Raw genomic sequence first — 57,671 nt, 5'->3', positions numbered from 1 at the left:
CCGCTCTTCCCCTGTGTTACTAATGTTTTATATACCAATTGAGGGTCTTTCCCTATTTTTTGAGCAACCGATATGCCGTCAATTCTTCCATCCTGACTGTCGTAGGTAAAGACATTGTAAGGAATCATTTTTTTATCAAGAACACGCATCGCGTTGGTTTTTTCTGTCGCCATTTTTCTTCCCTCCAGTTCGTTTCAACAGTAAATGCTGGATAATCAACACACATGATACTACAATAAATATCCCAATTTCCACTTTGCAACATGAAACATTAAATCATTCCGATTCAACGTTCATCACATTCTCCCGCGATGGTTAGCTGCCCGGCAATTTCAACTTTTTTACAATCCACTCTATAGAAGTAACAATTGGCCAAAAAAATATAACAAACCCAGTTTATCACTGGGTTTGTTATATATACTTTCCTGATTTATTATTTCGTTAATGCAGCTTCTTTTTGTGCCTCATCTTTTTTTGGCATCTCGCGAACTCCAAATGCAACACGTTTAATGTTGAACAAATGAGTTACTGTAACGTTGTCAGATGTAACGTTGTTGCCGATTGCACCGCATCCAAGTGTCAAGGATGGCATTAAATTCACTGTAGCACCAATTCCACCAAATGTTGTACCAGAATTTACAATAATACGAGATGCTGGTTTATCGATTGTGTACGCTTCGATCACTTTTTCGTCTTCAGCGTGAATTCCAACTGTGTGACCGAGTCCGCCCACTTCAAGCAGTTTTAGTGCAAGCTCGCTTGCTTCTTCCATACCTTTTACAGTATAGAATGCTAGAATTGGAGACAACTTTTCGATTGAGAATGGATATTCTTTACCCACTCCTGTTTCTTCCGCTACAAGCACTTTCACGTCAGCAGGAACTTCAATACCAGCCATTTCCGCAATTACTTGAGGCGTTTTTCCAACGATCTTCGCATTTAACGAACCGTTTACCATGATGATAGAAGCTACTTTTTGTTTTTCCTCTTCATTCAAGAAGTAAGCGCCTTGTTGTTTTAATTCAGCAACAACTTTTTCTTTAATAGATTCATCAACTAAAAGAGCTTGTTCAGAAGCACAAATTGTTCCATTGTCAAAAGTTTTACTTTGGATGATTAGTTCAACAGCTTTTGCGATATTTGCACTTTCATGGATATAGACTGGTACGTTACCAGGTCCTACGCCATATGCAGGCTTTCCAGAGCTGTAAGCTGCTTTCACCAAGCCAGGACCGCCAGTTGCTAAAATGACATCGGTTAATTTATGCTTCATTAACTCGTTTGTTGCAGCCATTGTTGGTTGTGTGATGCAAGAAATCAAGCCTTTTGGAGCTCCAGCGCGCTCTGCCGCTTCTTGCATGATTCTTGCAGCCTCTACTGTACATTTTGCAGCTGCTGGGTGTGGGCTGAAAATAATAGCATTTCCTGCTTTAACTGCGATCAATGATTTAAAAATAACTGTTGAAGTTGGGTTTGTGGATGGGACGATTCCTGCAACGATTCCTACAGGTTGAGCAACTTCCCATACGCGATTTTCTTCATCTCGACGAATAACCCCGACAGTTTTCACATCTTTGATAGAGTTGTAAACGTCATTCGCCGCGAAAAGGTTTTTCGTCGTTTTATCTGCAACATTACCAAAACCAGTTTCTTCTACTGCCATAGCCGCTAAGCGTGCCGCTTCTTCTCTTGCCGCATTTGCCATGCTTTCAACAATTTTATCAATCTCTTCTTGTGTCATTTTTGCAAGAATTTTTTGCGCTGCTTGAGCTTCTTCAAGGTAATTTCTTACTTCTTGGATGGATTGCAAATCAATATCACGTAACACTTTTAATCCCTCTCCTTTAATGATTTTTATTTTTTATAATTTCCTATAACCGGTAGAATAATTTTGTCATGTCAATATTGCTCGTGTGAGCAGCAACGTTATCTTTTGCTTCCGCCATCACCTCCTCTAAGTGGCAATCACTTGGCGTTCAATAGCACCCGCCTTTCATGGCAAGAATGAGGCAATATCGACCACACAAAACTGGCAACGGTTACATAAAGCGGTTACATAAAAGCCCAATATTCGACAGACAGGTTATTACGCTGCTTAGAGTATAGTTGATATTCTACGTCGCTTTTGTCCTGTACAATCTCAATTTCTTCTTTCTTCATAATCGAACTATCATCTCTTTTGAGACATACAACTCCTGTCCTGAATGTTTTCCATCATCCCCGTGGCATTTTTGAGTTGCTATAAAACTTTAAGAGGATTCATTTCTCTCAAACCAAGACTAGTAGACTAACAAGTAGAACCCGCGATTCCGATCTCAAGGTGGATTAGAACGGAATCGAGCGAGTTCTTAATATTTCATTTTCCTGAATTACTCCTCAGTTAATGCTGGAAAGTGTGGAACAACTTCTTCTCCTAATTCTTCAATCACTTCTTCAACAGGACGATGGCCATATTTTAAGTTGATAATCACGTGATTGACACCAATATTTTTAAGACTTTCCAGAAACTCAATGAGTATATTGCGTCCGACTCGGAACCCTAAATGAATAGGGATTGGCGGATGATTTGGGTCCTCCGTCAAATCTACATATAAAGATTGAGTGAACGGTTTAAACTGATCGGTATGAGAGCGCCAATTTTTAATCAATTCCGCTTGGAATCTCAAGTTACGCGGATAATACATCCAACCATCACCGTTTTCAGCAATCCATTCCACGGACTGAGAGCTGTGGCCAGTTACCAGCACCGGAATGTCCGACAAGCGAGGTTTCGGCAAAAGGTCCCCGTTCGACATATGGACTCGCGGCGATTCGATCACCGGGAAGCTCTCCTTCCACGCTTTTTTCATTACGAATACAGCTTCTTGAAACAAAGCGCTGCGCTGTTCAGGCTCGACTGAGAAAGCTGGAAATTCGATAGGGCGATCCCCAGTCGCCACCCCTAGAATCAAACGTTCGCCAGATAGTTTGTCAACCGAAGCGGCTGCTTTGGCAACATGCAAAGGGTGGCGCAAGGTGAGAATAATACTTGCGGTTCCCAAAGCAATCTTTTCGGTATGGGCGGCTAGATATCCTAAATAAACCCAAGGATCATAAATTTGACCTACATCTCCAAAATAAGGGTCATGTAATGGAACATCTCTAACAAACAATGCAGCAAAATTGAGCTCTTCTGCTCTTTTTGCCAGTTTCATTTGTTTTTCAATGTCCATCTTTGGAATGCTGCCCTCGTATGATTCAATTGGAAAGAACAACCCGAGAGTGAGATGGTTTTCTTTAAACATGCGTGAATATCCTTTGTGCTTTTCAAAACGATTCATCATCGTTCCTCCACATTTACATTTCTTTCTGCCAATCCCGTGCTTTCGATGTCTTAATACTACCCCTAGTATTTCAAAGACAAAAAACAGTTCGACAGTCAGATAATGCGCAAATCTATATTTACCAAACCGATTTATTCCGTCTATTTTTATCTGTTTTTATAAATATAAATATTTAGAATTATCGATATAAATCATAAAAATAAAAGAGATTTAGAAACAATTCTATATTTATAGATATCTAGAACTATTAATATAATAATATAAAAATAAAGAGGATTCAAGCCCAAAATAATAATTGATGCTCACAGTCTAAACGTGAGCGAAGAATTGGGGCTATAAATCCCTAGATAACAATTCGATTATTTTTTTGATGTTCTCCTCATCTCTTTTATAATAAGTCCATTGCCCAACTCGTTTTGCTTTTATCAATCCGGCGTTTTGCAACATGGACAGGTAAAGGGACACTGTAGATTGTGACAATCCAACTTTTTTATGGATGTCGCTTACGCAAACTCCATCTTCGTGTATATCCCCATGCTGCGGTTTTGGAAAGTGAATTTCAGGATTTTTTAACCACTGTACGATTTGCAGCCTTGTTTCATTGGACAAGGCTTTAAACACTTCTAGAAGTTCCATTGCTACCTCCAAGTTTGTCAAATTATTATTATAATATTTTATTATATCACAACTGCATTTGAGCACTTGAGTAAATGAAGTAAATAAAAGTGACATGAACCGGCTTCTAGAATAAAGATATACAAGCAAACGATCCAAATAAGAAGGTTAATGTCTCTTGCATGGATAGATTAGCACATCCAAAAGAAATCTACAATCCCCTATCGGTTAACTCGGATGTTGAAAGCGCATTAAAGATAAACCCCTCCAAAAAAATCGTTGATATTATCATTTTTCTATGCGATATAAAAAAACTCCTTTTTTACCCTTAATTTTTTTTGTAAGTGTTAATGTTATTTTTTGAAATCCTCCATTATTATCGATCTTCTGGGGTATTACAACATTATGCAGGTTAACGGTAAAAATTCATATAAAATCATCAGAATAATTTTGAATTTAAAAATTGGTGAGAATATACAACAAACCCAGCTTGCCGCTGGGTTTGTTGTACGCTATTACTTCCTTGCTTTCTCAGGATAATATTGGTTTACAAACTTTTCTAAAGTGCTTTAAGTTAGTGCGGGATTTTTCTCTTTCAACTGTTTGTTTGACGCCTGCATCTCACGAATTCCATTTTTGAATGATTTTTTGTGCTGATTTAGCTTCTTCAAGGTAATTTCTTACTTCTTGAATAGATTGCAAATCAATATCACGTTTGATTACCATCTTTCTGTCTGATATTGGTTTGATCCTACATATGCCTTCTATAACTGAATGATTTTGGATACAGGCTCTAATGATTAAGAATTGATTTTTTTAGTCGTTGGAAATAATGACTTTTAATGCTTTTTCTTTTGCTGCGTTGCCAAATACCTCATAAGCTTTCATAATGTCAGAAAAAGCAAAGCGATGTGTAATTAATTGTTCCGGTTTTAATTTTTTCGACTGCACCGTTTTTAATAACATCGGGGTAGAAGTCGTATTGACAAGACCGGTTGTCAACGTAATGTTCCGTATCCACAATTTCTCAATATGAAACTCCACGCTTTTTCCATGAACACCTATATTGGCTATATAGCCGCCTGGTTTTACAATTTCTTGGCAAATATCAAATGTTACTGGAATTCCGACGGCTTCCATCGCGACGTCTACACCTTTTCCGCCGGTTAATTCCATAATTTTTTCCACTGCCTTACCATCAGCGCTATTAACCACTTGAGTTGCACCAAATTTTTTCGCAACTTCTAAACGGTTATCGTCTAAATCAACCATAATGATCTCTGCAGGTGAATAAAACTGAGCCGTTAATAGCGCTGCCATACCTACGGGACCAGCTCCGATAATGGCAACGGTTTGTCCAGGCTGAACCTTGCCGTTTAACACCCCAATTTCAAACCCTGTCGGAAGAATGTCACTAAGCATGACGAGTGCCTCTTCATCCACGCCTTCCGGAATCGGATAAAGACTGTTGTCTGCGTGTGGAATTCTTACATACTCTGCTTGGGTTCCATCAATTAAGTGTCCTAAGATCCAGCCGCCATCTTCGCAATGAGCATATAATCCTTTTTTGCAATTTTCGCATTTTCCACACGAGGTAATACAAGAAATCAGCACTCTATCGCCTTTTTTGAAATTTTTTACTGCTGAACCAACTTCTTCAATAATCCCTACGCCTTCATGCCCTAAAATTCGACCTTCTTCTACCGTAGGAACATCCCCTGAAAGAATATGCAAGTCTGTTCCACAAATCGTTGTTTTTGTGATCTTAACAATTGCATCGGTTTCCTTTTCAATTTTCGGTTTTGGCTTTTCCATTACTTCTTTTTTTCCTGGTCCCAGATAGGTAAGGGCTTTCATTTTTGGTACCTCCCTGAATAGTTTCACTTTTTCCAATTTTTATTTTATAGAAAAATAAGTTGATATTTCAATGAACCATCAATAAAATATTGTGTCGAAATTTTGTCAATATTGTATCAAGATTTTGCCGGAGATTTTTTCTGTCCAGGCTTTCCTTCTTTTTATATCTCCTCTCCAGGCGAACGGAAACAAGCTTTCTTCCATAAACATTACTCATGCATAGGCAAGGGAATCCTTGCCTATTCACACTGGGTCATTATCTACGTTGCTGTAAGATTCAATCGCTTGATCAAGCGCCCGATACGCTTCGGCAAAAGCGTTCGTTGCCGACTCATCGCCCGCATTGACAAGCTGTGCTTGCGCGTTTTTCGCGTGGGTGATAGCGCGAATGACATCTTCCATCATTTGTTGTTTGTCGCCTGCCGTCGCCTTTAACTGCTCGAGTTCGCGGAGACATTGTTCCAAATCGTAAGCGCCCGGATTGTCAAACGATTGTTCCAGCTTTTCTTTGACACGCTGCAATACTTCTTTCATTAACGCCCACACCCTCCTTGATATTTTCACCAGCTAGTGTGGGCGATTTAAAGCAAACTATACATGGAAATGAAATGATTGAAATAAAATGCGGTTCATATTTATACTTGAAATTATAAAATATCAACCCAAATTTTTACGGCTGTCGCTAAAATTAAAAACGCTAAAATAACTTGCAATATTTTTGTATTCATTTTTTGGCCCATTTTTGCTCCTAAAGGAGAGGCGATTAAGCTGGCAATAACCATGATGATAGAAGGAAGCAGTTCCACTTGCCCCGTTGTGATTTTTCCAAACGTCGAACCAATGGAGGAAATAAACGTAATCGCCAGCGAAGAGGCAATCGTCATTCGTGTTGGGATTTTTAACACAACAAGCATAGTAGGCACCAGCAAAAACGCTCCCGCTGCGCCAACGATTCCTGAACCAATCCCAATGACAAGCGCTAATGCAGCGGCAAGCCATTTGTTAAAGGTCACTTGATCGCTTGGAATATCGTCAATGCCTTTTTTCGGAACAAACATCATGACAGCAGCCAACGCGGCAAGAATGCCGTACACGACATTAATTGTTCCTTCACTCATCACTTTTGAACCGAATCCGCCAAGGAAACTGCCGATCAAAATGCTAATCCCCATATAAAGAATTAATGTTTTATTTAAATAACCGCTTTTTCGATACGCCCAAACGCCGCCAATCGTCGCAAAAAACACTTGAACCGCGCTAATTCCCGACACTTCATGGGCGCTGAACGAAGCAAGACCAAATAACGGCGGAAGATAAAGCAGCATCGGGTATTTAATAATGGACCCTCCAATACCAACCATGCCAGAAATAAATGAACCGATAAAGCCAATGAGAAAAATCACGATGATGAAATTCAATGTCAATTCCATCAATACATTACCCCTTTTGACTTTTCGAAAACTAGGGGGTACTTTATACGTACCCCCGAATGATTATTTTCTTTTAACCCAAAATTTCCATACACCATTTTCTTCTTTATAATCGACTAGCTCATGACCGCTTACGTTTATCCAAGCGGTTAGATCATTTTTTGCTCCTTGATCCATTGTTTCGATTTCAAGTATTTGACCGGGTGGCAATTCATCGATAGCCTTTTTTGCCTTCACAACGATCATGGCACAAGATAATCCTTTTGTATCGACGACCTTATTCCCATTCATTTTTTCAACTCCCTTCAAATTAACGGGTATGATGCATCGCGCAACGGTTTGGACCGATTTCGAGTTCTTGCTGCTGTTCCATGTCGACCGCTTTCAGCCCGCGGTTAATCGCTACGATGTCTTCAAAGTTTGGCGGTGTCTCTGTGTTTGCGTTTTGCACGACAATATCGATAAATTCTTGTTTTTTCTTATCCTGCATCATGTCGTTGCGGGCACGAATGTTGCCTAATGTATCGCCGATATATCCCGCTTTGCTCATTTCTTCATCCAAATTAGCGTAATGGGCAGGCAGAACGATTACATCATCCGCAATCGCGGCTACTTTTTCGTATACCGTGTCGTATAAATCCGCGGCCCATTCCGCCGCTTTTCCGCCTAAATCCGGGCGTCCGAGTCCGCCGACAAAAATCGTATCTCCAGAGAAAAGCAATTGATTATTCACGAAGAAGGAAACACTTCCCGGCGTATGCCCTGGCGTTTTCACCGCTAATACTTCTAATTGCACTTGTTCAAAATCAATGCGGTCATGTTTTTCCAGCGGTTCGAAATCAAACACCGCTCCTTCGCTTTTCATCAAGTAATATGTCGCTCCTGTACGTTCTGCTAACGCTTTTCCGCCGGAAATATGATCTGCATGTAAATGGGAATCGACGATATGCGTAATCGCTACCCCTTCTTCTTGTGCGACTTGTTCATATACATCAATAAACCGCGATGGGTCAACGACAAGCGCTTCGTTTCCAGAAATCACCATATAAGAGAGACATCCTTTTCCGACACGAATGAATTGATATACTTTCATCTTGTCATCTTCATATACTTTTGCTTTATGAAGATGTTCGCTCCACGCTTTCATGCCGCCAACGAGCGTGTAAATGTTGTCAAATCCGGCTTCTACTAATTGTTCTGCCACAAATGCCGCTGAACCGCCTTTGGCACAAACGACGACAACATCTTTGTCTTTTGGAAGGCGGCCGATAACCGAATCTACACCATCAATCAACTCAAAGTATGGAACATTAATATATTCAAAGTTCTCCCCTTCAATTTTCCAATCATGAAAATCGCTTTCGTTACGTACGTCAAAAATAACGAGATGTTCTTTATTTAATACTTTTTCTGTTAATGTTTGCACCGTCATTTCTTTTACCGTCATTTTTATACCCCCTATAGTATATTTTCGTTTTTTAAAAAACCGCTCAATCAGGATTGAGCTGTATCGAGCGGTCCTTCCCATTTTGACATGCCTGGGACGACATTCCATACATTAGTAAATCCTTTTTCTGTTAATTTTTGTGCCGCTAAATCGCTGCGCGTTCCAGTACGGCAAACAACATAAATCGTTTTATTCTTCGGCAACTCATGGATGCGGTCTTCTAATTCTCCAAGCGGAATCGAAATAGCGCCTGGTATATGTCCAAACGCATACTCCGCCGGCTCGCGGACATCTATAATGACCACAGAATCATCATTTATTTTTTCCGCCAGCTGTTCATTGGAAATTACATGAGAATATGTTGCTTCGCCTTTTGTCTCATGGTCACTTGCTTTACGAATATAATGTTTTAACACGTTTCCTTCTTCAATCGTTCCTAAGTATTGATGGCCGGTACTTTCCGCCCATGCTTTGATATCGGCTTTCGAACCTTTATCGGTTGCCTGTACTTCAAGCACTTGTCCCGGTTGCAAGTCATTGATCGCTTTTTTTGTTTTTACAATTGGCATTGGACAAGATAATCCCTTTGCATCGACTGTCATATCTACACGAATCATGCTGCATTCCTCCTTTTGCCGTTTTATTTATTCAACAGGTCCTTCCCATTCCAACATGCCGCCAGTCATATTGATCACATGATATCCATGACTTTCCAGCAGTTGAGCTGCGCGCCCGCTTCTTCCACCCGAACGGCAAACAAGGATATATTCCTTATTTTTATCTAGCTCATTCATGCGAAATTCGAGCAATCCTAACGGAATATTAATCGCACCAGGAATTTTCCCAGCCGCTACTTCATCCACTTCACGAACATCGATAATGTTCAGTTGTTTTCCTTCTTGAAGAAGTTTTTCAACTTCTTTTGCCGTTAATTGTTTCATCAACGATCCCCTCCTTTTTTTATGACCAAGCGTTCATTCCGCCTTTTACGTTTGTTACGTATTGGAATCCAAGTTTCTTCAATAGTCTGCTGGCTTTTGTACTTCGCATTCCGCTTTGGCAAATCACAATCACTTCTTTTTCCTTGGATAATTCGTTGGCACGTTTTGGCAGTTCATGAAGGGGAATATTTTTAAATCCGCGAATATGATTCGCGCGGAACTCCGCGGGAGTACGTACATCCACATACTGCACATCTTTTTTTCCTAATTCTTTCTTTAGCTCTGCTGTTGTAATCATCCGTACTCCACGCGGTGGAATGACGCGGATTGCAATAAACCAAACAAACAATAGGAATAAAACGATATTCATTACTGTTTGTGTCATTCGTAATCACCTTTAAATGAATAAGTTTATGTTCCCTTCTGACGCATCCGCCAAATACGTTGCCACTCCAGCAAACTCAATGCCATCGATCAATTCTTCTGGTTTCAACCCTAATAAATCAACAGTCATTTGACACGCGACTAACTTAACCCCCTGTTCTTTTGCCATTTCGATTAATTGTGGCAGCGGCATCGCGTTATGCTTTTTTATAACGTGTTTGATTAATTTTGGTCCGATGCCGCCAAAGTTCATGCGGGAAAGCCCCATGCGATCCGCTCCGCGCGGCATCATTTTGGCAAACATTTTTTCCAAAAACCCTTTTTTCACCGGAATATGCGCATCTTTTCGCAATGCGTTCAATCCCCAAAACGTATGGAAAATCGTGACGTCATGGTCATAAGCGGCGGCACCATTCGCGATGATGTACGCCGCCATCGCTTTATCGTAGTCGCCGCTAAATAAAATAATCGTTGTTTTTTTCTTTTGTTGCGACATTAAGTTCCTCCTTTCGTATACATATACTCATATACGTATATAAAATGCTAAAAAATTACCCTTTTTGAATCCAAAACGTCAATACGCCATTTTCCTCTTTCATATCAATAACCGTATGGCCGCTTGCTTTTGCCCATGCCGGCAAGTCGTTTTTTGATCCTTTATCCGTTGTTTGCACTTCGAGCACTTGCCCTGATGTTAATTCATCCATCGCTTTTTTCGCTCTTACAACCGGCATTGGACAAGCTAATCCTTTCGCATCTAATACTTTATTTACATTCATGATGGATAACCTCCTTATTATTTTACCATTACCCCTATAGGTATATTAATATGTGTAAAAGAGTGTGTCAACCCTTTTTTCAAGAGTTGACTTATCTGCTTTTTACTAATAGCTCTACCGCTTCTTTGACTAAATGTTCCGTTTTTTCTCCTTTTTCCATGCTTTCGCGCAGACAATTTTCTAAATTGGTACTTACAATAACCGCAATGGCGCGATCAATCGCATTGCGTGCCGCCGATAATTGCGCGACAACGCTTTTGCAGTCTTTTCCTTGTTCCATCATGCTAAGAACGCCTTTCACTTGTCCCTCAATCCGTCTTAAGCGGTTTTTGATTTCTTTATTGTATTCCATTTTTCATTTCCCCTTTCTCGACAAGGACAATGGATGATTGAATAGCTTTGTACGTCAAAACCGCGGCGTCGTAAAAAACGTACGCCTAAATTTTTTTCGATTTCATCGTTTGCAATAATATGAAGCGATTTACTGGGAATATTAGAAAAATGCCGTTTTAAATAAGCATACGGAATATGAAGAGAATTAGCAATAGGCGGTTCTGTTGTTTCGTTATAATCACGAATATCTAACACAACCATATCCTTGATTCGTTTATCGGCTATATCTATGCATGGAACACCGCTTACCGGATAATAACGGCGATACAATGCTATGAATAATAAACTGAAAATAATCAGGCTGATGATATACAATATAGCGATCACCTCGCTCCATCATTGTTGTCTGTGTTTATTATATACCCTTATAGGTATATTGGCAACTGTTTTATTTTAACAATATGTGGATAAATGATGTATCGTTCATCATCCCAACATGTATTGGGATAACCACTGTTGACTCAATACGTTAGCAATATACCGTATACGGTTGGATGAAATGATACAAATTCCACATTCTGGTGTTTTGTTTTCATATATTCTAGCAATTGCTGAGAAGGAATTCTCTCATGAAGCGGCGGCCCCATTTCGCTTTCTACCGCTTCCCATTCAATGATCAGAAATTTTCCGTTTGGTTTCATCACCCGTTGTATCTCAGCAAGCACTGCGTCATGATCATCTACTTCATGAAACACGAACGACATGAGCCCCTTATCCGCCAATCGTGAAGGCAAAGACGTATTCGATACATCCTCAAGTATATATTCAATATTGTCCACTTGTTCTTTTTCTGCGTGTGTCTTTAAAAATTCCAACATTTCTTGTTGTACATCGACAGCATATACTTTTTCTTTCGTCATTTTCGCCATTGGCACGGTAAAATACCCATTGCCAGCTCCCAAATCAACGATGACATCTTGCGTTCCGATTTGCAATATCTCTATTGCCCGTTCTGGAGCAATGATTTCTTTTCGCTTCGGATCTAATAATTTTTCCGCCTTTTCTGGATGAAAACGATGCCCTGCCATCATAAACATAAATCCTCCTGTATTCTTTCTTCAATGGCTATTATAATCAAAAAGCTTCGGAATCCATAATCCGAAGCTTTTTCTTGCTGATGCATTTTTAGCAAACTGCACAACGGTTTGGATCGATTTCCATTCCCCGTTGTTGTTCTTTATCTGCTTGAAATTTTCCCATATCCGTTTGACATACTTCCAATCGTATATGTTTCTTTCCTTCCATTTTTCAATCATCGAATGTCTCTTTGTTGCGCACATCAAGAACGAACCATTTCTTACCGTTAATCATTGTTGGAACAAGTTCTTTTCCAGCAATGACATCCCATATCTTGCTAACGTTGCAGCAATTGCATGATGGCGTCCGGATCAAATCCGATTACCCATTGACCATCGATTTCGATTTGCGGAACTCCGATTTGCCCTGTTGTTTCAACAAGTTTCCGAGCCGCGACAGGATCCCGTTGCACGTTGACTTCTTCAAACGGAACGCCTTGTTCACGTAAAAAGTTTTTTACCATTACACAATACGGACATGTCGTTGTCGTATATACCGTAACTCGTTTCATTTTCGTCCCTCCACTAGAACGTCAACGTAATGTCGGCGTCTTTTGCAAAGTTTAGAAATGTTGCAGCGCCAGCGACTTCAATTCCATCGACAAATTGATCTTTGTCAAGGCCCATGACATCCATCGTCATTTGGCACGCAACTAGTTTCACACCTAATTCTTGCACCATTTTTACAAGCTCTTCGATCGATGGAACATTTGCTTTTTGAAATCCTTCTTGGAAATGCTCTTTTCCTTCTGGAAGCGGTAAGTTTTTATGTGCTTCTTTATGAATGAGATTCAACCCTTCAAACGTGAAAAAAATGCCTACTTCCGCCTCAGATGCTGCTGCCGCTGTGGCAATATTAAATACTTTGTATGCGTCAAATAAACTACCGTTAGCTGCGATAATCGCTACTTTCATCACAAATTCCTCCTTTTTTCTCGATCATAGTTTTTACGAAATAAAATATTTTTATTTATTTACATATACATGTATGGGTATTTAATCTAGTTCTTATAGTAATCGATTTTTCCATCAATGTCAACGAACAAATATAAAAAATGTCGAGCAGGAAGTCCTACTCGACTTGTTCGTCCTTCAATCCTGCCCAAAACGCAGCAACTACAGACAATTCCACAACAAGAATTGGCGCATACATAATAAGAAATGTTTGCATGTTATGCTCTCCCTATAATTGTCCTTTTACATATTTTTTGTTGAATAAAAACAATCGCATTAACAAATACAGCGATGGAATTAATAACAAGAACCCGGCAATTACTTCATGCATAGAAACAAATAACGTTCAAACACATAAAAATGAGCTGCCTCCATGAGCAGCTCCTTTTCATTATATATATTTTCGATGCACTGTTTTTCCATCATACGTAAATAATACAGGCTTCTCTTCAACGACCGTTTCCATATGAACAGCGCGGCCCCATAACTGATAAATGTACGGAAGAACTTTTTCTAAATATTTAATATCTAATTCAATTCCTTCATACCAATGTTTTAAATATAATTCACCATTGCGCATGTAATCGCCATCATTTACTGTAATGTATGGAAATCCGCCATTGACACGCATACTGACGAGTTGATCGCGAATGTGCTCCCAATTTTTATCAACAACTTTATACTCTTTCCCTTGTTTTTGAAATAAATACATATCCTCGCGCATCACTAACTCTTTCGTTAAATAATTTCGTAAAAACGAAATATCGGATTCGAGTTCACGTACTTCAAAAATTTTTTGGCGTCCCGATCCTGGCTTCACCCCAAGTTTTTTCATTTCCTCCGTTGGGTTGTTCCAACGTTCTTCAATATCTTCAAAAATTTTCAACCCCAAATAATATGGATTAATCCCTGTGCGAGATGGCTGCACGACATTGGCGTTTAATTTCGCAAATTCAATCGCCTCTTCGCTCGTTAAATCCATTTCCCGTAAAATCCGTTGATGCCAATACGTCGCCCAGCCTTCGTTTCGCAAAGGTGCTATTTTCATAAAGAATTTTTATTAAATTCATCTTTTTAGCTAAAGCCAAACAAACGTCTCTTATTATATAGTAAAGGCATATTGATATCTAGGGGTTTCCCGTTCATTAAAATGATATAAATGAACATATGGAAACATCGTCTCATTGATACAGCGACCTAGTTCGACTGCAAGTCCTGCTGGACCAGCATAAAACAAATGAATTTCATTAAAATCATGTTCTTGACGAAGCCTTAATATCTCATTTTGAAATGTTTCCTTGATTTTCTTCACATCATGATGAAACAACACAGCATCAATTTTAGGTTCAGGAATATAGATATTAAGATGCTTATACGGTTTATTTTCTAAAGCTGTCACTACATCGGACGGGCGAATTTTGCTGGTAATTTCTATTGTAACCACCAAAATATCCGACTCGTTTGGTGAAAACGAAACCTCTAACTCCAATTCTTTGACTTCTTGATCTCTAGGGGCATTTCTTACCCACACCTGTTTACTTCGGTCATATTGATAAATCTCGACAGGAACTGTATCAGAAATTAGTTTTCCGAAGTGAACCAGCAATGGAATTGGTGATAATGGAAATACAGTAATCGTTGCCCCGTCATATTTTTGTTTTACTTTCATAACCTCAGTATAAAATTCCTCGTTCCTCTTTTTTGCCTCTTGCCAACCTTCTTTTGAAAAATCATTAAATTCTTCCTGAAGACTTACAGCATCCATTAATAAACAATTTATCTGATCCGCAATCGAAATGTGATCAATAGGTCCACCCTTCCTTTTGTGAATGACTACAATAGAATTTCCATACAACTCCAGACGCTTTTGAACGAACTGCTCATGTTCTTTTTTAATTCGAAAAAGTTCATGGGGCGGATACTGCTCTGGATTCTGATCAATGATTTTATGGTGTGTTTCACATAACAATATTAAATTTTCTGGAGTATCTAACCGATCTTCTGTTAATCCGTACTCTTCCATATGTTCACGACGTGGACCCCTTTTTCCCTTCGCGATAATATGTGCCCGTTCACCAATGTTGATTTTTTTTCCGACATCGTCAAGAATTAACTTTCGTTTACAAATGGCACACATTCCCCCTGAGTTAACCCATAAATAATAATTTTCCGCGTTCGAGAGATCCATCGGTTTAACTCCTTTCCATTAATGTTAGCGTAATAATCTTCCCGTTTAGTGAAGATACTTCCCATGCCTTTATTTTCTCTGTCCCTACAATGATGAAAAAAAGTCGATCTACACCTGTAATTTCTTTTATAATTCGCTTCCATTCTTTTCTGTCATGGGGAGAGGGAGTAGGCGAAGGCTCAGGATGTGTATGCCACTCCCCTAGATAATTCTGTGTCCCATTACTTTCTATCCATTTTTGAAGAAGAAATTGCTGATGCTCTTTTTGATTCCTTTTAAAAAAACATCGCTTTCTAATATCGTTGGGCATAGGAGTCGAAACATCATCGACAACTACATCATTGGAATCAAGAATCCATCTGCCAACCAAAATGCCTCCTGCTTCTAAATCCTTTTTACCAATTTGCCGATAACCCAACATTGTTTGAAGTGCATGATCACTGATTTTTAGTTTGCCATTATTGTTTGATAAGAAAATCATGATCCACCATCCTGTCCGCAAATTGGACACTGTTGTGCTTTATAGTGATAACGGGTATTATTTAGTTGTTCCGTTGTTAATTCATAACGTTTCGACAGTTTAAATCCGTGCTCGAGAAAATCCGTACTGTCACCTTTCCAGGAACACAAAGGATTGTCTTTTTCTTTTCCTGTCAAAACTGATAGCGCCAGCCGTGTTGCTAAAATTGCGGTTTGGAGTGCATCCATAGATCCATAAGGAGTAAAAGCAGTTTGACATCCTGAAATCATCTTCCCAAAAAACTGGTTTGGCGCTGCAAAGGACGCCTTATTATAAAGTGCGCAATCAGGATCGAATGGATTGGTATAAAGGCACTCATAACAACCATTCTTCCCATTATTGAGAGTCAAAAGCGCATGTCCACCGATACCTAATGGTTCCAACCATGTAAAAATCACAGGAGGCGGATTCGTTAAAGTTCGAACCACTCGGTTAAAGTAGCGTTCAACGGTTGGATTTCCAATGGCAACAATGATCAGATCAAATTGCTCAAATTGGTGGATGTCTTCCCGAATTAAATCCAAGATATTTTTAACTTTAGGCTCGACATCAATAAGAGGATATTTTTCCTTTAGTTCTTGATACATACCGTAAACTTTTGGCACCTTTTGAAGTTGGTGTTGTTTCTGATCAAAGAAATATAATCGTTCAGATCCTAACTCATGGCGAAATACATTATCAATATCAAGTACGTCGTCATCAATGAGCGTAAATTTTGAAACTCCCGCCCTTGCTAGTTCCATCGTTATACGACTACCTACTGCTCCTAAGCCAATGACTGCGATATGTTTATTATGAATTTCATTGTATCCAATTGTCCGCTGCAGAAGATATGAAGGATGATGACGTTTTAATACTAAAGGTGTTAATTTAAAATCGGACTGCACCTTGATTAATGGATGTTGAAATGATTTATTGTTTTTTAGCTCCTTTTTCGCCTTAAATTCAGACAATTCAATGCCGACCAGTGCATGATATCCATTGGGTTGAGGTACAGATAAAAGAATGTATTCTTTGGTGTTTTTATAAATCCTTTTTTGTTTCAATATTCTTTGAAGCTCTCTTTTATTGGAACTCGTTATATTCGAAAAAATAATATCTTTTATCTGTGCAAATCCCCACGGTGATGAATATGAAGGCGGAAGTAATATCGTACCTTCACGAAGTGGTATATAGATTCCCTTTTGTTTTTCGATACTTTCATCTAAAATATTGTAATGAAAAAGGTTTTTCGCATAAAAAATATTTTTTTCATCCAACGCATCAAATATAAAAACAGGACGATGCAATTTCGGATCATACAAAACATAAATTTCTTTTACTCGTTCTCCTAACGATAGGATACAGTCTACAACTATTTTTGTTTTTTGCCGCGACCAATACACCTCGAATTCATTATATAAATCGTCATAATTATCTCCACTAACACCCATCTCTAATGTTCGAATCGCTCTTGCCAAACTGTCTTTTACGATACCAAAGGGGTTGTCTTGATCCAAGAGCAACCCCTCTTCATGCACGTAACAGATAAATCCATCCGTTTCGATGTGCGGAATAAACCCAAATACATCTCTGTCTTCTAAAAAGATATCGGGTTTACGAATAGGAAAATCCTTTTTAAAAGCAATGTATACACTAGCCTCTTGATCACCGATGGTGATAGTGCCTTTCAATGCGTAGACATAATTATCTCGTGGCGGTACAACAGTAACTTCGATTGTTTCTACACCTTTTATCAAGTCAGGACATTGTGCTTGAAGTTTCATTTTTATTTCTTCAAACAAGAACATTCCCCACCTCTAAGCTGATGAGCTTTCGGTTATGATTGCAGGACGATCTTTTCGTTCTCCTGTTTTCTCGATGTCTGGAACTGGAAAATCATCCCCAAATTGCTTTTGTAACGTTTTGCATGCTTCTACGGGATCTACTTCACTTTTAGCTTCCTGCAATGCGATAAGTAATTTTTCTAATTTTTGTTTAAAATCTTCCATTTGTTTATTTGTCATTTTTTCAAATAAATCTGTATACGGAGAGACAGGAAGATTCACTATTAAACGTGACACCCATTTTTCCTCTTCTTCAGAATATACCCATTTAAATGCATTGATCAGAGCTTGTACAAAATCTGTTACAGCCTGTAAATCATCGGGGTAACTTGTGTTGGTAAAGGCATCATAGGTATATTTAGGAGAGAAATAATCCAATGCAGCAACAGTTAAGCCAATACCTGACGGTTTTTTATCTACATTATTGAACTTTATATCCTTCCACCTTTTTAAATAACGGATTACCCTCCTAAATTGCGCCCGATCATTCTCATCGTTCAGATGGTTTTGGATCCGGTTGATTAGCTCTTTTGGATTCGATTCTTCCCAATATTTATTCTCTTCACTGCTATATTTTTTCCCTCTTGCTAAATATACTTTTTTATCAGGATTATCAGCGGCATAAACTGTTAGATCCACATGATAGGCTGGTTCTCCGTCTTCTTTATACGTAACGGTTACACATGGATGTTTGATCCTAACATCATGAGTATGATCCTTCAAAGCATCATACACCCATTGTTTAGGGACCAATGGATCTGGATAATCTTCCTTAGACATATTAAACCACAATCCTACATCGATATCGTACTGCCCGCCGTCCAAAGGTTTGATTCCTGTGAACATGGCATAACTCCCCTGATTAAACGTGGAAAAACTCGGCGCATCTTCCGGCATGTTTTTCTTCAATTTATCTATGAGAATATCCCTTTTTTCGCGTAAGGTATCATTATCTTCGTATTCCAATTTAATTTTTTCGTGGAATTCTTCAAAATATTTTTGAATATTAGCCATAAAAGCACACCTCCTAGGTATATGGAAATAAGGAATGTCATTGGAAAAAGTAAAGAACTTTTTCATAAATGTAAATTCCTCAATTGAAGAAAACCAAATTCTTAATTTACTCTCCTTATCACCATAAATAATGCTTAATCTCTTTATAATATTTTATATAAATAACAATTTTTTTAAAAGTCTTACTTATATTTTTAACACCATTAGTATGTATAATTTCGTATTATTTAAGATAAGTAGTTTATATCATCTTTGACATTGGATCAATAAGATATAACAGTGATACTTAATATAACAGCGATACTTAACAAACCTAGTTACCAAGTTTCCAAATCTCCTCTACCCAAATAACTGAAAACTTTTTTAAAAAGGAATTACTTTTAGGAAGCTTTTATAAGATTTCATCATAATTAACTTAGTAAATTTTACCGTATAACTCTTTAATCACAACATGTCGTTTAGTTCCTAGTTTAGAATAACTTGGTATTAAAGTAGGAGGATCTATATTTTTACAAAATGCTTATACTCTGTTTGGACAAGCCATTAGTATCTTAATATTACAAACATAAATTTACTAGAGTAAACACGTCATTACCGAACTCCTTTACTTCTATTACTATCCCGTCACCGAACTTCCAATTACGAACGTGAATTCACGGAATTATGAAGGTTTCCAAATCCCTTGATACCAAAGGGGACAAGCCTTCTTTTTGTCCAACTTAGTTCGGTAATGAGATAGTTGAGGGATCCCTTAACTACCTCCTCACCGAACTAAAAATCCTTTGGCTTTCTCTGGTACTACCACAAAGCCGAACCACTATGCTTGTCTATTACGAACTAACTAATCTACTCTTTGATCAAGGTAAATTTACAGTCATAAGATTAACGATGTGACTTTACTTCGATAACTTTAGCGACAAAATAATAAACAAAGAGTTTCCAACGAAATTAACGGGTTCACTTCATGAAGAGAAAATGTGAAAAAATACAGCAAATACAAAGTAATTAGCACAAATAACAATATAAATCGCAAAGAAAGACGCTCGGAACAAAAATCCGAGCGTTTTTAGCATTCACATGCTGTTTTCTGTTAACAAACAATATTTCTTTATCTTATATGATTCGAATAAGGGTCATACAATCCGGTTAATAACAAAACGCTTACTACAATGATCAATAAACCTGCAATTATTAGCCATGTACCAAAAATTCTTTTTTGTTTCTTTATGATAATTCCGATGATGAAAGTTATAATGGAAATGGGTAATAAGATTAATCCTGCGCCAATATTCATTGTTTTCCCCTCTCTGTTTAAACTGATCCGTAACCAGCCATAAAGAGAGCTTCGCAACAGATTATGGAAGTTAACTTGTTCTTCTATGAGAATGGAAGAATCATGTGAAGAAGTCTTACCTCAATTCAATGTTCTTAAACCAATATTCCAACGCGTCCATTGGTTCTTCTCTTGCGTGTACATAGTATAGTTTCACATCACTTGGTTTTACATTGTCAGGGAGAACAAATGAAAATTGAAATTGTTTATCTGTTTGTATATCAAAAATTTGTGGTTCCCAATTTGAATGAGGCTGTTTTTCCAGCCAATTTTTTAAATCTTCTTTTAGGGATTTTACATCCATTTCTTCATAATCTTTGTATCTTTCTCTTTTAACGATTGATATTTTCTCATTGTCTGGGACATAAAACACAAGAAAATCGGAAGGGAATCGGTACAAATCCAAACGATCTTTCCATTTCCCTTTCACCATGTAGGTTCCATCTTTTTTATAAACGGACAGCTGCAAAGAATCTGGAGTGGTGTGGTACCGTGAGTGATAAGTAACATAACCAACACAAGCCGAAAAAATGGCGAATAAAAAACCAAATGAGATAAACGATAATGTTCGATGTGTTTTCCAAAGACGATATCCCGCTATGATACACCCTATAACAATAATGATGGAAATAAGGATCATTCGTTTCACTCCTTAAAACTTATTTGTAAATACATTTTACCATGATTATCAGAATTTTCCTTTATGGTATATTTATTTTTCTATAACAACCCTCTTTTAGAATAACCTTCAAAAAAATCATCCTATCGTTATAACGGGATGATTTATCTTAAGCAAATAATACCTATTACCAAAATTTAACATATAAATTAGCAATGATTTTAACACATCAATTTTTTCAATGACAATCATGATTATCATGTTGTTCATTCGTATGCGAATTGATTTGCGATTTTATACACCAAAACAGCAAAAATGTTTAATATCAACGAAAATAAAAAGACCAATTCCTATTGCGAATTGGTCTCAGCTTGTCGACAAAGTCGACAAGCTTTTTTATTATGAAGGTAAGACGAGGGAGAAATGGAGGAAAGGAACGATGCTTCGGCCACACCAAGAAGATGGGCGCTATACCGAAACCACGGTGAAACTGGATGATCTGGTTCCAGAGGATCACTTGGTAAGAAAGCTGGATGCGGCCATTGATTTTTCTTTTATCTATGATGTGGTGAAAGATCTCTACTCTCCTGATCATGGACGTCCGAGCATTGATCCAGTGATGTTGTTTAAAATGTATTTGATTCAGTATGTATTTGGGATTCGCTCCATGCGTGAAACCGTCGAACAAATCCGAACCAACGTCGCCTACCGTTGGTTTTTAGGACTTAGTCTTCATGATCCCGTTCCTCATCACTCGACGCCAAGTAAAAACTATGCGCGTCGTTTCGCTGGAACGGATGTATTCCATCAAATTTTTTCACGGATTTTAAAAGAAGCCTTTGAACACGGATTGGTAGATTCGAGTGTCTTGTACGTAGACTCCACACATGTCAAAGCAAGCGCCAATAAAAAGAAGTTTACAACGGAAATGGCAGAAGTCGAAGCCAAAGCCTACCAACAGGAACTCGAAAAAGAAATCGAACGGGATCGGATCGCTCATGGAAAATCGCCGTTGCCATCTGAGAAAAAAAAAAACGGGAAGTAAAAGTAAGCAAAACGGATCCGGAGAGCGGACTGTTGGTGAAAAATGAACGGGAGCGAGTGTTTGCCTATTCGTATCATACAGCTTGTGATCGCAACGGATGGATTCTACAGACCTACGTGACGGCAGCCAACGTCCATGACAGTCAAGCGTTTTTTGTGCTGTTCGAACGAGTGAAACGGGAAATCCAATCATGTCCGGAAGCCGTGTGTGTAGACGCAGGATATAAAACTCCTGCCATTGCCAAGTATTTACTCGAACAAGGGGTAAAGCCGATTTGGCCGTACACTCGCCCGAAAACAAAAGATGGATTCTTTCGGAAATCAGATTTTGTGTATGACGAATATTTTGATTGTTATCTATGCCCCAATGATCAAGTTCTATCTTACTCTACTACGAATCGGGAAGGGTACCGGGAATACAAATCGGACCCGGCGGTGTGCCGAAGCTGTCCGTATCTTCATCAGTGCACGCAAAGCAAGAGCTACACCAAAGTAGTCACTCGCCACGTATGGCAGGACTACTATGAAGAAGCAGAGCATTTGCGGTATGTTCCGGAATACCGGGAACTCTATGCCCTCCGAAAAGAGACGATTGAACGGGATTTCGCCGATATGAAAGAGAAGCATGGTCTGCGCTGGACGCATTACCGGGGATTGGAAAAAAATGAGGCGCAGGCGATGCTTGTTTGTGCTGCCATGAATTTAAAAAAACTGGCGAATTACCTATGGAAGGCGAAGCACCGCCCTTTCTTTTCCTTTGCATGGCTTCCCATCCTACCCACTTTTTTTGAAAACATAGTCTATTTATGGAACAAAATGGGTTTCAGACGAATGTCTGAAACCCATTTTGTCAACAGTCTGAGACCAATTCCTATTGCGAATTGGTCTTCTAATTGGTTTGTTATTTTGGATTTTCTCTCCCGCAAGTGAGCACGTTACAACGGAATCCCCTTGTTTAAAGATTTAAAATCCCAATTGAATCGTACCGCGTTCATTTAAATCAACCCTTGCGATATAGTTAAATTGATAATCCTGATCCACCTCGATTTTCTGAAACAACAACAGTATTAAGCGGCGAAACTCTGTTTGATTAAAATTATACTCGAATGAAAATAACCCCGTTATCTTATCTTTCCAATTTTCGAAATCAGCGTATGTCTTTTCCATTGTATTTATTTCTTTTTGTTTCTTTTCAATTTCTTTTTCCAATTCCGTCATTCTATTTCGAATGCTGATTCGATACTGAACCAACGCTCTCTGCAATTCAGTCGGCTCATTATTTTCCTCCATCAGTTGTTTTTGCTTTGCATCAACCAAATTTAATTGTTCATGGAATTTTTGAAGTTCCTTTTCGTAATTGCTAATCGTGTTTTTTATTTTCGCAATATCCTTCTCCATTCTTGTTAAAACTTCATTCCGATGAACATCTTCTTTTTTATAGGCAAAATTTTTATAATGTAATCCCGCAAGAATATCTTGGACTAAAAATTCATCAATTTCTTTCTCACTCCATTTATATTTGCAGTTTGGACATATATATTTTCTGTCTCCATATCTTGTTCCATCTTTTCTCTTCTTTCCTGACATATAATTTTTCCCTTTTAACGGTACGTTACAAGTCTTACAAAACAGAACGTCCCGAAATAAAAAACAAGTCGTAAATTTTTTGGAGTCGTATAGCCCTTCTTTTTTACGTTCATACAAATCCATACACAAGTTCCATATCTCTTCCGTTATGGCAGGGGGGATTTTTTCACACTTTCCCATCACCCATTCTTTTCTCGGGCGCAATGAATTTCCCGATCCTGTTTTTATCCGCTGACTGGTTGTAAATCCAGCGTAAAACGGATTCGTAATAATCGATTTTATCTTTTCTTTAATCCACCGATCTTCGGGATATTGTTTATCCATCTGCTTGGCTATGCTTTCAAACCCATATCCCTTGATATACAAGCGAAAAATTTGCTTTACCTTTTCAATTTCTAAAGCATTTTGAACAATTTTCTTTTCTCCATCTTCTGCATCCTCGTAACGGTAGCCGTATGGTAGTGTACCGCCAAGCCATTTGCCCATTTTGGTGTGTGCAATATAATAATCCCGGGTACGAATACTGTTATTTTCTGATTCGAATGAACTCATGCCCATCTCAACGACTAATGTTTGTATGTCATCCGTTGTGTAAAGCATTCGAGAATGAGTGAGTATAATGGGGACATTCAGCTGGCGAAACTCACTCCATATTTTTAAATGTTGATCAATCCGTCTTGCTAAACGATCTCCTTTATAAACTAAAACGCAATCAAAATGCCCCTTTTTTGCATCCTCTCTCATAAGATTCAAATTTTTACGTTTATCCATTGTTTTTTTAAATGCAGAAATGCTTTCATCTAAATATTCACGAACAATTTCGATTCCGTACTCCTTAGCAAATTCCTGGCATACTGCTCTTTGCGTTTTAATATCCTGATCTTCACTTGAATAACGTCCATAAAACGCAGCTTTAAGCCCCGGCTTTTTCAAAAATTCCTGTAGATTCAAATTTCCACCTCACTAATCTCTAAAAATGGATGCTTAAAAACAATTTTTATCACTTGTGCGTCAGCAAGGATTTCACGAATTAAGTCTTTTAGTAGCACCTGTTTTTCAGTAAAATTCAGTTTTTCAAATACTTCTTTTCGTAATTGCATTTTTAACGTATTTGAATCCTCATCTACTTTTTGATACTGAATTTTTTGCAGTTCAGCCTCTAGCTTCCTGTTTTTGCATTCGTTAATTTGTTGCTGCAACATGATAATGGTTTCTTCCTTCTTTTTTGTCTCTTGCACAAGATATCTATTGGTTTCCCGAATCAGTTTGTCTTCCAGTGACTTTAATTCACGATCAAGTTCTTTTATCAGAAGATTTAATTGTTGAATGTTTCTTTTTGCATATCTTGTATATAAATCCTTGAAATTTGATTTTAACAATACATTAAAAAATTCCATCGTTTTTAAAATCACTTTATTTTCGACATCGATTTGTTCGATGATTTCTTTGTGCTCTTTACATTCGTACGTTGCATACGGAGCACCATGTTTTTGCCGCACTTTCTCCACTAAAGGGGAACCGCACTTGTTACAAAAAATGAATCCTGTTAGAAGGTAATCAAACTTTTTTGACTTTGCTTTTGGAGTTTTGGATTTTTCCAATAGCTCCTTAGCTTTATCAAATTGTTCCGAAGTAATAATCGCTAAATCTTTTACAGAACGATGAGCTTTAATGCCACCAAAATTTTTAATCCGTAACCCCATGTACATCGGCTGCGTAAGAACTTCTTCAATTCTTTGGGCAGTCCAATCCTTCCCACGTCTTTTTATTCCTCGACTTTTAAGATATTTCCGCAATTCATTTGTATTTTTATATTTTTCTGTGAGCCATTCAGAAAAGATCGTTTTTACAATATGAAGTTCTTCCTCGATTCGAATAATTTGCGTCTTTTCCGGATCTGTCTTGTATCCATAAGGTAATTTTCCGATCGATTTTCCAGATTGAAAATTCGTTATTTTTGTATCCCTTATCCGTTCATTAATTTGTTGTCCCTCTCTTTGATTCATGACGCCAATGAATAATTCAAATAGTTCTCCCATTACGTCAAATCTCATCGGAGGTTCATTTTCTGCAACAAATGTCACCTGTATATTATGTTTTTTAAATAATTGATAAAGCTCCATATGTTCTTCTAGATTCCTTGCCAAACGATCACGTTTATAAACCAATATATGGTTAATCAATCCCTTCCGAATATCCGTTAGCATCCGCTGAAGTCCAGGACGTTCTTTCATTAACTTTTTCCTGGCTGAAACAAACTCGTCTTCGTACTCTTCATCGATCAAAATATGGTTCTTTAGTGCATATTCACGAATGTGTCGTTGTTGAGTTGTAACGGAGCCTTCTTGAAGAGAAGTTGAACTCCGATAATATGCCACTGTTCTCATCAAGTCACCTCCTTATCACTTCTTTCTAGGACAATTCCTATGAGAAAAAATTAACTTTTAGAATTTCTTCCGTTCAGTATGCTTTTCTTTACCATTTCCATGTAGAGTTCCATCCATTTATTTGCCGCTTCTGGATCGTGGACATATTGAATGGAAACTACTTGGCATTTTTTCTTTTTCATTTATTGCCATCCTTTCATACATCGATTGAAATTTAAAAAAGGAATCTTCATTCCATTCATTGAATTTAGTAAGGAAGAATTTCTTGTACACCTTTATCCATGAAGTTGACACCCAAAAAGAAAAGAACGTGGGAGGTACTTTTGATGCTTGAGCATATTGGTCAACGTATTCGTACATTACGAAAACAAAAAGGAATCAGTTTAAATGCCTTCGCTGAACGTTTAAATGTTTCTCCCGCTTATCTCAGCAACCTAGAAACGGGTAAAACAGACACCATTCAGCTTTCACTTCTCGAAAAACTTCAAGAAGAACTCTCACTCCTTCCTGTTGAAACAACGCATTCCAGTGATAGCGAATTCGATATTCGGATCCAGCATGTCATGCAACAACTAAAGGAATTAGAACAAAAGCACCCTGAAGTCGCCGACTACCTCCTTTCCACACTGGAGCGAGGAGTTCATTTGTTTTTGAATGAAAACTCCACTCGCTAATTTTATGATGAACAAATTTTGGTAATTTTATTCATCATAATAAACATACGTTTATAATTATGAATAAAATTAACAAAAAAGGAGAGCCTAACCATCGACCGGTTGGCTCTCTTTTTGTTGGAAGGCAACTTGAATCTGTTTTGCTTGTTCCTGACCGATTTCTTTATGCAATAGGTGATGAATCGCACTTCCCTTAAACTTCTGTTCCCATGCAACCATTTTTTCTTGGATCATTTGAGCAACGGGGTGGCTATGAAGATCGTGGATGTCGTCAAATGAAAATTTTCCTAAACTGCTATTTACGGAAAAGCGAACTTTCACATCTTCCATCGGTATTCCCCCTTTGCTCATACATATGCAGAAAATGAGGTGGGACAACCCTGCAAATCGGTCAAACTCATTGTTTGGTTCACCCAAACATATATATGGGATATGGGACAAACAGAGTTGGAGGCAATCTGTATGAAAGACACTTTTCAAGAAAGATCGATTGCTTTATATTGCCGCGTTTCTACGGACGAACAAGCTCGGGAAGGGGTTTCGCTCGATGAACAACAAGAACGGTTAAAAGCTTACTGCCGGGCAATGGGTTGGAATGAGGAACCACTACTTTTTATAGATGACGGTTATTCTGCTAAAAATCTTAATCGTCCGGAGTTAAACCGTTTATTACAGGAAGTAAAAAAAGGTACGATTTCAAAAATATTAGTCACGAAATTGGACCGCTTGAGCAGGCGATTATTGGATCTTTTGAAATTAATTGATACGTTCCAAGAATATAACGTTTCATTTATTTCAATTAGTGAATCGTTTGACACCAATACTCCGTCCGGACGTCTTACACTTCAAGTCCTGGGTGCGGTTGCCGAGTTTGAACGGGAACGAATTCGGGAACGTGTTTTTGAAAACATGCTGCACGCAGCCAGACAAGGAAAATGGTTAACACAAAGCCCTTATGGCTATCGACTACAGAATAAAGAATTAGTTATTTATGAACCGGAAGCACAAATCGTTCGAAACGTTTATGATTGGTACCTTAATAAAGGGCTCGGTTACTATGCGATTGCTAAAAAGCTAAATGAAGAAGGAATACCTTCTCGTCAGAAAAAAGAATGGTCGATTCGTGCTATTAAACTAATGCTTACCAATCCCGTATATAAAGGAACCCTGGTTTGGAACCGCATGGATTCCAGCAAATCGAAGCGGGTAAAAAAAGATGACACTGATTGGGTTGTCCTTGAAGATGCTTGTCCAGCTATTATTGATCAAGCTACATGGGAACAAGTACAAAAAAGAGTAAATAAAAAACAAATGGCACCTCGAGCACAAACAAGTCCCCATTTGCTTGGTGGACTATTAAAATGCGGCAGATGTGGTTCAGGAATGAGCATTGGTTGGTCAGGTTCAGCAAAAAATCGCTATCGCGTTTATCGTTGTTCTGCTAACAAAAACAAAGGAACGTGTACAAGCAAACAGTACCGAGCTGACGATGTGGAATCATGGTTTAAACATGGATTATTAAAGTTAGCTGATTCAATTAACTCTCAAATGATTCCTCATCTTATTCAAAGGGCTGCTGAAAACGAAGAGAGTACAATCGAGCAAAAAATTCGAGCTGCCAAAAATCGTTATAAACGAAAAGTGGAAGCATACACGGCAGGACTCATTGAATTAGAGGATTTAAATGAAGAAAAAAAGCGGATGGAACAAATCATTGCAGAAGCTCAAAAAGCGGAAAATGCTTCCTCAGTGGATGTAAAAAAGCTTGAGGCAATGGTGAAAGAAAAAATAAACAATGTGATCGATGCAATCGATGTTTTACCAGTCCCCGAAGCAAAATCATTAATTAAAACGATTGTTGAAAAAGTGATTTTACTTGATGAAAAGGATATTGAAATCGTATTAAACATTCAGTAAATGGAGTTGACAGCATGAAACCGATCACCTTACGCCAATTGCTCGATACTAATCAATTTCAGAATCTGCTTCATCTAAAAAAAGAACTGATCTCTTACAAAAATTCGGGTGTCATTTTTTATAAAGAAGTAATGAGTTCGCTTGAAATCGACACGCCATTTGAGTTGTATTTTGTGTTGTCAAAAGGAGGAATTGAATACGAAAACGCATTCCCAATACCAATCGACCTTTACAGAGAGTATTTAACATATAACCGTCCTCTGGAGTACCTTTTGCGCTTTTACCAAGAATACTACGGAACAAAAAACATCCCATCCGACCGATTTTTTCAAACATTAAACATTTTTCAAGCCAAAAGATATGCTTGGTTTTACAAATGACACCAACGAGAGGACGGTAAGTATGGATTGGGTACCGTTTGATACACCACTAGAAAAACATCCAAATAAAGCTTTGATCACCTATATGGCAAGACAGTTTGATATCGAACCGGTACTGATGCACCACTTGTTTATTCACGGCATCGACAATTGCGAAAAAGCATCACGATTCTTATTTCCGACTATAGATGATTTTCATGATCCATTTCTCATGAATGACATGAAAAAAGCGATTATACGCATTATTAAATCTTTGATACAAAAAGAAAAAATTCTGATTTATGGTGATTATGATGTAGATGGAATGACAGCAACGGCTATCCTGTACAAAGCTTTAAAGAAATTTAAAGCAGATGTCCAGTATCGATTGCCACTTCGTAGCGAAGGTTACGGTTTGTCACCGAAAGCAATGGAAAAAGTTCCGGAAGATGTCTCTTTAATTATTACAGTAGACAATGGATCAAGTGCCCATCCTGCAATGGAAGTGGCAAAAAGAAAAGGAATGGATGTCATTGTTACGGATCATCACGAAGTTTTAGGTCCGCATCCGGATTGTCATGCATTTATTAATCCAAAGCGGCATGACAACACCTATCCGTTTCCGCATCTATCCGGTGCAGGAGTCGCTTTAAAAGTCGTACAGGCACTGTTTATGGCAGGAAAAATTGCTTGGGATAAACATGTTTACGAATTTATTGAGTTTGCGACGTTAGGTACGATTGCGGATTTAATGCCTCTTAAAGGAGAAAATCGTATTATTTGTAAACTTGGATTGCAGAAAATGAACTATACACCAACCCCTGTATTAAAAAAACTCTTTGAGATGTTACGAATTAAATATGTCGATAGTTCCACCATTAGCTTTCAAATTGGACCCATTTTTAACTCGTCCGGACGAATTGGAGATCCAAACGAAGCTGTCGATATCCTAGTCAACCCTTTATGTGCAAAAGCCGATCTTTATTCATTAATTACTTTAAATAAAAAGCGGCAACAAATGACAAAAGAACAATTCCAACGTATTGAGGAACAAATTATTCAAAACCAATGGTACAAACAAAATGTTATTGTCGTTTGCGATGATTTTCACAGCGGAATTATCGGTCTCATTGCCGCAAAAATAGCAAATAAATTCAAAAAGCCAGCGATTGTGATTTCCTTGACAGGAGCCGGTTCTGCCAGAAGTGTAAATGCGACGGATTTTTCCATCATTAATGTGATTAAGAAATGCTCCCATTTCTTAACCAAATACGGTGGTCATCGAGCCGCTGCTGGTTTTTCGATTAAACCCGATTTCGATCATATCCATGCTTTTAAAGAAGCGATTCAACTAGCAGCCTTAGACGAACCGCCACTAAATCCAAAATTAAAATATATTAGTACAATTCCCTTACATCAGTTCCCTATGCATCTTTTTGCTGACTTAAGAGTTTTAGAACCATTCGGAATGTCATTTCCAAAGCCGTTGTTTTATTGCTCACCGCTGGCAATCAAGCAATTCCAAGTATTCGGGAAAAACAAGGAACATTTAAAATTAACAACAAATGATAAAGAAGCCATTGCCTTCTTTAAAGGAGCAATGGCAAACAAACTCCAACAACAATCGTTAGCTGAATTTCTTTACACTCCTAACTGTCCGATGAAAAAAGATTTTTTAATTCATGATCTTCGTTTCATACAATAACAAAAGAGCCTTGGAAAAAGTTAAATACAATTAACAAAATATATTGTTTTTTGCAGAGGAGGACATAACCCACAACGAGGGGCTGTACATTGACAGAATGGTATATGGAAATGGCACAATTGTATTTGGATCTAATTTTAGTGGCAGATTTATTTTGGTTCGCTATGAATCCAAGAATAATCTGCCACTTTTTTATATACAAAGTGATTACATAAATCTAAAAGTCATGATCAATCTATACCTACAACTGGACTGCGGCGCTCAAGCAATACCACATCACGCCATACCCCATTTAACTTTCCTATACGTTGTCGTATGCCGACTTCACGAAATCCAACACTTTGATGTAAACGTAAACTTGGTATGTTTTCCGGGAAAATCCCTGCTGTTAATGTCCAAAATCCTTTTGCCTCGGATTCTTTGATCATAACTTGTAGAAGTTTTTTTCCCACTCCTTTTCCTCGACTCACATCTCGAACATACACACTCACCTCTCCCACCCCTTCATACACGCAGCGATCCGATACTTTACTTATCTTACACCAGCCTTGAATGCCTTCTTCGTTTTCAGCGACCAAACATAAATTTGCGGCAATGGTCGATTTCCATTTTTCAAACGATGGTGCTGTCGTTTCAAACGTTGCTTGTCCTGTCGCAATTCCTTGCTCGTAAATTTCCTTCACTTGCACCCAATCCTCTTTGCGAAAGCTACGAATGTTCATATGAAAAATCCCTCCTTATTTTATTTGCAAATTACAACTATATGTTTAACAAACAGGCAAGCCTAGATATACTTGCCTCAAAATAACGGTTTACAACATACACTTGATTTTGCCATACACTCATTCAACAATTTAATCGAACGAATCACTGTTTCTTTCTCAAACTCCGTCATATGTGAAAACACTTCTTCTAGATATCGATTTATTTCTCGATCAATGGTTGTTGCGATAAACTTTCCCTCGGTGGTTAACGATAACGTGTATACCCTTCGATCTTCAGGGAGTGGCGTTTTTTTTACTAATCCCTTTTTCACTAAATTTTGAATCTGTCTACTGAACGTGGTAATATCCATTCCCAATACTTCAGCCACTTGTTGCATGGAGGGATATTCTCTTTTGTCAATTTCATAAAGAATATGGCTTTGAACGAGAGAAATATCTACATCATCAATCGAACAGCAATTTTTATTTAGCAATCCAAAACGACGTGTCATCACTTGAAACAACTCTCTAATGTTTTCCATTTTTTCACCTCTATAATTATTTATATCACATTATTTGCATATTGCAACTTTTTAATTTAGAAAATAGAATAAAATTTCACCAATTTTTATCATGATTTCCCCTCCTGTAAAATCAGCCGAGAAGATTCTTCTCGGCTGTCATTCAGTCTTATTCGCCTGTTTCAGCAAATTTTTTGATGCGCGCGCCGATTTCATCGCGAACACGACGGAATACAGCTAATTTTTCCTCCTCCGTTCCTTCCGCCTTTGCCGGATCATCAAATCCCCAATGAACACGTTTCACATTTGGTGGGGTTACTGGACAATGGTCCGCTGCATGACCACATAATGTTACTACCAAATCCGCTTTATTTAAAATTTCCGGATCAATGATATCCGATGTCTGGTTCGAAATATCAATTCCTACTTCTTTCATGACTTTTACCGCGTTTGGATTTAGTCCATGCGCTTCAATACCGGCGCTGTACACTTCCCACTCATCGCCAAGATATTTTTTTGCCCATCCTTCTGCCATTTGGCTGCGGCAAGAGTTACCTGTGCATAAGAAGTAAATGATCTTTTTGTTTTTCATGTTTCCTTCCACCTCTGTTGTTAGTATGATACTGATTCTGTTTTAAAGTATTTTCGTTGAAACCATAGTGCCACGTTGACTAACGCAATCATGACAGGCACTTCCACCAGTGGTCCAATAACAGCTGCAAATGCTGCACCAGAATGGATCCCAAACACGCCAACAGCTACGGCAATCGCTAACTCAAAGTTATTACTGCCGGCTGTAAAGGCAAGTGTTGTGGTTACAGGGTAGCTCGCTCCAAATTTCCTCCCTAAGAAGAAGGAAACGAAGAACATCAACACAAAGTAAATCAACAATGGAATGGCAACTCTCACTACATCCAACGGCAAGCTTACAATGACGTCTCCTTTTAAAGAGAACATGACGATAATCGTAAACAACAAAGAAATCAATGTAATCGGGCTGATTTTTGGAATAAATACTTTTTCATACCATTGTCTGTCCTTTGCTTTTACCAACAAAAAGCGCGTCAACATTCCGCCAAGAAACGGAATTCCTAAGTAAATGAACACCGACTTAGCGACTTCCATCATTGTAATATTAACGACAGCACCTTCTAGTCCTAACCATTCTGGAATGATCGTCACAAACACATACGCATAAACAGAGTAAAATAGCATTTGGAATACAGAGTTAAACGCCACCAATCCAGCTGCGTACTCCCTGTCTCCTTTCGCTAAATCATTCCAGACAATCACCATCGCAATACAACGTGCCAGACCGATCATGATGAGTCCGACCATGTATTCCGGTTTATCCGGTAAGAATATGATCGCCAACAAAAACATAAGAATCGGTCCAATAATCCAGTTTTGTACGAGCGATAACACTAATACTTTCACATCTTTAAAGACGCGCCCAATCTCCTCATAACGAACTTTTGCTAACGGAGGATACATCATTAAAATTAAGCCAATCGCAATTGGAATTGATGTGGTCCCTACCTGCAAACTGTTCATTCCGTCTACAAAGCCCGGAAAGACGAAACCTAAGCCAATTCCTGCTGCCATAGCAAGGAAAATCCAAAGCGTGAGGTATCGATCCAAAAACGATAGACGTTTTTTCCCCGTATTATTCATTTTTTCCCCCCTAATAATTTAAATTAGTAGGTTAACAACCACAACGGAGCGTAGGGTTGTTTTCCTCAATCTTACGAATATTCTCTGTTTGATCTGGAACGTGTTGCAGAATATCTTGGATAAAATCATATAACTCACTTCGTGAATTGAGGGAATAATAAATCCACTGTCCCCTCTTATCCTCTTTTACTAATCCTGCATCTTTTAACTTGCGAAGATGCTGACTAATCGCCGGCTGACTCATGTCAAACACTTCAAGAAGCTCACATACACAACACTCACGTTGTTTTAAAATTGCCATGATCGTTAAACGTGTTTTATCACCAAGTAACTTTAAAGCGTGTGAGGCTTTTTCTATTTCCACTACTGTTTTTGGCATGGGAACACCTCCTATTCTTGTATAATTATATAGCTATTTACTTATATATGAACGAAAATGAAATATGATACTCCTAAATGTCTTTATTTGCAATTTTGTTTATCTCACACTAAATAAATAATGTTACATCTTCATATCCACGACATGGATATGGTAGTATAACCATACTTACTCCTCCCTTTAATAAGCATATAATTACATACTTATATAAAACAAGAGAAAAAAACGATTTTAACATAATCTTTACAATTCAAACGAAAATGTGAAAGTCGGAAGTAAACTTGCCTTATCTCGTCTCCATTTGTTGTTATTCTTCAGAACGAGAGATTCTCCTCCTCGTCATAAATTTCTTTTATTTGTTTCGGTTCGTTTGTTAACTCCATTTCAAATCCTTATTTATTTGATAAGTAAAAAAGACTAACGACTCGAGTCGTTAGCTAACACTGTTCCGTCAACTGGATTCAGAGTTTGTTTTAATTTGGTTCGGATCGCGTTTTTGAGCATGGATCTTAAATTTTTATACTTCTTCTTAGTCAATGGACAACGATATTCTTCATCATCATAAATAACCTCATTTTTTAACTCTCCATCTTCATTGAAAAACAACGTATATATTTCGTTGATTAGTTCATTTTCTTGCTGCATGAAGTTTACTGTTCCACCTTCGTATTTATTGATCACTTCTTTAAAAATCTTTTTAAAATCTTCAGTAGACATAACTTTCTCTAATTTGCGTTCCATTGTTTTTGGTGTTTCATTACTACTTTCTTGTTGATTTTTCTTTATTAATTCTTGATACATCTCATCCATTTGCTCATATAAACCCATTAAAAAAGCATTTTCTTCTTCCAGTTTTTGAACTTTAACCGTTAATTCAGTGATTTGCTCGTAAACCAAGTTCAACTCATCCTGCATATTAATGAGTTGATTTTCTAATTGATTCTTCTCCTCCATGAGCTGTTTCATTAATTCTTCCTGGTAAGTGCTATCACCTTTAACTTCTTCAGAATCCAATTTATTATGCTTTTCACGATGGTCATTCGCCAACATTGAAAAAGAGTTTTCTACATACCATTCATAAACTCCCATTACTTCAGGCAAACCTGGTCTCTGTTCTTCAATAAACTCGAATAAATCATCGTGATGAATTCGCCAACCCTCCTTTCGGTTTGCCGAACGTTCTGCTTTAATCTTTCCTTCTCTGATCCAACGAGTAACCATTTGGATTGAGTCAGTAATGTAATATTCCTGAAGTATTTTTAGTGCTTGGTGAACATTATATACTTCCATCCCCTTCTCCCCCACTCGAAATTATTTAAAATAAAAATATGTTGGTAATGTTATACCTATGACATTACCTAAGTAATTTTAGGAAAATAAGAAATGCTTGGCTTTAAGCGCCAAGCATTTTTATTAAAATCCCATTTAATTAATTAAGATCTCTAAAATTTAGGTCATTTGTTTTGTTAGTTTTGACTGTTTTTAATCAGGGCTTTGTTAAATTTCAATGTTGATTTTTAAACCACACAAAAAGACCGAAATAAATTCGGTCTTTTTGTGTGTCTTCTTCAACTATTGCATTATTCTTTCACATTTAGCAATCGCATGCTGTTTAATGTTACGATTAATGTTGCTCCCATATCCGCAAATATCGCTAACCATAACGTTAACCAACCAGGTACAATTAACAATAACGCCAGCACCTTAATGCCCAAAGAGAAGGTAATGTTTTGCTTAATAATTGCTAAAGCCTTGCGGCTCAATTTAATCGTATATGGCAATTTACTTAAATCATCAGACATTAAAGCAATATCGGCTGTTTCAAGGGCTGTATCGGTTCCAGCACCACCCATTGCCACACCAACGGTTGAAGCTGCAAGAGCTGGTGCATCGTTCACACCATCTCCAACCATCGCAACACTTCGATACTTGTCGCGAAGCTCTTTGATGAAATTCAGTTTATCTTCTGGAAGTAAATCGGCTTTAATATCGGAAACACCGACTTGTTTTCCGATGGCTTCGGCTGTTCTTTGGTTATCTCCCGTCAGCATCACCGTTTTTTCAATACCGACTTGATGAAGTTTTCGAATAACCTCTTTGGATGATTCTCTTATTTCGTCTGCCACGGCAATTAACGCCAGAATTTCTTTTTCCGTTCCTAATGCCATGACCGTTTTCCCTTGTATTTGAAGGGTTGTAATTTGTTCTTTTATTTCTGATTGGATGCCATTTGGAAGAAGTTCTTCAAAAAGACCTGGACTTCCGACATAATACATTGCGTTATTTACTTTGGCTTTGACCCCTTTACCTGTAATGGATTGGAATTCTTCAACCGATACATCATTAAAATTCAATCCATCTTCTTCTGCTTTTCTTATAATGGCGGAAGCAAGTGGATGTTGTGAGCCTTTTTCAATGGCTGCTGTAACCTTTACCTGTAATGGATTGGAATTCTTCAACCGATACATCATTAAAATTCAATCCATCTTCTTCTGCTTTTCTTATAATGGCGGAAGCAAGTGGATGTTGTGAGCCTTTTTCAATGGCTGCTGTAATGGTCATTAGTTCATTTTCATTGCCATTATAAGTGACTACATCGGTGACGGAAGGAATACCTTTTGTTAATGTTCCTGTTTTATCAAAAGCAATCACTTTTAAGTTTCCTGCTTCCTCTAAATAAATACCACCTTTAATTAACACACCGTTTTTCGCTGCATTTCCAATGGCAGTTACAATCGAAACAGGCGTGGAAATAACCAACGCACACGGACAACCAACCACTAATACAGCTAGACCTCGATAAATCCATTCGCTCCAATCAGCACCCATAAATAATGGAGGAATAACGGCTAGTAAAAGAGCAAAAATGATAATGGCTGGTGTATAGTATTTGGCAAAACGATCTACAAACGCTTGAGAAGGTGCTCGTTCTGCTTGAGCTTCTTCCACTAAATGGATGATTTTCGAAAGAGTTGTATCTTCCACTCGTTTTGTAACTTTTACTTCCAATAACCCTTCTTCATTCAATGTTCCTGCAAAGACTTCATCACCGACTGTTTTGGTTACTGGAACACTTTCTCCCGTAATGGCAGCCTGATTTAGCGTAGATGTACCCTTGATGACGATTCCATCCATCGCTAATTTCTGACCAGGCTTTACGATCATAATATCTCCGACTTGAATATCGTCAACAGGGACCATCATTTCTTCATTTCCGCGACGAATTAATGCTTCTTTTGGAGCAATATCCATCAACGATTCAATGGATTGACGAGCTTTATCCATGGAATAACGCTCTAAGGCTTCGAATATCGTCAACAGGGACCATCATTTCTTCATTTCCGCGACGAATTAATGCTTCTTTTGGAGCAATATCCATCAACGATTCAATGGATTGACGAGCTTTATCCATGGAATAACGCTCTAAGGCTTCGCTAATGGCGAATAGAATAACAACCGTTGCACCTTCTCCCCATTCACCAATCGCTGCAGCTCCTAAAATCGCCACTGTCATCAGCGTATTCATATCAAAATTCAATCGAACTAGGTTTTTGAAACCTTTTATAAATAACGAATATCCACCGATTAAAATTGCTGCAGCATATCCAATTGTCGCAAAGATATGCTCTTCTCCGTATTGCTTCCCTAAAAACCAACTGATCACAAGCAAAACGGCGGAAATATACACTTTAATGTTCTCTTTTTGCTTCCAAAAAGGTTCACGCTTGACTGCTTTTTCTTTATCTTCCCGAACCTTTAAGTTTTCAAAAGCTCCTGCTTTTTCTAATTCTTCGATGGTTGTTGTACCCCAAACGGTAATTTTAGATGCTCCAAAGTTTACTTTAGCATCTTGAACACCTGGCAATGATTTTACATTATTTTCAAACTTTGCCGCACAGTTTGCACAAGTAAATCCTTGAACACGGTAGGTTTTCGCTTCTGATTTAGATAATTTTGCTTGTTGTTCAGACACGGACTTTCACCTCTTTATCATGTGCTAACGCAATCATGATTAACTGCTTAATATGGTCATCATCCAGCGAATAAAATGCTAGCTTTCCTTCTTTTCGATACTTTACAATCCCTTGTTTATAAAGAGTCCGTAAATGATGGGAAGTGGTTGCAACAGAAGCCCCAATGATATTGGCAATATCACATACACATAACTCTTCATCTTGGCAAAGTGAATAGGCAATTTTTGCCCTATTTTCATCTGCCAGTGCTTTAAACAACAGGACAACACTGGATATATCTTCTTTTTGCAATTCCCCTTGTATTCGATTGACTTTTTCTTCGTCATAACAATAAATTTCACATGTATCTTTCTTACTCATTCATTATCCCCCTTTCATATTCAAATTTCCGTTTGAATATATTATACCTCATTTCTTTTATTATTCAAACATTTATTTGAATGAAAAACAAAAAAGAATTGGATGTAAAAAATCAACCTAATATTTACCAGGCATTTCATTTAATTAGCTACATCAAAAAATTCTATTAGCTAAAAACAATAAACCTCATTATCCGCAAAAAGATAATGAGGTTTACTATTTCTTAACCAAAGAATGTTTGGAACAATAAATATGCGTTTAAGCTGATAATCACCATCGCTACCATCCAAGCAAGAACTTTCAACCATAATGGATTTGCGAACTCGCCCATTTTCTTTTTATCGCTAGTGAATTGAACGAGAGGCACTACCGCGAAAGAGAGCTGTAAAGAAAGAATAACTTGGCTCAAAATAAGTAATTGAGCCGTTCCGCTTTCGCCATAAAGAGCAGTTACAACAACGGCTGGGACAATGGCAATCAATCGAGTGATCAGCCTTCTTAACCAAGCAGGAAGGCGAATGTTTAGAAAACCTTCCATCACAATTTGACCAGCTAAGGTTCCTGTTAATGTGGAGTTTTGACCAGAAGCCAACAAAGCAACTCCAAATAAAATACTTCCAAGTGTTGTTCCAAGCAGTGGAGCAAGCAAGTGATAAGCATCTTCAATCTCCGCAACATCTTTCATTCCTGCTTTATGGAATGTAGCAGCAGAAACAATAAGGATAGATGCATTAATAAATAAAGCGAAAAAGAGTGCAATGGTTGAATCCCAAGTGGCATATTTGATCGCTTGTCGTTTACCCGAGCTGGTTTGTTCGTATTGACGTGTCTGCACAATGGAAGAATGCAGATAAAGATTATGAGGCATTACGGTTGCACCTAAAATACCGATTGCAATATAGAGCATGGATGGATTGTTAATAATCTCTGGGCTTGGAACAAATCCCTTCAATATGCCACCTACATCTGGCTTAGAAAGAAAGATTTCAGTCACAAAGCAAGCACCAATGGTTAGAATTAAAACAATTACCAACGTTTCAATATAACGAAACCCTTTATTCTGTAATAGCAATACGACCAGTACATCCAGAGCTGTAATAATCACTCCATATATTAACGGAATGCCAAACAACAATTTCAAAGCGATTGCCGAACCGATCACTTCGGCTAGATCACAAGCTGCGATTGCCAACTCGCATAAAACCCATAAGATCATTGCTACAGGCTTGCTGTAATGGTCGCGACAAGCTTGGGCTAAATCCCTTCCCGTTACAATTCCCAACTTGCCAGCCAATGCTTGAAGCAATATTGCCATTAAATTGGAAAGCAAAATAACGGAAAGCAACGTGTATCCGAACTGGGAACCTCCTGCGATATCAGTCGCCCAGTTTCCCGGGTCCATATACCCCACGGCAACTAAGTATCCTGGTCCAGCAAACGCAAGAAACTTTTTCATCCAAGAACCCGTTTTTGGTATACGCAAACTTCTATATACTTCGGGCAATGTTGGTTGTGTCCGTTTCTTTCTCCAACCTTCCTCAACGACTAACGGCAGTTTTTTATATTTTCACTCATGATGATCACCTCATGATTGGTTTTCGCTAAATATTTTGCATTAAGGAAACTTTTGGGGTAAAAAAATTTGCTCCTACAACTTAGAATTAGATATATGTAAGAGCAAAGAAAATGTTGCCTAAATAAATTGTACATCAGAAACTTTTTTAGTCAATGGAAACTTTTATCGTTTGTTAGTTTAAGATCGCTAAAATATTGAACAAGGTACTGACCTTGTTCAAACCATTTAATGATATTTGAAGCTTATGTTTGAATGAATACTCTCCCACTTACGCTAAGCTTAGAAGGGCTATAAAAAGTTCTAACCACAACATTGCAAGCACCTTCAATGGTTTAAAATATCATTTATCAAATACTCTGCATCGGCACCCACTCCTCCAATAAGAGCAGATCCCCTTCGATACTGCCACGGCAATCCCAAGAAGTACAATCCTTTCACAGAAGTTACCCCTCTTTGGTGAATGGGCTTTCCTCTATGGTCTAAAACATTCGGAATTTGAATCCAACTGTAATCAGAATAAAATCCAGTTGCCCAAATGACATTTTGAACTTGAATTTGACTGTTATCTGCAAAAGAAATAACATCTCCTAAAATACTTTCTGTTCTGGGTTTAATTTTAATTTTGCCTTCTTGTATTAAATGTTTCAGTTCTTTACCGAAAATAGGGTCACTTTGCTTACTGATAAACTGACCTAACGAGCTGTTGATATGGACATTTAATAAACCTAATTTTTTAAACCACCAGAAAATACTTTTACCCATTATTTCAAGTGGAAAGAACTTCATTTTATGACCTACAGATAAATAAACTTCTCTGTCTTCGGACAATTCAACAGCAATTTGTGCCCCTGAATTTCCCGCACCGACTACCAAAACAGAGCCTTCTTGTAATTGAGATGGATTCAAATAACGGGATGTATGCACTTGATACACTTTATCGGATAAGCTTTCTGCAAATGGTGGAATGTATGGCTTTTGGAAAGGACCCGTTGCTACAACCACTTTCTCTGCCACATAATTACCATTATTGGTTGTAACTTTAAAAATCTCATCTTCTTTTTGAAGGGAAATGACTTCTGTGTTCAGATGAATAGGTAATTCAAATTTTTGAGCATAATCCTCTAAATAATCGGCAATTTCATCCTTGGTTGGATATCCGTTCGGGTCACCCTTTAAAGCCATTCCTGGCAAAGAACTGAACCAGCGAGGAGTAAAAAGAACTAAGGAATCATATCGGTTTCTCCAAACATCTCCGATTCGATTTTCCTTGCCAACAATGGCAAACAATATATTATTTTGTTTCAGATAATATCCCATCGCTAGTCCTGCCTGACTAGCACCGATAACCAGAACATCAACGATGTGTTGCATTTTATCACCTCTCTTCTGAAAAGGATTAAACTTTCATTTCCCCGTGATGGATTTGAGAGGTTTCAATTTGAATGGTTGCATGCTGAATTTTAAAGTGGTCCTCAATAAAATGGATCGCTTCTTGTAAAACCTTTTGGCTGTCTTGATGATCTTCAATCAAAATATGGCAACTTAATGAGTCTAACCCTGAAGTAATTGTCCAAATATGAAGGTCGTGAACGTTAATCACTCCTTCAATACTTTCTAAGGCTTTTTTCACTTCATTTTGGTCAATGGTAATTGGCGTTCCTTCCATCAAAATGTGAACCGTATGTTTAATCACTCCCCAAGCGCCTTTCAAGATTAATAAGGCAACCAAAATGGAAATAATGGGGTCAGCGACATACCAACTAAAGAGCCACATGACAAGCCCAGCGATGATAGCACCTACGGAACCCAAAGCGTCACCGATCACATGAAGATAGGCACTACGCAGATTGACATTATTTTTTACATCCCCTTTTTTCATTAACGCCCAGGCACTTAAAAGATTGGCAAAAAGTCCAATGGACGCAATCAGCATCATAGAGCCGCTAGCCACGGTTGGAGGATTGTAAAAACGTTCAATTGCTTCCCAAATAATAAATCCAGCGATAACAAACAAGGTAACTCCATTAAACAAAGCGGCTAAGATTTCAAAACGATAAAAGCCATACGTTTTATTGGGGGAAGCTGGTTTGGTGGCAAACCAAATTGCCACTAAGCTAAGAACAAGTGAACTAGCATCACTAAGCATATGACCAGAGTCAGAAAGAAGGGCTAGGCTGTTTGTGATTAAACCTCCGAAAAACTCTAACAACATAATTCCAGCGGTAATGAGAAGGGCAATTGTAAGCCCTTTTTTATTTCCTTCTCTACTGTGATCATGGTGATGTCCGTGGTGATGGTGATGACCATGGTGGTCGTGAGAATGATGGTGGTGATGATGATGCATGATAAAATACCTCCTTAATGATGTTCAGAATGGTCAATGGCTTGTTTTAATAATGAAATAACATGTTCGTCATCGCAGGAGTAAAACAGTGTTTTTCCTTCACGGCGATACTTAACCAGTCTCAGATTTCGTAACATACTAAGTTGATGGGAAACGGCTGATTGAGACATTTCCAACACTTCTGCAATGTGATTGACATTGCACTCTTCTTGCGATAACAAATAAAGAATTTTGATTCGTGTTGGATCGGCTAATACCTTAAATATTCGCGATACATTTTCAATGGTTTCAGATTTTAAGAAAGAATGGTCTTCCATCTTCATGATGATTCCCCTCACTTTATTTATTATATATGAGCATATGTTCATATGTATGTATCATATTTTATATTCATTTTTTTGTCAAGTTTAGGAAATGTTTTTTCATGAAAATGGGTTATTTAGCTCATAATGAATGGAAGGAGGATGATGACAACCGTTCAGGTGGAAAAATCGGACTTGCAACATGGCGATTTAAGGGTATAAAAAGGACAGCAGTGAGCTGTCCTTTCGAATATCAGCACATCTTTTGTAAATTCTTCTTCAAGTTCCCGTATGACGTTATCCTCAAGTTTTTTACAGAAAAAACAAGTAAAATGAAACCAATATAAAACCGATTATAGCCATGATAACACAGTATATTTTGGTAGATGCGCGTAAAGCTGTTCCAAAAATTTCTTTTCCCGTCACGGAAAGCATTACCCCCATCGCCAATGCGATAATCATTGCTACTAACCAAGGAACCCCCATTCCGTAATTGCTTCCGATGAATGCTCCAACTCCTATGGGGGCGGAGGCTATGGTTGCCCCAAGTATGATGCTGAGAATTCCAAACCCAGCCATCAGCAAGGGAGTAAAAACAGCAATACCTTCTGGAATATTGTGAAGCATAATCGCAGTCATCATTGGTTTAGTCAATGAATCGTGAGTATTGGCTCCAAGTGCGATGCCTGTTGGAAAATTGTGTAGGGCAATACTGAATGTTAAAAATAGACCAGAATGTACAAATAAGTCTTTTTTAGCGTCATTGGTAATAATGATCACATGATGGGAAACCTTTTCTAGATGCTTATAAATAAAATAACCAAAAATCAATCCGACAATAGCAATAAACCAACCTCCAATTTCTATGCTTTCAGGCAAAATTTCCATCGTGACCAGTCCAAATATCATACCACTACATACTGAAAAAATGGTTGGCGTTCCTTTTTGCCAGCCTTTAAACAACCAAGCAATCACTCCGCCAGATAACATTCCAATAGCAGAAGCAGAAAACCCTAAAAGCCAAAGTGAGTTCATCCATCATCCCCCTTGTACTAAGTTGTCTTTACTTTTATATCTGCCAAACTTATAAAATATGCCTTAAGAAAACAAAAAATCCTCCACCGTGGGAGGATTGTAAAGCCTTCGTTTTCGGAAAAGTGAGGTTTGTTTATTATAAAGGCATTGGAGTTTTAGTTGGTTTTGCGTAACCTTCTTTGTACTTTTCATCAATGTAATGGCGAATTTCCTTTATAGACTTACCTTCTTGTTTCATTTTAATGGATTCCGCTGCGATTTGTAAGCAAACACCACAACGAGTACCGTGGTCATCCCAGACAACAGAACCATCTTTATTGATTTTTTTGACAAAGCAATTCATACTACTTTTATGTCCCGCACTCTCGGCACAACCGCAATAACAAGGAATCCATTGTAACAACTCTATTGATTTGCCAGCAGCTTGATATACCAAGCGGACCTCTTCACTTTGACCTTTCAAAAAGGTCGGTAAAACGTCAGCAGAAGCAGTTTTTTCTTGCAAATCCCCATTGGAAGAATGCTCTTGATGTGATTGTTCTTTATTGGAACTGCAAGCCGAAATGATCAAAGTGAGCAGAAGTAAAACAATCATTCCCTTATATTTCATCCTTGTCACCTCTTATAACATTAGACATGACTAATATATCATAAGGGGTGGACATATTCAGCGTAATAATAAATTGTTCAAAATATTGTCAATTTATAAAGCTAAATCAACATATTATATTAGTCAACTATAATATGATCAGTTATAATAGGTACCGTCAAGAATTTTGTGTAATGCAAGATAGATAGGGTATCTCTGAAATGGATTTGGAATGGATAGGGGACTAGTTTCCTCCACACGAGGGACTGAATATTCAGTCTATTGCGCAGAAAGGGAGAATCCCCTTATCGTATTGGTTTGATATTTACATTATTTGGTTAATTGTAACGTTCTTCAAACATTCGCTCGAGGGCTTCCTGTGCTTCGGCAAATCCTCGCAACTTTCGTCCTGCCCATTTCTCATTAAAATCTTGGATGGTCAAATACACGACTTTTTCCGCGGCTTCTAAACTGCTCAAACTGTTCATCGGCTTTAGACGTTTCCGAATCTCTTTGATCGTTCGTTCAATGGCATTGGTTGTATAAATCACACTTCGAATACTGCTCGGATAGTCCATAAAGGTGAGAAGGACATCCAACTCATTTGCCCACGATTGGACTTCCCTTGGGTATTTGTGAGACCATTTGGATTGAAACTGTTGAAACATCTCCAATGCGATTTCTTTATTCGGAGAACGATAAATGAGTTTCAGGTCCTCCGCCATTTCGAATTGATCTTTTTTCCGAACACAACGGAGATAGCAGCCGTTTCTCCTATTCGGTGTTCGAGCCTGTTCGATTTCGAGGAAATGTTTGATTTCTTCCCGCATAATCAGCTCTAATTTTTCTTTCACAAATTGACGAATAACACTTTCCAGTTGATTTGCCCAGTCGACATTCGGTATACTTCTTTTAGACATAGGTAGGGTTCTCCTTTCTCTAAGATTTTTGGTCCAATCAGAGAATACCCTACCTTTTTTCTTTTGTTCTAGCAAAATGTTTTACACAAACTTTTATACATCATCGAGAAATTTGTCTAATAACAATAAACCAGCATTAGGAATCCAGTATCCTAATGCTGGTTAAAAAGAGATCGTGTCATATATGCTTGTTTCGGATGATTTACTTGCTCCGGATATAGCAGTTCTAACTTTCCTTCCCTAAGCAATCGTGAAATGTACTTTTTGCGAAGAGGATCCATCTGCCTATTCAGTAATTGACTTAATTCTTTGAGCGTTAACGGCTTAATTGCACAAAGATTTAAAATGATCTCATCCATTTCGGAAGGATGTAATCTCTTTTTCTTCCTTGCTAATTCAGAAATATCCAATAGCACTTTTTCATGATCTTTTGTTTGTTCGTTTTCGTTAGGTCCGGAGTTAGCAGCGTTAGGTCCGGAGTTATTAGCACTAGGTCCGGAGCTTATTCGATTATATCTGGAGTTCCCTATAGACTTTTGATGAAACATTTCCGTTAGCGTATATTTTGTACCTCTTCCTTGTCCATTTGGTTCTAAATATCCTTTTTCCACCAGTCCGGATAATAATTTGCTTATTTCATCACTCTTTTTATCTGTCAGGCTTTGCAATCTCGTATTGGTCACATAATTTTCTTGATGTGCCGTCACTAAAATTAATACTTCATCATTGGTTAAAAACTTATAATGTTTCCCAAGAACTGCTTTTAGAAAATCGACGCTTTCCTGCGGTAATAATGAAGTTGTTCGCAACGTAAGAATCGTGCGATCCGGCTGAAATTCTTCAATTAATTCTGGGGCAGTCCAATGTTGTTCTTTCCACGCCAAATGAATATTCTCAATCCCCGACCCTGCCCGTTCACCAAGTCCGATTAACATAAACATTTTAAAAATCGTTGGATTTCTCGGATCACTTATTCCACCTTTCAGTGCTTGTTGCAAAGGAATCCGAAGAACACCCGGGTTGGAAAATCGAAATAACATCTTTTCCTTTTCGATAACAATTCCGCGTCGCCCGTAGTAATCGGCATGAGCCAACGTATTGACTAAAGCCTCACGAAGAGCAGCGTGCACCCTTGTATCATCCTTGCGAAAAAGCCCCTCCATTTGAAAAGGAATGTTTAAATCATCCGTTAGTCTGCGGATCACTTTAAAATAAAAATCATACAAATTCCCCGACCAAGTGCCGTCGGAAGAAATAATCCGATCTGTCCATCTCTCCCCCGGCACATCCGAACTCTTTTCCCGATATTCTAAGAAATACTGCGGTAAATACTCTGTAATGCTGCGCTCTTCCCCAAACATGAGCAACCCGGCTAATGTTAGCCCTTCCTCGTTGGTTTCGCGTAGCCTTCCCAAAGCTCCAATTTTATATAAAAAGTCCTTCAGTTCTAAACCATTCCAAGGATGATCTGGTTTCAAAGAAGAAAAGCGATTTCGATAACTTCTCACCGATTCCATATTCAAATCATTTAAACCGTAATTGGGAAGAACTTTGCTGTCTTGAGGAATTGGCGATTGGTCCGCTATCATTCGCTGTACTTCTTCTTTTGTACATTTATAGTCTCCTTCATAATTGCGGCGATATGTACCTGTAAAAGGATTATGACCAATATAAATTGGCTTGTCCTCACGTGAAGCTCTTGGAACATAAATTTTCACGATTTCTTTCCCATCAACTTCAATAATTTCTACATTTCGATCCACTAAGATATTTTTACTAATCCTTTGTGGATTATTAATTCCATCCCAAAAGTCTTTGACTAACTTTTTTGCATCAACATCGACTGGGAAAAACTCTTGTCCTTTTTGCTCAACCCCAAGCAAAATAATACCGCCATTTGTATTTGCAAAAGCAGAATACGTTTCCCAAACATCTTTCGGTAGACCGCCTTTGGCTGCTTTACATTCCAATTCGGCATTTTCTCCATCTTCTATAATACGCAACAAATCCTTCGCGTCCATTCCGCCATATATCTCCTTTAAATTTCTAATATTTAATACAAATTATTTGACAAAGAAAAGAAACAATCCTTTTAACATTTAACAAATTATACAATTTCCCATTTGTCAAAGAAATCTATGGTTCACCAAAATGTATTACAAACGTTATTTTAGCATGATCGCTAAACATTATCGAACCATGCAGCAACCATGAATCAAATGAGCAATATTTAAAAATTTCGACATCAAACAAATAAAAAATCACTTCCGCATACAAGTGATTTCTCATTTACATATTTAAAGCTCCTTTGCGAAACGAAGTTCAGCCTTCGTTCATGATTTTCGTCTCCAACTGCGGCCAAAAGTATAACATTTCTTCGCGCATCATCGTTAAAATATCGCGCTGCCATTCTTCCAGCTCACGGCTATATTCTTCAATAAACAATAATACGTCTTTTTCCGGTTGCGGCGGGAATTTCCGTCGCTTTTTACGCGGTGGCGGAGTCGGCTTATCTTTTTCATCGAGCAACCATAAATCATCATATGGCGACGCTATTTTTGGCGGTTCTTCTTCTTCGTATACTTCCGTATCTTCCAAAGTCCATGATAATTTCGGACGAAGCAGTGACGGATCGATATGCTCTTGAATCGCCAATACCGCATCTAAAAACTTTTCTACTTCCAATTTTCCATATTGATGTTCGTAATGTTTGATTCTCTCGGCGGTTGCTGCCATGCTTTCGACCATATCCCGCTTTGTGTTGCTGAAACGAACGTTATTTTTGAAAAAGTCACTATGCGCTAATACATGTGCGACGATCAATTTATTTTGAATCAGCGAATTTGTATCCAATAAAAATGCGTAACAAGGGTCAGAGTTAATGACTAGCTCGTAAATTTTGCTTAAGCCTAAATCGTATTGCAGTTTCATTTTGTGAAACTGCTTGCCAAAAGTCCAGTGGGAAAACCGCGTTGGCATGCCATACGCACCAAACGTATAAATAATATCCGCTGGACAAATTTCATAACGCATCGGATAAAAATCAAGCCCAAACCCTTCAGCGATTTCCGTAATCTCCGCAATCGCCCGTTCCAACTCCTTCAAATCATCTTGTCGCATGCACATCTCCTCCCCTTTTCCCTCTTATCACAATGTATGAGAAAAAAGGAGTTTTGATACGTATAAGTCCATTCCATATTTCGCGTTTAATCCATACGACTGATCAATCATATGTTTACTTTTCTTCCCCATCTTTATATAAAAAATTTCCTTCAACGTATGTATTGTTTATAATGGACATTAGCAAATAATAAAGCCCATTTATTTTCTGCTGACTCGCTTTGCTCATACTATTAAAGTGTGGTGATACAGTGGAGCATTATTTACATTATTTTATCGATCATTTTGGATATATCGGCATTATGGTCGTGTTAATGTTAGGAATTGTCGGTATGCCGATTCCGGATGAGCTGCTACTTACGTACATTGGATACCGAATTTCCACAGGTTCCATGTCATATCCTATCTCATTTGTTTTTGGCTTTATTGGTGCTATAGCTGGTATCTCCATCAGCTACTATTTAGGAGTAAAACTCGGATTGCCGTTTTTGCAGAAAATAGGTCCAAAAATACATATTACAGAAAAGCGAATAGAGCAAACGAAAGCATTATTTGCCAAACTAGGGCCATCGGTGCTGTTTATTTGCTATTTTATCCCTGGCATCCGTCATCTTGCTGCATTTTTAGCTGGATTTAACGCATACGATCGAAAAAAATCTATGTTATATGCCTATAGCGGAGCATTTGTCTGGGTCTTCACCTTTCTTACAATTGGTAATTATTTAGGGAAGAATTGGATTATAATTAAACAATATATGGATGAATATCGCACTTTTTTTATGGCCGTATTTATTCTCCTCATTTGCCTGCTCACAATATATTGGTTTTATCAGCAAAAAAAGAAGTAAAACACCGGCACTTTGAAACCGGTAAATTTATTTTTTACCTTCTAACGTAACATTTACAGCGTAAAAAAAAACAAGAACCATCATACACTAAAGACATCTCCTTCTATAAAGGAGGCATGAACTTGAACACCATCGATTATGACAAAGCATTATACTATACGCACCGCTCCGAATGGGATAATTTGCTTATTTTAATGGTGCGTACACAAGATGATTTGCTTTCGAAAAAAATTGAGCAATTTCTTCACGCCTACAATTTTGAATATGATTACTCAGTCATTCAAAAGCGGCTAACCGCTCTGTTGCGTTATATCGACCATGCCCTTGAGGCAAGCGAACAAAAAACAGGAGCTGAGCAATACGCTTATTCGTAAATAAAAAACGGGGAATTGGTTCGATCCAATTCCCCATTATTTATCCTATCGATTCTCCGACCGATGTATAAGAAAAATCTCCTTTTATCCTTTCAGATGAAATTGTTCTTTTTTCACCGATTCTCCAGTCCTTAGCACCAATAGCCCGGAAATGATAAGCAATCCGCTTAATATGGCATATGGAATCAGGACATGTTGTAATGAAACAAGACCAGTAAATACGCTTAACAAGATGGAACGAATAAGAAAACCGAACGCACGAAATAAACTGTCTACCCGTCCGATTTTCTCATTTGGGATTCGTTCCATCATTAGCGAGCTGCGTGCCACCCTTGTACCCGCATTGCCAAACGCGGTAATGCTTACAAGCAGATAAAATATCCACGTGTTTTTTACGAAAAGAAACATCGTCATCGCCATCGCATACATAAATACGGTGATCGTAATGCTTATTTCTGTTCCGATTCTCCTCAGCAATAACGGAACTACAGCCCCTGCGAGCGCTGCGCCAATTCCATACACCATACTTTGGATTCCGTATACCGAACTATCTTCCTTTAAGACATCGGTGATATAAATCGGATGAAGATAATTGGTCATCATCACACCAATAAAGGGCATGAACGAAGCAAGCAAAAACCAAAACAACAGCGGACAAGCTTTCATATAGCGGCATCCTTCGGTCATCTTATTCTTTTTTCTCTCTCCACCACTTGGCTGCGCTGATATAACGGTGCAACTCAGAAAGGATATCATCCACTTGCATAGCCGCCGCTTGGGTTAAATGATCATCAACGAAACAAGAGGAATCTAAGACAAGCTGTTTTGGAATGGCGTTGGCATGCAATCCACGCATTACTGTACGCATATTGTTTAAGGCATTGATTCCGCCTTTTCCTCCCCCTGCCACCGCAATAAGAGCAGCTGGTTTGTGTTCGAATTGATCGCTGCTTAAAAAATCAAGAGAGTTTTTTAGCGCTCCGCTCATCGCACTATGATACTCTGGGGAACAAAGCACAATGCCATCGGCTTGCTGAATTTGTTCGCGTAACTGGCACACAGCAGGCAACTCTTCTTGGCCTGCTTCACCGTTATATAGCGGTATGGCTCCTTCACTTAAATCGATAAGCTGCGCTCCATATTGCTTTGCAATATGTCTAGCGACGATTCCCGTTCTCCCCGATTTGCGCGGACTTCCGTTCACTACAACGATATGCATGGCATTTCTCTCCTTTTTTCCTTGTTTTTCTGATTATAGTGTAATCAAAGGAATGGCTTCTTTCGCCGGCAAATCGGGGGAGCTGTACATACGAAAATAGCCGAAGCCTCAATACAACTAAAGTCTGAGATGTTTTACAGCATAAAGAGCCGCTTGGGTGCGATCCGCAAGATTTAACTTAGCAAGTATATTGGATACATGCGTTTTGACCGTTTTTTCTGTAATCATTAATGCTGCGGCAATCTCTTTATTGCTTTTTCCTTTCGCAATTTCCGCAAGCACTTCTTTTTCCCGCTTCGTCAATGCTTCAATAAGTTGTTCCTTACGATCCCCTCCCTTTGACACATGAGTCATTAAATGCGTGGTGACTTTCGGGTGAAGCTGATTTTCGCCTCGGTACACAGATATAATCACTTGTACTAACTGATCTGGTTCTACATCCTTCAATTGATACCCCGATGCGCCGGCACGAATGGCGGGAATAACATGATCCACATCAGAAAAACTTGTTAAAATGAGAATTTTCTTATGAGGAGACAGTTCCTTTATTTTTTTCGTTCCTTCCACGCCATCCATAACCGGCATGACCAAATCCATTAACACGACATCTGGTTGCAGTTCTTTCACCCGTTCCACCGCTTCTTTTCCATTGGACGCTTCACCGACTACGTTAATTTCTTTTTGCGTGTTGAGGAAAAATGCTAATCCTCGCCGAACAACATGATGGTCATCCACAATAAGTACGTTGACCCCATTATCCTCTCCCCTTTTTCAACGGAATGATGACATCAATCGTCGTTCCTTCCTCTGCGGCACTTTTGATATGAATGTCGCCATTTAACGATGCGACCCTCTCTTTCATACTATTTAAGCCGAGAGAAAAAGGATGTCCATCCGTCTTGGAAAATCCGCATCCCTCATCATGTATTTTCATATGGACATAGTGCTTTTGGACGTGGATCGCCATATCAACCTCAGACACTCCCGCGTGTTTTTTGCAGTTATTCAATGCTTCTTGTCCCACGCGCCATAAACACTCTTCGACTTCATTAGATAAATCGATCAGTCCGTTAATATCCACGGTTACTTTTAACCCGAGCATATCTCCGTAATGCTGAAAGGCGTTGGCTAGCCCATGTTCCAACCCATGCGGACGAAGCTGCCAAATAAGCGCCCGCATTCCTGAAGGGCTTCTTGCGCTAATTGTTGAATGTAGGCGAATGTATCTTTTATTGTTTCGTCTTGAGTCATTTCTTTTGCGCCGCGTGCCGTCAACTGCAGCGAAAATAATAACTGGCTCACCGAATCGTGCAAATCTCGCGCTAAGCGGTTGCGTTCTGCTATTAACGCGAGGTTTTGTTCATTTTCAGCGAGCTTGATTCGCTTTATTGCTGTCCCGATTTGATAAGCAACCGCTTCTAATAATGCCAGTTCTTTATTTGTAAAACTCGTTTTATGCGGAGCAGCTACATTGAGCACTCCAAATTTCTCATCCCCTGCACGAAGAGGAATGCTCGCGTGGTGGGTAACGCCATTGGTATCTCCCCATTGCTCTTCGATTGCCTTTTCAAGCCGCTTGCATTCAATGACATTCGCTGCCCGCTGCAGCCGCCCATCTCTGTACCGTTCCAAACACCAACAGCCTCCTTCGCACATCGGCTTCTTATTTTCCCATGTCAGTGCAGGAGGTAATTGATAGTCAGCAATAAGAGAGTATCCTTCTTTTGGATGAACAAAAAAAATCCAGCCGCATTGCAATCTCATCACTTGTATTAATTCCTTTAATACCGTCTGCAGCATTTCCTTTAAATCATTGCACTCATTCAATGTTTCGGCAATGGATTTTAATGTAAGCAATTCTTGAATATCCTGCTTGTCCTTGCTCATTTTCCTTCCCCCTTCGCTCCAATCGTATAGAAAAAAGACAACGCCGACCTTCGGCATTGTCTTTTTCGGCTTATGCAATAGGATACTGTTGAATGAGCGGATGAAGGACGATTTCATCGATCAGCATGTGCTTTGGAGCGCTTGCCATATAGACGACTGCTTTGGCGACATCTTCGGCTTTTAGCCAATCGCGTTTTTCCGGAACGCCTTGGACCGAATTGGCGAAGTATGTATCAACCATTCCTGGGTTAATCGTACCAACGCGAATGCCGTATTTTCTTACTTCCTGCGCCAGCGAACCGGAAAATCCTTGAACAGCGTATTTGGTCGCGGTGTATGCCGCTCCGTTCGGAATCGTGTAGCGGCCGACATCGGAAGAAATGGTAATAATCGTCCCCGATTTTCTTTCTTTCATATGCGGAAGCACGGCTTTTACTCCGATGAACACGCCTTGAACATTAACGGCAAAGATACGTTCCCATTCTTCCACAGTTGTCTCTTCCACTTCTTTAAAAAATCCGATCCCTGCATTGTTGACGAGAATATCGATTTGCCCAAACTCTTCTAATACTTCTGTGACCATCTTTTGCATCTGCTGTTCATTGGCAACGTCCACTTGGAACGCCTTCACATAAGAGAATCCTTTTTCTTTCAGCTCTTTTTCCGTTTCATAAACCCCTTCAGAACTTCCCACGAGCGCCAATTTTGCTCCTTGTTCCGCCAATTGAAACGCAATGGCCTTTCCGATTCCTCGAGAAGCTCCTGTGATAATCGCTACTTGGTTTGTTAACATGTGGCATGATCCTTTCCGTTATGTTTATCATTTAAGATGGCGAAGCAGTGCGAAGAAAGTTATGAACTCGTTTCATCACTGCATTGGAAAGTTGTTGCAGCTTTGCTTCACTGTCGGCTAATGACTTCCCTTTCACGCCGAAATATACTTTGATTTTTGGCTCTGTTCCCGAAGGGCGCAAGCAAAACCATGAATCGTCTTCCAGCAAATACTTTAATACGTTGGAAGTCGGAAGTGTAATCATTGTTTTTTCACCAGCCGCAGTATTTACCCGTTCTTTCGTTTTGTAATCCTCGATCACGGTTACTTTTTTTCCTGCTACTTCTACCGGAGGTTCATTGCGGAAAGATGTTAGGATAGCCTGGATTGTTTCCGCACCTTCTCTTCCTTTTAACGTTAATGACTGCTGTCCTTCACGGTAATAGCCGTATTGTTGAAATAATTGCAGCAATCCTTCATATAAAGACATACCTTGTTTTTTATAAAAAGCACATACTTCCACCGCTAATACCGCTGCTTGGACCGCGTCTTTATCACGTACAAAATCACCGATTAAATAGCCATAGCTTTCCTCATAGCCAAATTGGAACGTATACTGACCGGTCTGTTCATATTCTTTTATTTTTTCGCCGATAAATTTAAATCCTGTTAATGTATCCACCGTATCTAAGCCGAAAGATTGCGCAATCGCGCGGCCAAACTCGGAGGTTACAATCGTTTTTAGCACCACGCCATTTTGCGGCAATATCCCTTTTTCTTTCTTTTGGGATAGCAGGTAATGAAGCAATAAGCCTCCTGTTTGATTTCCGGTCAATACAACATAGTCGCCTTTTTCATTTTTTACGGCAATCCCTAATCGGTCGGCGTCAGGGTCTGTCGCAATTAACAAGTCAGCATTGACTTTTTTGCCGTACTCTATCGCTAACGCAAATGCCGCATGCTCCTCTGGGTTTGGCGATGCAACTGTGGAAAAGTTCGGATCTGGCTGCTCTTGTTCCTCAACAACAAATACATTTCGGTATCCAAGTTCCTTTAACGCGCGGCGAATCGGTTTGTTTGATGTGCCGTGAAGCGGTGTAAAAACGATGTGAATATCGACTTCTTCCGCAAGCTTCGGTTGAAGGGAGACCGTTTTTACAGCGTCAATATAAGCATTGTCCACTTCTTCGCCGATGATTTGAATGAGCCCTTTTTCTTTTAAAATTGCTTCGTCCTCAACATGGATATCAAGTTCATTTTCCACTTCATTGACGTATCGAATCACCGCATCTGCCGTGTCTGGAGGAAGCTGCCCCCCATCTTCTCCATATACTTTATATCCATTATATTCTGGCGGATTATGGCTTGCGGTGATGACGATGCCGGAAAATGCATGCAAATAACGAACAGCAAACGAAAGCTCCGGCGTCGGTCTCAGCTCATCAAATACATATGTTTGAATGCCGTGAGTGGCCAATGTTTTCGCTGCTTCCATCGCAAATTCCCGAGACTTATGCCGCGAATCATAGGCAATGACAACACCGCGTTTTTTTGCTTCTTCGCCAAAGGACTCTATGTATCGCGCCAAACCTTCTGATGCTTTCCGAATCGTGTATATGTTCATCCGGTTTGTCCCCGGACCAATTTCTCCCCGCATGCCGCCTGTGCCAAATTCTAAGTTTTTATAAAAACAATCTTCCAGCCATTTCAGGTCGTCTTGACGCTCTGTTAATAAACGCTTTAATTCTTTGTCTAATGACTTATGTGCTAACCATTGTTCATATTTATTTTTCCAATCCAACGGACATCCCTCCCTTTCTTTATGTATTCGTTATCATCATACAATATCCTTCATAAAAGAAAAAGGATGTCTCATAAGTCAGAGACATCCTTCATTTTTTTATCCTTGTGGTTGCGACGGCTCAGAAATGTTTGTCAATGCTTGTCCCGCCGCTTGATCGGACGCGCTGTTTGTCGCGATATCGCCTAAAGCGACAATTCCTTGAATTTGGTTATTTTCGACAATTGGCAAACGACGAATTTGATGTTGCGCCATCACACTTGCCGCCTCTTGAACGCTCATATTAGGCGTACCAGTGACCACGCGATTCGTCATTATTTCCGATACAGGAGTGGAAGCTGGATCTTTTCCTTGCGCCGATGTACGGAGTGTAATATCACGGTCCGTGATCATTCCTTTTACTTGACCGTTTTCCACTACTGGAAGAGCCCCAATATTTTTTTGGCTCATGATTTGCGCAGCTTCTTGAACTGTTTGGTTAGGAGAAACTGTCGCTACATTTTTCGTCATAACGTCTTGAACTTTGTTGTTGTTATTATTCATGTGATCCTCCCCTTTCACCGATTATTATGGGCGGATTGGCGGGAGGATATAGATAGAAAATAATGTTTGCACCGTTTAGTATTGGCACCGGAAAAAGCAAATGTTTCATGACAAACGGATTTTATATACGCGCGCCTCCCATGGACGCAGGCGAATTTCTTTCAGTTCTTCCGTTTCATCAACATCGTAATTGCTGATAAGCAGTTCTTTTGTTTTGTAGGTGATATCATCCGGAAGCCGGAAAACAGGAGTTTTTTCAGAAAAATTGGTAATAACAATCAGCTTTTCATTTCCCAATGTGCGTGTGTATGCGTAAATATAAGGGTCGTCTTCCAAAATTAAGTCATATGTTCCATAGACAATAATGTCATGCTGCTTGCGAAGTTGAATTAATTTTTTATAATAATGAAACACCGAATTTGGATCCGCTAAAGCCTCTTTTACGTTGATTTCCTTATAATTTGGATTTACTGGAATCCATGGCGTCCCCGTTGTAAATCCTGCGTTTTCGCTGTCATCCCACTGCATCGGTGTGCGCGCGTTGTCACGCCCTTTATAATAAATTTTCTCCATCACTTTTTGCGGATCTTCACCATATTCTTCCACACGTTCTTTATACATGTTCAATGTTTCAATATCGCGGTAGTATTCAATCGACGGGAAGCGCACATTGGTCATTCCGATCTCTTCACCTTGGTAAATATACGGTGTTCCTTGCATCATATGGAGAAATGTTGCAAGCATTTTCGCCGATTCCACACGATACTTTCCATCATCGCCAAAGCGAGAAACAGCGCGTGGCTGATCATGATTGTTTAAGTAAAGACTGTTCCATCCTTTTCCTTCTAGCTCTTTTTGCCATTTTGTCATCGTTTTTTTCAAGTCGGCCAACGACCATGGACGAATATCCCATTTTCCTCCAGGCCCTGAATCTAAATCCACATGCTCGAATTGGAACACCATGTTTAATTCATGGCGAGACGGATCTGTATATAAAATGCCTTCTCTCGGAGTCACTCCCGGCGTTTCTCCAACCGTCATAATATCGTACTTTGATAACACTTCCCGGTTCATTTCTTGCAAAAATTCGTGAACGCGCGGACCGTTCATAAAATATTTGCTTCCTGAAACATATTTTTTTCCTTCCTGCGGTTCACCATCCGGTAATCCTGGTGTTTTCGAAATCATATTAATGACATCCATCCGAAAGCCGTCGACGCCTTTGTCAAGCCAAAACTTCATTATGTCATACACTTCGCGGCGCACTTTTGGATTTTCCCAGTTTAAATCTGGTTGTTTTTTTGAAAAAAGATGCAAATAATATTCTTCCGTCGTTTCGTCATATTCCCACGCTGAACCGCTAAAAATTGACTCCCAATTGTTCGGTTCCTTTCCATCTTTTCCAGGCCGCCATATATAGTAGTCGCGATACGGATTGTCCTTTGACTTTCTTGATTCGATAAACCACGGATGCTCATCTGATGTATGATTGACGACTAAATCCATCACTAGCTTAATCCCGCGTTTGTGCATTTCCTCAAGCATTTCTTCCCAATCTTCCATCGTACCGAATTCATCCATAATATCGCGATAATCGCTTATATCGTATCCGTTATCATCATTTGGCGATTTATATACCGGAGATAGCCATACCACATCCACGCCAAGTTCTTTTAAATAATCAAGTTTCGCGATAATGCCGCGGATATCGCCAATGCCATCCCCGTTGGAATCGTAAAAACTGCGCGGATAAATTTGATACACAACCGCCTCTTTCCACCATGCTCGTTCCAAATTTCTCACCTCTTGTCCAGTTGTACACAAGCATTGTACTATAAAATAAAAATAGCGGCTTATATATTTATTAAAATTTTACATTCTCCTTTTCGTCCAATATAATGAAAATGGCAATAAACATGAGAAATAAGGGGACTACAGTATGAATAACAATGCCAAAACATTGGAAAACGCGCTTATCGGCGCTTGGGGAATTTCATTGATCGCGACGCTTGGTAGCCTTTACTTTTCCGAAATTTTAAAATTTACCCCTTGTGATCTTTGCTGGTTTCAACGCATTTTTATGTATCCACAGGTGGTTTTGTTAGGGCTTGCGGCCATTCGGAAAGAATATGGCATCGCTCGCTATAGCCTTGCATTATCCATCATCGGTGGAACGATTTCGCTTTACCATTATGCTCTGCAAAAAATTCCGTTTTTCCAAACCCATGCGATTTCGTGCGGCCGCGTCCCTTGCACGGGACAGTACATTAATTGGCTTGGCTTTATTACGATTCCATTTTTAGCGTTAGTTGCATTTTTTCTCATTAGTGTATTAAGCATCTTCATTATTCGTAAAG

Annotated in this window: 57 protein-coding genes and 8 pseudogenes (2 of these 65 only partly in view); 8 read left to right on the top strand and 57 right to left on the bottom strand. The window is 38.7% G+C overall.

Annotation, left to right across the window (positions count from 1 at the left end; genetic code table 11):
* The 26 genes and pseudogenes from ybaK to B9L23_RS19830 all read right to left on the bottom strand — a co-directional run.
* A protein-coding gene (ybaK, locus tag B9L23_RS03455; protein WP_012749287.1) for a Cys-tRNA(Pro) deacylase crosses the window boundary here: on the bottom strand, positions 1 to 173 show its start. The gene continues 304 nt to the left of window position 1, outside the view; 173 of the gene's 477 nt are visible here — the first part of the coding sequence; the start codon lies at positions 171 to 173; the stop codon falls past the left edge of the window.
* 260 nt (positions 174 to 433) lie between these two features.
* The gene (locus B9L23_RS03450) at positions 434 to 1,828 is read right to left on the bottom strand and encodes an acetaldehyde dehydrogenase (acetylating) (protein ID WP_012749278.1); all 1,395 of its coding nucleotides are present in this window, start codon (positions 1,826 to 1,828) and stop codon (positions 434 to 436) included.
* A 541-nt stretch (positions 1,829 to 2,369) separates the two neighbouring features.
* Complete coding sequence (locus tag B9L23_RS03445) at positions 2,370 to 3,320, bottom strand: LLM class oxidoreductase (protein ID WP_089096883.1); 951 nt, start codon at positions 3,318 to 3,320, stop codon at positions 2,370 to 2,372.
* A gap of 336 nt (positions 3,321 to 3,656) precedes the next feature.
* Positions 3,657 to 3,959, bottom strand: coding sequence for an ArsR/SmtB family transcription factor (locus B9L23_RS03440; protein ID WP_012749276.1), 303 nt, complete (start codon positions 3,957 to 3,959; stop codon positions 3,657 to 3,659).
* Positions 3,960 to 4,754: 795 nt separating this feature from the next.
* Positions 4,755 to 5,795 (bottom strand): zinc-dependent alcohol dehydrogenase family protein, encoded by a 1,041-nt coding sequence (locus B9L23_RS03435; protein ID WP_089096882.1) that lies wholly within the window; start codon positions 5,793 to 5,795, stop codon positions 4,755 to 4,757.
* 243 nt (positions 5,796 to 6,038) lie between these two features.
* The gene (locus B9L23_RS03430; protein WP_089096881.1) at positions 6,039 to 6,329 is read right to left on the bottom strand and encodes a hypothetical protein; all 291 of its coding nucleotides are present in this window, start codon (positions 6,327 to 6,329) and stop codon (positions 6,039 to 6,041) included.
* A gap of 113 nt (positions 6,330 to 6,442) precedes the next feature.
* On the bottom strand, positions 6,443 to 7,225 hold the full coding sequence (locus tag B9L23_RS03425; protein ID WP_062678946.1) for a sulfite exporter TauE/SafE family protein: 783 nt from the start codon (positions 7,223 to 7,225) through the stop codon (positions 6,443 to 6,445).
* Positions 7,226 to 7,288: 63 nt separating this feature from the next.
* Complete coding sequence (locus tag B9L23_RS03420; protein ID WP_012749272.1) at positions 7,289 to 7,516, bottom strand: sulfurtransferase TusA family protein; 228 nt, start codon at positions 7,514 to 7,516, stop codon at positions 7,289 to 7,291.
* A gap of 19 nt (positions 7,517 to 7,535) precedes the next feature.
* Entirely contained in the window at positions 7,536 to 8,672 is a 1,137-nt protein-coding gene (locus tag B9L23_RS03415; protein ID WP_081189033.1) for an MBL fold metallo-hydrolase, read from the bottom strand.
* Between the two features lie 47 nt (positions 8,673 to 8,719).
* A complete protein-coding gene (locus tag B9L23_RS03410; protein WP_012749270.1) occupies positions 8,720 to 9,289 on the bottom strand; it encodes a sulfurtransferase TusA family protein in 570 nt (189 codons plus the stop codon).
* Positions 9,290 to 9,316: 27 nt separating this feature from the next.
* Positions 9,317 to 9,613: a rhodanese-like domain-containing protein gene (locus B9L23_RS03405; RefSeq protein ID WP_003252666.1), complete on the bottom strand. Its 297-nt coding sequence runs from the start codon at positions 9,611 to 9,613 to the stop codon at positions 9,317 to 9,319.
* A gap of 19 nt (positions 9,614 to 9,632) precedes the next feature.
* Positions 9,633 to 9,998 carry a rhodanese-like domain-containing protein gene (locus B9L23_RS03400; protein WP_062754003.1) on the bottom strand — a complete coding sequence of 122 codons (366 nt, stop codon included), beginning with the start codon at positions 9,996 to 9,998 and terminating at the stop codon, positions 9,633 to 9,635.
* Between the two features lie 12 nt (positions 9,999 to 10,010).
* Positions 10,011 to 10,493, bottom strand: a complete 483-nt coding sequence (locus B9L23_RS03395; RefSeq protein WP_081189035.1) for a DsrE/DsrF/DrsH-like family protein — start codon at positions 10,491 to 10,493, stop codon at positions 10,011 to 10,013.
* Between the two features lie 55 nt (positions 10,494 to 10,548).
* Positions 10,549 to 10,776 carry a sulfurtransferase TusA family protein gene (locus tag B9L23_RS03390; protein WP_003252677.1) on the bottom strand — a complete coding sequence of 76 codons (228 nt, stop codon included), beginning with the start codon at positions 10,774 to 10,776 and terminating at the stop codon, positions 10,549 to 10,551.
* A gap of 91 nt (positions 10,777 to 10,867) precedes the next feature.
* Positions 10,868 to 11,128 carry a metal-sensitive transcriptional regulator gene (locus B9L23_RS03385; protein WP_012749266.1) on the bottom strand — a complete coding sequence of 87 codons (261 nt, stop codon included), beginning with the start codon at positions 11,126 to 11,128 and terminating at the stop codon, positions 10,868 to 10,870.
* Positions 11,095 to 11,484: a sulfurtransferase gene (locus tag B9L23_RS03380; RefSeq protein ID WP_216368308.1), complete on the bottom strand. Its 390-nt coding sequence runs from the start codon at positions 11,482 to 11,484 to the stop codon at positions 11,095 to 11,097. The genes B9L23_RS03385 and B9L23_RS03380 overlap by 34 nt, the downstream gene beginning before the upstream one ends.
* A gap of 146 nt (positions 11,485 to 11,630) precedes the next feature.
* Complete coding sequence (locus B9L23_RS03375; protein ID WP_089097467.1) at positions 11,631 to 12,197, bottom strand: class I SAM-dependent methyltransferase; 567 nt, start codon at positions 12,195 to 12,197, stop codon at positions 11,631 to 11,633.
* Between the two features lie 326 nt (positions 12,198 to 12,523).
* Entirely contained in the window at positions 12,524 to 12,757 is a 234-nt protein-coding gene (locus B9L23_RS03365) for a glutaredoxin family protein (RefSeq protein ID WP_003252684.1), read from the bottom strand.
* 13 nt (positions 12,758 to 12,770) lie between these two features.
* Positions 12,771 to 13,160, bottom strand: coding sequence for a DsrE/DsrF/DrsH-like family protein (locus tag B9L23_RS03360; protein WP_089096879.1), 390 nt, complete (start codon positions 13,158 to 13,160; stop codon positions 12,771 to 12,773).
* 157 nt (positions 13,161 to 13,317) lie between these two features.
* A complete protein-coding gene (cydS, locus tag B9L23_RS21630) occupies positions 13,318 to 13,416 on the bottom strand; it encodes a cytochrome bd oxidase small subunit CydS family protein (protein ID WP_375216885.1) in 99 nt (32 codons plus the stop codon).
* Positions 13,417 to 13,590: 174 nt separating this feature from the next.
* Positions 13,591 to 14,232 (bottom strand): annotated as a pseudogene (locus B9L23_RS03355) (SpoVR family protein); the annotation flags it as partial.
* Between the two features lie 69 nt (positions 14,233 to 14,301).
* Positions 14,302 to 15,336 (bottom strand): SAVED domain-containing protein, encoded by a 1,035-nt coding sequence (locus B9L23_RS03350; RefSeq protein WP_245842351.1) that lies wholly within the window; start codon positions 15,334 to 15,336, stop codon positions 14,302 to 14,304.
* A 55-nt stretch (positions 15,337 to 15,391) separates the two neighbouring features.
* Positions 15,392 to 15,868 carry a Mov34/MPN/PAD-1 family protein gene (locus tag B9L23_RS03345; protein ID WP_013877393.1) on the bottom strand — a complete coding sequence of 159 codons (477 nt, stop codon included), beginning with the start codon at positions 15,866 to 15,868 and terminating at the stop codon, positions 15,392 to 15,394.
* The gene (locus B9L23_RS03340; RefSeq protein WP_049788016.1) at positions 15,865 to 17,691 is read right to left on the bottom strand and encodes an E2/UBC family protein; all 1,827 of its coding nucleotides are present in this window, start codon (positions 17,689 to 17,691) and stop codon (positions 15,865 to 15,867) included. Before B9L23_RS03340 ends, B9L23_RS03345 begins: the two co-directional genes overlap by 4 nt.
* A 15-nt stretch (positions 17,692 to 17,706) precedes the next feature.
* On the bottom strand, positions 17,707 to 18,747 hold the full coding sequence (locus B9L23_RS03335; RefSeq protein ID WP_089096877.1) for a nucleotidyltransferase domain-containing protein: 1,041 nt from the start codon (positions 18,745 to 18,747) through the stop codon (positions 17,707 to 17,709).
* A gap of 1,409 nt (positions 18,748 to 20,156) precedes the next feature.
* On the bottom strand, positions 20,157 to 20,513 hold the full coding sequence (locus tag B9L23_RS19830; RefSeq protein WP_141103834.1) for a hypothetical protein: 357 nt from the start codon (positions 20,511 to 20,513) through the stop codon (positions 20,157 to 20,159).
* A 625-nt stretch (positions 20,514 to 21,138) separates the two neighbouring features.
* Here B9L23_RS19830 and B9L23_RS03320 point away from each other — a divergent pair.
* Positions 21,139 to 22,673 (top strand): annotated as a pseudogene (locus B9L23_RS03320) (IS1182 family transposase).
* 33 nt (positions 22,674 to 22,706) lie between these two features.
* On the opposite strand, the gene B9L23_RS03315 reads toward B9L23_RS03320, so the two are convergent.
* The 3 genes from B9L23_RS03315 to B9L23_RS21330 are packed head-to-tail and all read right to left on the bottom strand — an operon-like array spanning position 22,707 to position 25,899.
* Positions 22,707 to 24,281, bottom strand: a complete 1,575-nt coding sequence (locus B9L23_RS03315) for a recombinase family protein (protein ID WP_013877398.1) — start codon at positions 24,279 to 24,281, stop codon at positions 22,707 to 22,709.
* Positions 24,278 to 25,717 (bottom strand): recombinase family protein, encoded by a 1,440-nt coding sequence (locus tag B9L23_RS03310; protein WP_013877399.1) that lies wholly within the window; start codon positions 25,715 to 25,717, stop codon positions 24,278 to 24,280. The genes B9L23_RS03315 and B9L23_RS03310 overlap by 4 nt, the downstream gene beginning before the upstream one ends.
* Positions 25,718 to 25,767: 50 nt before the next feature.
* A complete protein-coding gene (locus tag B9L23_RS21330) occupies positions 25,768 to 25,899 on the bottom strand; it encodes a hypothetical protein (protein WP_013877400.1) in 132 nt (43 codons plus the stop codon).
* A 144-nt stretch (positions 25,900 to 26,043) separates the two neighbouring features.
* Here B9L23_RS21330 and B9L23_RS03305 point away from each other — a divergent pair, with 144 nt between their 5' ends.
* Positions 26,044 to 26,391, top strand: coding sequence for a helix-turn-helix domain-containing protein (locus B9L23_RS03305; RefSeq protein WP_013877401.1), 348 nt, complete (start codon positions 26,044 to 26,046; stop codon positions 26,389 to 26,391).
* Positions 26,392 to 26,478: 87 nt separating this feature from the next.
* Here B9L23_RS03305 and B9L23_RS03300 read toward each other — a convergent pair whose 3' ends face one another.
* A complete protein-coding gene (locus B9L23_RS03300) occupies positions 26,479 to 26,721 on the bottom strand; it encodes a hypothetical protein (RefSeq protein ID WP_025038995.1) in 243 nt (80 codons plus the stop codon).
* A gap of 132 nt (positions 26,722 to 26,853) precedes the next feature.
* Between B9L23_RS03300 and B9L23_RS03295 the strand changes: the two genes are divergently transcribed.
* The 3 genes from B9L23_RS03295 to recJ are packed head-to-tail and all read left to right on the top strand — an operon-like array spanning position 26,854 to position 30,372.
* Entirely contained in the window at positions 26,854 to 28,308 is a 1,455-nt protein-coding gene (locus tag B9L23_RS03295; RefSeq protein ID WP_089096876.1) for a recombinase family protein, read from the top strand.
* Between the two features lie 14 nt (positions 28,309 to 28,322).
* A complete protein-coding gene (locus B9L23_RS03290) occupies positions 28,323 to 28,688 on the top strand; it encodes a hypothetical protein (RefSeq protein ID WP_089096875.1) in 366 nt (121 codons plus the stop codon).
* 22 nt (positions 28,689 to 28,710) lie between these two features.
* The gene (gene recJ / locus B9L23_RS03285) at positions 28,711 to 30,372 is read left to right on the top strand and encodes a single-stranded-DNA-specific exonuclease RecJ (protein ID WP_089096874.1); all 1,662 of its coding nucleotides are present in this window, start codon (positions 28,711 to 28,713) and stop codon (positions 30,370 to 30,372) included.
* A gap of 230 nt (positions 30,373 to 30,602) precedes the next feature.
* Here the strand turns inward: recJ and B9L23_RS03280 are convergent, their stop codons facing one another.
* The 19 genes and pseudogenes from B9L23_RS03280 to B9L23_RS03185 all read right to left on the bottom strand — a co-directional run.
* Entirely contained in the window at positions 30,603 to 31,094 is a 492-nt protein-coding gene (locus B9L23_RS03280; RefSeq protein WP_089096873.1) for a GNAT family N-acetyltransferase, read from the bottom strand.
* Positions 31,095 to 31,171: 77 nt separating this feature from the next.
* A complete protein-coding gene (locus tag B9L23_RS03275) occupies positions 31,172 to 31,618 on the bottom strand; it encodes a MarR family winged helix-turn-helix transcriptional regulator (RefSeq protein ID WP_089096872.1) in 447 nt (148 codons plus the stop codon).
* Between the two features lie 148 nt (positions 31,619 to 31,766).
* Positions 31,767 to 32,189: an arsenate reductase (thioredoxin) gene (gene arsC, locus B9L23_RS03270; protein WP_011230093.1), complete on the bottom strand. Its 423-nt coding sequence runs from the start codon at positions 32,187 to 32,189 to the stop codon at positions 31,767 to 31,769.
* A gap of 20 nt (positions 32,190 to 32,209) precedes the next feature.
* The gene (gene arsB, locus B9L23_RS03265; RefSeq protein WP_089096871.1) at positions 32,210 to 33,271 is read right to left on the bottom strand and encodes an ACR3 family arsenite efflux transporter; all 1,062 of its coding nucleotides are present in this window, start codon (positions 33,269 to 33,271) and stop codon (positions 32,210 to 32,212) included.
* Positions 33,272 to 33,302: 31 nt separating this feature from the next.
* Positions 33,303 to 33,650, bottom strand: a complete 348-nt coding sequence (locus tag B9L23_RS03260; RefSeq protein ID WP_089096870.1) for an ArsR/SmtB family transcription factor — start codon at positions 33,648 to 33,650, stop codon at positions 33,303 to 33,305.
* Positions 33,651 to 34,067: 417 nt separating this feature from the next.
* Positions 34,068 to 34,940, bottom strand: coding sequence for a helix-turn-helix domain-containing protein (locus tag B9L23_RS03255; protein ID WP_089096869.1), 873 nt, complete (start codon positions 34,938 to 34,940; stop codon positions 34,068 to 34,070).
* Positions 34,941 to 35,230: 290 nt separating this feature from the next.
* A pseudogene (locus B9L23_RS03250) lies at positions 35,231 to 36,076 on the bottom strand (HAD-IC family P-type ATPase); the annotation flags it as partial.
* A 1-nt stretch (position 36,077) separates the two neighbouring features.
* A pseudogene (locus B9L23_RS03245) lies at positions 36,078 to 36,956 on the bottom strand (heavy metal translocating P-type ATPase); the annotation flags it as partial.
* A 15-nt stretch (positions 36,957 to 36,971) separates the two neighbouring features.
* Positions 36,972 to 37,623 (bottom strand): annotated as a pseudogene (locus B9L23_RS03240) (cation transporter); the annotation flags it as partial.
* Positions 37,616 to 37,984, bottom strand: coding sequence for an ArsR/SmtB family transcription factor (locus B9L23_RS03235; protein WP_011230088.1), 369 nt, complete (start codon positions 37,982 to 37,984; stop codon positions 37,616 to 37,618). The pseudogene B9L23_RS03240 and the gene B9L23_RS03235, both read right to left, overlap by 8 nt.
* A 223-nt stretch (positions 37,985 to 38,207) precedes the next feature.
* The gene (locus B9L23_RS03230) at positions 38,208 to 39,539 is read right to left on the bottom strand and encodes an Nramp family divalent metal transporter (RefSeq protein ID WP_089096867.1); all 1,332 of its coding nucleotides are present in this window, start codon (positions 39,537 to 39,539) and stop codon (positions 38,208 to 38,210) included.
* Between the two features lie 345 nt (positions 39,540 to 39,884).
* The gene (locus tag B9L23_RS03225; protein ID WP_011230086.1) at positions 39,885 to 40,931 is read right to left on the bottom strand and encodes a flavin-containing monooxygenase; all 1,047 of its coding nucleotides are present in this window, start codon (positions 40,929 to 40,931) and stop codon (positions 39,885 to 39,887) included.
* Between the two features lie 25 nt (positions 40,932 to 40,956).
* Complete coding sequence (locus B9L23_RS03220; RefSeq protein WP_011230085.1) at positions 40,957 to 41,904, bottom strand: cation diffusion facilitator family transporter; 948 nt, start codon at positions 41,902 to 41,904, stop codon at positions 40,957 to 40,959.
* 14 nt (positions 41,905 to 41,918) lie between these two features.
* A complete protein-coding gene (locus tag B9L23_RS03215) occupies positions 41,919 to 42,227 on the bottom strand; it encodes an ArsR/SmtB family transcription factor (RefSeq protein WP_011230084.1) in 309 nt (102 codons plus the stop codon).
* Positions 42,228 to 42,518: 291 nt separating this feature from the next.
* On the bottom strand, positions 42,519 to 43,241 hold the full coding sequence (locus tag B9L23_RS03205) for a ZIP family metal transporter (RefSeq protein WP_012749256.1): 723 nt from the start codon (positions 43,239 to 43,241) through the stop codon (positions 42,519 to 42,521).
* Positions 43,242 to 43,377: 136 nt separating this feature from the next.
* Entirely contained in the window at positions 43,378 to 43,851 is a 474-nt protein-coding gene (locus tag B9L23_RS03200; RefSeq protein WP_011230081.1) for a PCYCGC domain-containing protein, read from the bottom strand.
* A 317-nt stretch (positions 43,852 to 44,168) separates the two neighbouring features.
* Positions 44,169 to 44,588 (bottom strand): annotated as a pseudogene (locus B9L23_RS03195) (transposase); the annotation flags it as partial.
* Between the two features lie 314 nt (positions 44,589 to 44,902).
* A complete protein-coding gene (locus B9L23_RS03190) occupies positions 44,903 to 46,771 on the bottom strand; it encodes an RNA-binding domain-containing protein (RefSeq protein ID WP_089096866.1) in 1,869 nt (622 codons plus the stop codon).
* 304 nt (positions 46,772 to 47,075) lie between these two features.
* Positions 47,076 to 47,870, bottom strand: a pseudogene (locus tag B9L23_RS03185) (SpoVR family protein); the annotation flags it as partial.
* Positions 47,871 to 48,121: 251 nt separating this feature from the next.
* Between B9L23_RS03185 and B9L23_RS03180 the strand changes: the two are divergent.
* Entirely contained in the window at positions 48,122 to 48,718 is a 597-nt protein-coding gene (locus B9L23_RS03180; protein ID WP_169712514.1) for a DedA family protein, read from the top strand.
* A gap of 122 nt (positions 48,719 to 48,840) precedes the next feature.
* A complete protein-coding gene (locus B9L23_RS03175) occupies positions 48,841 to 49,092 on the top strand; it encodes a YhdB family protein (protein ID WP_012749250.1) in 252 nt (83 codons plus the stop codon).
* Positions 49,093 to 49,176: 84 nt separating this feature from the next.
* Here B9L23_RS03175 and B9L23_RS03170 read toward each other — a convergent pair whose 3' ends face one another.
* The 8 genes and pseudogenes from B9L23_RS03170 to B9L23_RS03135 all read right to left on the bottom strand — a co-directional run bounded on the left by B9L23_RS03170 (position 49,177) and on the right by B9L23_RS03135 (position 57,108).
* Entirely contained in the window at positions 49,177 to 49,758 is a 582-nt protein-coding gene (locus B9L23_RS03170) for an MFS transporter (RefSeq protein WP_233252930.1), read from the bottom strand.
* Between the two features lie 22 nt (positions 49,759 to 49,780).
* A complete protein-coding gene (locus tag B9L23_RS03165; RefSeq protein ID WP_012749249.1) occupies positions 49,781 to 50,311 on the bottom strand; it encodes an NADPH-dependent FMN reductase in 531 nt (176 codons plus the stop codon).
* Between the two features lie 117 nt (positions 50,312 to 50,428).
* Positions 50,429 to 51,049: a response regulator gene (locus B9L23_RS03160; RefSeq protein ID WP_089096864.1), complete on the bottom strand. Its 621-nt coding sequence runs from the start codon at positions 51,047 to 51,049 to the stop codon at positions 50,429 to 50,431.
* Between the two features lie 16 nt (positions 51,050 to 51,065).
* Positions 51,066 to 52,198 (bottom strand): annotated as a pseudogene (locus B9L23_RS03155) (GAF domain-containing sensor histidine kinase).
* A gap of 70 nt (positions 52,199 to 52,268) precedes the next feature.
* On the bottom strand, positions 52,269 to 52,991 hold the full coding sequence (locus tag B9L23_RS03150) for an SDR family oxidoreductase (protein WP_062756346.1): 723 nt from the start codon (positions 52,989 to 52,991) through the stop codon (positions 52,269 to 52,271).
* Between the two features lie 31 nt (positions 52,992 to 53,022).
* Positions 53,023 to 54,771, bottom strand: coding sequence for a phospho-sugar mutase (locus B9L23_RS03145; protein ID WP_089096863.1), 1,749 nt, complete (start codon positions 54,769 to 54,771; stop codon positions 53,023 to 53,025).
* Positions 54,772 to 54,870: 99 nt separating this feature from the next.
* Complete coding sequence (locus B9L23_RS03140; RefSeq protein WP_012749246.1) at positions 54,871 to 55,314, bottom strand: CBS domain-containing protein; 444 nt, start codon at positions 55,312 to 55,314, stop codon at positions 54,871 to 54,873.
* A 105-nt stretch (positions 55,315 to 55,419) separates the two neighbouring features.
* Complete coding sequence (locus B9L23_RS03135; protein WP_089096862.1) at positions 55,420 to 57,108, bottom strand: glycoside hydrolase family 13 protein; 1,689 nt, start codon at positions 57,106 to 57,108, stop codon at positions 55,420 to 55,422.
* Positions 57,109 to 57,253: 145 nt separating this feature from the next.
* On the opposite strand from B9L23_RS03135, the gene B9L23_RS03130 reads away from it, so the two are divergent.
* Positions 57,254 to 57,671: the 5' portion of a disulfide formation protein C gene (locus B9L23_RS03130; RefSeq protein ID WP_081189042.1), read on the top strand. It continues 23 nt past the right edge of the window; only the first 418 of its 441 coding nucleotides appear in the window; it begins with the start codon at positions 57,254 to 57,256; the stop codon falls past the right edge of the window.

The organism is Parageobacillus galactosidasius, from assembly GCF_002217735.1.
In the GTDB taxonomy this organism is placed as follows: domain Bacteria; phylum Bacillota; class Bacilli; order Bacillales; family Anoxybacillaceae; genus Parageobacillus_B; species Parageobacillus_B toebii.
Note: the sequence above shows the minus strand (reverse complement) of the source record. Positions and strands in the feature narration are given on the sequence as shown.

Excerpts from the sequence above, each read along its gene's own strand:
- B9L23_RS03445 (WP_089096883.1), bottom strand. The coding sequence starts at position 3,320 with ATGAATCGTTTTGAAAAGCACAAAGGATATTCACGCATGTTTAAAGAA.
- B9L23_RS03440 (WP_012749276.1), bottom strand. The coding sequence starts at position 3,959 with ATGGAACTTCTAGAAGTGTTTAAAGCCTTGTCCAATGAAACAAGGCTG.
- B9L23_RS03435 (WP_089096882.1), bottom strand. The coding sequence starts at position 5,795 with ATGAAAGCCCTTACCTATCTGGGACCAGGAAAAAAAGAAGTAATGGAA.
- B9L23_RS03430 (WP_089096881.1), bottom strand. The coding sequence starts at position 6,329 with ATGAAAGAAGTATTGCAGCGTGTCAAAGAAAAGCTGGAACAATCGTTT.
- B9L23_RS03425 (WP_062678946.1), bottom strand. The coding sequence starts at position 7,225 with ATGGAATTGACATTGAATTTCATCATCGTGATTTTTCTCATTGGCTTT.
- B9L23_RS03420 (WP_012749272.1), bottom strand. The coding sequence starts at position 7,516 with ATGAATGGGAATAAGGTCGTCGATACAAAAGGATTATCTTGTGCCATG.
- B9L23_RS03415 (WP_081189033.1), bottom strand. The coding sequence starts at position 8,672 with ATGACGGTAAAAGAAATGACGGTGCAAACATTAACAGAAAAAGTATTA.
- B9L23_RS03410 (WP_012749270.1), bottom strand. The coding sequence starts at position 9,289 with ATGATTCGTGTAGATATGACAGTCGATGCAAAGGGATTATCTTGTCCA.
- B9L23_RS03405 (WP_003252666.1), bottom strand. The coding sequence starts at position 9,613 with ATGAAACAATTAACGGCAAAAGAAGTTGAAAAACTTCTTCAAGAAGGA.
- B9L23_RS03400 (WP_062754003.1), bottom strand. The coding sequence starts at position 9,998 with ATGACACAAACAGTAATGAATATCGTTTTATTCCTATTGTTTGTTTGG.
- B9L23_RS03395 (WP_081189035.1), bottom strand. The coding sequence starts at position 10,493 with ATGTCGCAACAAAAGAAAAAAACAACGATTATTTTATTTAGCGGCGAC.
- B9L23_RS03390 (WP_003252677.1), bottom strand. The coding sequence starts at position 10,776 with ATGAATGTAAATAAAGTATTAGATGCGAAAGGATTAGCTTGTCCAATG.
- B9L23_RS03385 (WP_012749266.1), bottom strand. The coding sequence starts at position 11,128 with ATGGAATACAATAAAGAAATCAAAAACCGCTTAAGACGGATTGAGGGA.
- B9L23_RS03375 (WP_089097467.1), bottom strand. The coding sequence starts at position 12,197 with ATGGCAGGGCATCGTTTTCATCCAGAAAAGGCGGAAAAATTATTAGAT.
- B9L23_RS03365 (WP_003252684.1), bottom strand. The coding sequence starts at position 12,757 with ATGAAACGAGTTACGGTATATACGACAACGACATGTCCGTATTGTGTA.
- B9L23_RS03360 (WP_089096879.1), bottom strand. The coding sequence starts at position 13,160 with ATGAAAGTAGCGATTATCGCAGCTAACGGTAGTTTATTTGACGCATAC.
- cydS (WP_375216885.1), bottom strand. The coding sequence starts at position 13,416 with ATGCAAACATTTCTTATTATGTATGCGCCAATTCTTGTTGTGGAATTG.
- B9L23_RS03350 (WP_245842351.1), bottom strand. The coding sequence starts at position 15,336 with ATGTGTGCCATTTGTAAACGAAAGTTAATTCTTGACGATGTCGGAAAA.
- B9L23_RS03345 (WP_013877393.1), bottom strand. The coding sequence starts at position 15,868 with ATGATTTTCTTATCAAACAATAATGGCAAACTAAAAATCAGTGATCAT.
- B9L23_RS03335 (WP_089096877.1), bottom strand. The coding sequence starts at position 18,747 with ATGGCTAATATTCAAAAATATTTTGAAGAATTCCACGAAAAAATTAAA.
- B9L23_RS19830 (WP_141103834.1), bottom strand. The coding sequence starts at position 20,513 with ATGGTGAAAGGGAAATGGAAAGATCGTTTGGATTTGTACCGATTCCCT.
- B9L23_RS03310 (WP_013877399.1), bottom strand. The coding sequence starts at position 25,717 with ATGAGAACAGTGGCATATTATCGGAGTTCAACTTCTCTTCAAGAAGGC.
- B9L23_RS21330 (WP_013877400.1), bottom strand. The coding sequence starts at position 25,899 with ATGAAAAAGAAAAAATGCCAAGTAGTTTCCATTCAATATGTCCACGAT.
- B9L23_RS03305 (WP_013877401.1), top strand. The coding sequence starts at position 26,044 with ATGCTTGAGCATATTGGTCAACGTATTCGTACATTACGAAAACAAAAA.
- B9L23_RS03300 (WP_025038995.1), bottom strand. The coding sequence starts at position 26,721 with ATGGAAGATGTGAAAGTTCGCTTTTCCGTAAATAGCAGTTTAGGAAAA.
- B9L23_RS03295 (WP_089096876.1), top strand. The coding sequence starts at position 26,854 with ATGAAAGACACTTTTCAAGAAAGATCGATTGCTTTATATTGCCGCGTT.
- B9L23_RS03290 (WP_089096875.1), top strand. The coding sequence starts at position 28,323 with ATGAAACCGATCACCTTACGCCAATTGCTCGATACTAATCAATTTCAG.
- recJ (WP_089096874.1), top strand. The coding sequence starts at position 28,711 with ATGGATTGGGTACCGTTTGATACACCACTAGAAAAACATCCAAATAAA.
- B9L23_RS03280 (WP_089096873.1), bottom strand. The coding sequence starts at position 31,094 with ATGAACATTCGTAGCTTTCGCAAAGAGGATTGGGTGCAAGTGAAGGAA.
- B9L23_RS03275 (WP_089096872.1), bottom strand. The coding sequence starts at position 31,618 with ATGGAAAACATTAGAGAGTTGTTTCAAGTGATGACACGTCGTTTTGGA.
- arsC (WP_011230093.1), bottom strand. The coding sequence starts at position 32,189 with ATGAAAAACAAAAAGATCATTTACTTCTTATGCACAGGTAACTCTTGC.
- arsB (WP_089096871.1), bottom strand. The coding sequence starts at position 33,271 with ATGAATAATACGGGGAAAAAACGTCTATCGTTTTTGGATCGATACCTC.
- B9L23_RS03260 (WP_089096870.1), bottom strand. The coding sequence starts at position 33,650 with ATGCCAAAAACAGTAGTGGAAATAGAAAAAGCCTCACACGCTTTAAAG.
- B9L23_RS03255 (WP_089096869.1), bottom strand. The coding sequence starts at position 34,940 with ATGGAAGTATATAATGTTCACCAAGCACTAAAAATACTTCAGGAATAT.
- B9L23_RS03235 (WP_011230088.1), bottom strand. The coding sequence starts at position 37,984 with ATGAGTAAGAAAGATACATGTGAAATTTATTGTTATGACGAAGAAAAA.
- B9L23_RS03225 (WP_011230086.1), bottom strand. The coding sequence starts at position 40,931 with ATGCAACACATCGTTGATGTTCTGGTTATCGGTGCTAGTCAGGCAGGA.
- B9L23_RS03220 (WP_011230085.1), bottom strand. The coding sequence starts at position 41,904 with ATGCATCATCATCACCACCATCATTCTCACGACCACCATGGTCATCAC.
- B9L23_RS03215 (WP_011230084.1), bottom strand. The coding sequence starts at position 42,227 with ATGAAGATGGAAGACCATTCTTTCTTAAAATCTGAAACCATTGAAAAT.
- B9L23_RS03205 (WP_012749256.1), bottom strand. The coding sequence starts at position 43,241 with ATGAACTCACTTTGGCTTTTAGGGTTTTCTGCTTCTGCTATTGGAATG.
- B9L23_RS03200 (WP_011230081.1), bottom strand. The coding sequence starts at position 43,851 with ATGAAATATAAGGGAATGATTGTTTTACTTCTGCTCACTTTGATCATT.
- B9L23_RS03190 (WP_089096866.1), bottom strand. The coding sequence starts at position 46,771 with ATGGACGCGAAGGATTTGTTGCGTATTATAGAAGATGGAGAAAATGCC.
- B9L23_RS03170 (WP_233252930.1), bottom strand. The coding sequence starts at position 49,758 with ATGAAAGCTTGTCCGCTGTTGTTTTGGTTTTTGCTTGCTTCGTTCATG.
- B9L23_RS03165 (WP_012749249.1), bottom strand. The coding sequence starts at position 50,311 with ATGCATATCGTTGTAGTGAACGGAAGTCCGCGCAAATCGGGGAGAACG.
- B9L23_RS03150 (WP_062756346.1), bottom strand. The coding sequence starts at position 52,991 with ATGTTAACAAACCAAGTAGCGATTATCACAGGAGCTTCTCGAGGAATC.
- B9L23_RS03140 (WP_012749246.1), bottom strand. The coding sequence starts at position 55,314 with ATGAATAATAACAACAACAAAGTTCAAGACGTTATGACGAAAAATGTA.